Genomic DNA, 42,596 nt, shown 5'->3' with positions numbered 1-42,596 from the left:
GCTCGAACAGCGGCGACATGCGCGCCACCATGAAGATGCCGGCCGTCACCATCGTTGCCGCGTGGATCAGCGCGGAGATGGGGGTCGGGCCCTCCATCGAGTCGGGCAGCCACACGTGCAGGGGGAACTGCGCGCTCTTGCCCATCGCGCCGATGAACAGGCAGATGCAGATCACCGTGATAAGCATCCAGGCCAGCTCGCTGGAGCAGACGGCCGCTTCGATGGAAGAGCTGACCTCCACGGTCAAGCAGAACGCGGACAACGCCCGGCAGGCCAATCAGCTGGCCGTGTCAGCCTCCGAGGTGGCGGTCAAGGGCGGCAGCGTCGTGTCCCAGGTGGTCGACACCATGGGCTCGATCAATGCCTCGTCCAAGAAGATCGTGGACATCATCGGCGTGATCGACGGCATCGCGTTCCAGACCAACATCCTGGCGCTGAATGCAGCCGTTGAAGCGGCTCGTGCCGGCGAGCAGGGTCGCGGCTTCGCAGTAGTTGCTTCGGAAGTCCGCAGCCTCGCTCAGCGTTCCGCTGCAGCCGCCAAGGAAATCAAGACCCTGATCGGCGACTCGGTGGAGAAGGTCGAAGAAGGCAGCAAGCAGGTGGAAGAAGCGGGCCGCACGATGGAAGAGATCGTGGGCAGCGTCAAGCGCGTGACGGACATCATGGGCGAGATCACCGCAGCCAGCCAGGAGCAGACCTCGGGCATCGAGCAGATCAACCAGGCGATCACGCAGATGGACCAGGTCACGCAGCAGAACGCGGCGCTGGTCGAGGAGGCATCCGCGGCAGCGCAATCGCTGCAGGAGCAGGCCGGCAGTCTCGTGCAGGCCGTGAGCATCTTCAAGCTCGACGCCAACGCCGTCGCCAACGTGCGCCCCGGATTCACGCCCATCACACCCATCCCGAGGCCGGCGAAACCGGCGCCGAAGCGGCCCGCCAAGGCCCTGCCCACGCGCAAGGAACCCTCGTCCGCCCCGCAGCTCGCCATGGCCGGCGACGCCAAGGGCGACTGGACCGAGTTCTGAGTGGTGCGCCCCCTCAACTTTAGGCGGCCGCTGCCGATATAGACGCTGAGGCATCGACGCGATCGGTGCCACTCCAACTCACACACCTCATCGACAGGTAAAGCCATATGTCCGGAAGTTTGTTCTACACGGGGTTGAGCGGTCTGGGCGTTGCACGCACCGCGCTGATGACCACGGCCCACAACACAGCCAACGTGTACACCGCGGGCTACAGCCGCCAGGTGGCGGAGATCGCCACCGGCAGCGCCATCTCCAGCGGCTCGGGCTTCATCGGATCGGGCGCCAACGTTTCGACGATCTCGCGCAGCTACGACCGCTACCTGACGGCGCAGCTCTCCTCGGCGCAGTCGGCCTCGGCCGCGCTGGCCACCAACAGCACGCAGATCAACCGCATCGACACGCTGCTGGCCGACAAGACCTCGGGCATCGCACCGCTCATGCAGAGCTTCTTCACCAGCATCCAGGGCGTGGCCAACACACCGGCCGATCCGGCCGCGCGCCAGCAGATGATCAGCTCGGCGCAGGCGCTGGCCAGCAAGTTCCGCGCGACCGACCAGTACCTGTCGGACCTGAACTCCTCCGTCAACGAGCAGATCGTCGGCAGCGTCGACCAGATCAACACCTACGCGAGCAAGATCGCCAGCCTCAACCAGCAGATCAGCCAGATCAGCGCCATGGCCGGCGGCCAGCCGCCCAACGACCTGCTCGACCAGCGCGACCAGCTCGTGAGCCAGTTGAGCCAGGTGGTCGACGTGAAGGTGCTGCAGCAGGACAACGGCAAGTACAACGTGTTCATCGCCACCGGCCAGTCGCTGGTTGTGGGCGACTACGCTTCGACGATGGCGGCGGTGAACTCCGCCGCCGACCCCACGCGCAAGGCCATCGCCCTGCAGGGCTTTGCCGGCAACACCTCCGAGCTGCCCGACGGCGTTATCACTGGCGGTGTGCTCGGCGGGCTGCTGTCCTTCCGCAACGACACCCTCGTTCCCACGCAGAACGCGCTCGGCCGTCTCGCCATGTCGGTTTCCGATTCGGTGAACGCACAGCACAAGCTGGGCGTGGACCTCAACGGCGCATTGGGCAACGACTTCTTCACCCAGTCCGTGCCGGGCGCGATCTCCAACGCAAGAAACGCGGGCAACCTCGAGCTCGACGCGACACTGAGCGACGCATCGAAGCTCACGACCAGCGACTACAGCGTGGCCGTCACGGACGTGGCCGGAACACTCACCTACACGGTCACCCGGCTCTCGGACAAGAGCGCGATGGGCAGTTTCACGACCTTTCCCATCACCTTCGACGGCGTGAGCCTTTCGGCAGGCAGCGGCACCGCGCAGGCCGGCGACTCGTTCCTGATCCAGCCCACGCGAACCGGCGCGCGTGACCTCGACGTGCTGACGCGCGACCCGGCCAAGGTGGCCGCGGCTTCGCCCATCGTCACCGGCAACACCGCCGGAAACAAGGGCAGCGCCGCGCTGGGCGCAGCCACCGTGGACGCGAGCTATCCCGCCACGCCGCTGGCCGGCACCGTCACGCTGAGCTTCGACGCCGCCACGGGCAACCTCACCGGCTTTCCGGCCGCCTCGGCCGTGACGGTCACGCTGGCCGACGGCACCTCCACCACCTACGCGGCAGGTGCGCCGGTACCCTACACCGCCGGCGCGAAGATGAGCTTCGACGGCGTCACCGTCAGCATGACCGGCGCGCCCGCGCAGGGCGACACCTTCACCATCGGCAAGAACACTGCCGGCGTCTCCGACGGCAGCAACGCGCTGCTGCTGGGCGCGCTGCAGCGCAAGACCACCATGGCCAACGGCACCGCGACCTTCAACGGCGCGTACTCGCAGATCGTGAGCGAAGTGGGCAACCGCGCCATGGCGGTCAAGGTGGCGGCCACCACGCAGGACAGCGTCACGAGCCAGATCAAGGCCAGCCAGCAGGCGATCTCTGGCGTGAACCAGGACGAGGAAACCGCCAACCTGCTGATGTTCCAGCAGATGTACCAGGCCAACGCGAAGGTGATCCAGACCGCTTCGACCATCTTCGACGCCATCCTCGGCATCCGGGGCTGAGCCCGGCAGCGGATTTCCCGGGCTTCCCCCCAACGGCAAAGAACAAAGGCAAGGCAGGCAAAGCGATGCGCATCAGCACCCAATCCTTCTACGAGCAGAACGTCCTGGCCATGGGCCAGCAGCAGCAGAAGCTGTTCAGGGTCCAGCAGCAGCTGGCGACCAACTCCAAGTTTCTCAGCGCAGGCGACGATCCGGTAGGCGCGGCGCGCGCCCTGGGCACCAGCCAGTCGCTGTCGGAGATCTCGCAGTACGCCACCAGCCGCCAGCGCGCGGCGCTGTCGCTGTCGACCGAGGAGAACGCGCTCGACTCGGTGACCTCGATCCTGCAGAACATCAAGACGCTCACCGTTGCCGCCGGCAACGGAACAATCTCCGACGCCGACCGCGCATCGCTCGCCACCACGATTCAGAGCGCCTACGACCAGCTCGTGGGCGTGGCCAACACCGACGACGGCAACGGCCAGTACCTGTTCGCGGGCTTCAAGAGCGGCTCTCCGCCCTTCGTGAGAACGGCCGGCGGCGGCGTGCAGTACGTGGGCGACCAGGGCCAGCGGCTGATGCAGGTCGACGTGGCGCGCCAGATGCCCACTGCGGACGACGGCCGCACCATCTTCCAGTCGGTGCAGGGCAGCGCGGGCTACGTGGCATCGGCAGCCGCGAGCAACACCGGCACCGGTGTGTTCAGCCCCGTGAGCGTGACCGACGCCACCGCGCCGAACTACGGCAAGGACTTCACCATCACCTTCAGCGCCACCGACTACACGGTGACGACCAAGGACACGCCGCCCGTGGTCGCGGCCACCGGCCCGATCGCGCAGGACACGCCCATCGCCTTCGGCGGCGTGCAGATCAAGTTCACCGGAACGCCCGCCGCAGGCGACAGCTTCGACGTGTCCACCGCGCAGAACGCCGGCACCGACGTGTTCGCGGCCATCGGCGAACTTGTCACCGCGCTGCGCACCCCGCTGGCCGGCGGCGGCGCGGCCGCGCAGGCGAAGCTGCAGAACGCACTGAGCACCGCCAACGCGAAGGTGACGAACGCGCACGACAACGTGCTCACGGTGCTGTCGTCGGTGGGCTCGCGCCGCAGCGAGATCGACGCGCTCGATTCGGGCGGCGCGGCGCGCAAGCTGCAGGAGGAGTCGTACCTGTCTTCCATCGAGGATCTCGACCCCTACAGCGCCATCGCGGAGTTCTATCAGCGCCAGAGTTCGCTGCAGGCCACGCAGATGACATTCGCCAAGCTGAACAGCATTTCGTTGTTCAACTACCTGTAGCCGGGTCCGGCGGCATCTGCCCCCGGGGGCGGGGCAACGGCGGCTTCCGGCTCGTCAGGCCGGCAAGGAGAAAGGATCGTCGCCCCGCAGGGCTGCATGCGGGGGCGCCGGGAGTCCGTGGATGCCCGCGTGGGCACGGGCAGCGACATACGAAAACCTGGGAGCACGAGCGTGTGGGAATTCGTTCTTTCCGCCTGGAAGGCCGAGCTGGTCAACTACCCCATCCTGCTGATGCAATCGGCGGCATTGCTGGGCGTATTCAGCCTGGTGTTGATGCTGTCGAAGCCATCCGGAAAGGCGCTGCACTCGCGGGCAATTTTCTACGGCTGGACGATGGGCCTGACCGGATTCGTCCTCATCGCGATGGCGTTCCAGCTGATGAACCTGCCGTCCAAACCGTACATCGGCTCCGACCTGCTTTTCATGGCAGGCCTGCTGGGCGGGTGGCGGGGAGGCGCGATCGGCTGGGCATTGATCTTGGGCGCCAGGCTGCTCTTCGGAGGAACGCACCAGGCAGCGGCGTTCCTGCTCGACATGTCCATGCTGGTGCTCGGCGGCATCCTCATGCACCACCGCCTCGGCCACAAGCCGATCGCGTCCTTCGGCTGGCGCGACATCCGCAACGCATGGTTCGTGAGGGTGCTGTTCTCCGTGCTCTCGAGCGGATCGATCCAGCTTCTCGAACTGGTCCCGACCATGATCAACGCACGGGTCTTCGCGCTTCGCATCCTGGGTTGTGCTCTGTCGCTGGTGATCATCGGCTGCATGCTCGTCCTGCTGCGCAGGGACGCGAGGGAACGGGAGTCCCACGCGCGCGCGCTGGCCATGTCGCGAACCAACCTGCTGACGGGTCTTCCCAACCGCCGCGCACTCGGCGAGTTCCTCGACAAGCTGCTGGCGGCCGATTCCAGGCAGCACGCGCTGATGACCTTCCAGGTGGCGAATCTCAAGGACATGGTTCGCGCGCTCGGCCATGACTGGACGGATCATTTCTGGGGGCAGCTCTCCTCCAGCCTGACCCGGGGGCAGGCTGGCCAGAACCTCGAAGCCTTCAACCCGCGGAGCTTCCAGCTGAGCGACCTTTCCCTGACCGTGGTGCTGCAGGGCGCATCGCTCGAATGGATGGAGCAGGAGCAGATGGCCTCGCGAGTCCATTCCGAAGTGGTGGCGACGCTTCGCGCCACCCATATCGCCTACATGCAGCTACAGCTGCGGATCGGCATATCGAACGTCCGGATGAGCGCGCAGGTGAACGTCGCCTCGATCCTGCGCGACCTGAGCCTCGCGCTGCACAGCAATGAGCAGATGGTGCGCTACTTCCATTCGTCGTTCGCGGAGCAGTCCGACAGGGACGAGGATGTCCGGCGCCTGCTGATCGACTGGATCCGCACGGCGAATCCGCCGATGGAGTACCAGCCGAAGTTCCACCTGATGACGCGCCACGTCTGCGGAGCGGAGGCGCTGCTGCGGGCACGTTCCATGAAAGACCAGCCCCTGCCGCCGCCCTACGTGATCGAGATCGCGACGCGCCACCAGCTCCTGTCGCAGTTCGAGTGGTGCACCCTGGAAGTCGTGGCGCGGGACATCAAGCGCTGCATTGCCGCCGGCTACCCGATACCCCTGGCCGTCAACATCTCCGCGACCACGCTGACCCTCCCGCGCTTCGGCGACCGGGTGCTGGCGTTTCTCGATCTGCTGAGCGTTCCGCCACGTCTGCTCTTCATAGAGATCACGGAGAGCGGCCACGTGCCCGACGTGGAGACCGTTCGCACCAACATCGTCGTGCTGCAGCGCGCGGGGGTAGGGCTTTCCCTGGACGACTTCGGAACGGGCTACTCCGCGCTGACGACACTGGCCACCATTCCGTTCTCGGAGGTGAAGATCGACCACAGCATGATTTCGCGCATCGACCAGCCGCGCATGCGCGAGGCCGTCTCTCTCGCCCTCGAAAGCGCGACGCGCTACAACGCCACGCTGGTCGCGGAAGGCGTGGAGACCGAAGCCCAGTCGGCGCTGCTGCTGGAGATGGGCGTGCTCTTCGGCCAGGGTTACCTGTTCTCCAGGGCGATTCCGATGGATGCCCTGATCCGGATGGCCCGCCGCAAGGGCGCGTTCTGCGCCGATGGAACACTGAAGAGCCCGATGCCCGTGCGAGCCTGAGAAGAAAGGACTGCCATCCCCTCGCGTGCCATTGAACGGCTCGAGCGGCGTGAACCACCAGGTTGCAGATACCCGATCATGATCGTCAGCTTCCAATCCATCGACGAGCGGGCCCGGCTGGAAGACTTTCTCCGGCTCATCAAGCCGATCTCCGTGGCTACCCAGGTGATCGGGCTCATGTTCTGGGGTGCGGCATGGTGGCTGGCAGACCCGGGCTACCGGTACGTGACCTGGCAAATGGCGCTGCTCGCATGCGGCGTGGCCCTGTGCATCGCCGGGAGCTGCGCGACCCGATTCCTCTCGTTCTTTTCGATCATCTCCGTCTGGCTGCTGAGCCTGGGTTTCTCCATGCTCATGTCGGAGAGTCCCGATCGCCAGGTCTGGGCGGTTTCCATGGGCGTGATCGTATCGGTCGTGGGCGCGCCGCTCTTCTCCCGATTGAGCCTGTCGGCGTTGGCGAGCGGGGGGGCATGGCTGATCATGGGAGGGGGCGACTGGGTCGGAACTCCCCACGGCCTGGATTCGGGCTGGACCCTGCTGATGCCTTGCGGGACCATCACGATGGGCCTGCTCATGCACGTCATCTTCGCGAAGCTGCACCGCGAGAGCCTGCGGCTGCGCCAGGAGCTCGAGCAGCTCGCATACAAAGACGCGCTCACGGACATGAGCAACCGCCGCAAGCTTCTGGGCGACATCCAGAGCATTCATGAGCAAGGCCGGCTCGGCAACGGATGCTTCCTGATGATCGACGTGGACGACTTCAAGAAGATCAATGACGACTTTGGCCATGCGATGGGAGACCTGGCCCTGCAGCGGATCGCGGCCGTGCTCAGGGAGGTCGCCATCGGGAATGCATTCGGCAGGCTGGGCGGAGAGGAGTTCGGCATCATGCTGGATGGCGGAGGCGTGAGGCATGCGCAGGCGGTGGCGAGCCGGATCCTTGAGCAGGTGCGCGTCATACGCATCGAGGGCCGGCCCGTCACGGTCAGCGTGGGCATATCGGGCGAGGGGCGGGAGCGCGCTCCGTCGGATCTGATCCGCGAAGCCGACGTCGCCCTCTACGAGGCGAAGCGCAGGGGCAAGGACCGGTTCGTCCAGCACGGCGCGGCCAACTGAATTCGCGCCGCATCAGGGCCGAAGGCCCTGCGTGAAACGCAGCATGCCGGCGATGCCTTGCGCGAAGCGCGGCTCCAGGAAGGCGCCCAGGTTCGGCATCAGCAGCTGCAGCATGAAGATGCCGGCAAGCAGCGTCAGCGGAAAGCCCACGGCAAAGATGCTGAACTGCGGCGAGGCGCGGTTCAGGATGCCCATGGCCAGGTTCAGCGTGAGCAGCGCGGTGATGAGCGGCAGCGACAGCATCAGGCCGCTCGAGAAGATTTCGCCGCCGCCCAGCACCAGGAACATCCAGCCGCCCGAAGCCAGCGGCGCATCGGCCACGGGCAGGGTGTGGAAGCTCTCGGCCAGCGCGTTCAGCATCAGCAGATGGCCGTCGAGCGCCAGGAAGATCAGCATCGCCAGCATGTTCAGCAGCCGCGCCACCACCATGGTGCTGCCATGGCTCATCGGGTCGAAGAATGAAGCGAAGGACAGGCCCATCTGCAGGCCGATGTATTCGCCGGCCGCCAGCACCGCCGCGAACACCAGCCGCATGCTGAAGCCCATGGCCGCGCCGATCAGCACCTGCTGCGCGATGATCCAGATGCCGCCCGCGGACACCACCGGCACGGCGGGCAGGGGGCCGATGGTGGGAGAGACGACCAGGGCGAGCATGGCTGCCACGGCCACCTTCACCTGGCGCGGCACCCAGGGCTCGCCGAAGACGGGCGCGGTGCTCACCAGCGCCAGCATGCGCACGAAAGGCCAGAGGAAGGCGACGATCCAGCCCTCGAGCTGGGCCGAGGTGACGGAGATGATCGACGGCGTCACGTCCCGGAGCGCGTCAGGACAGCAGCTGCGGAATGCCCGCGAACAGCGCGCGCATGTAGTCCAGCATGCGGTCGAGCATCCACGGGCCCGCGACCACGAGCGTCGCGAACACCGCGAGCAGCTTCGGAATGAAGGAGAGCGTGGCCTCGTTGATCTGCGTGGCGGCCTGGAAGATGCTCACGACCAGGCCGATGACCAGCGCCACCAGAAGCAGCGGCGCGCCGAGCAGCAGCGAGATTTCCATGGCCCGGTGGCCCATGGTCATGACGGATTCGGGGGTCATCTCTGCGCGGGCCCTAGAGGTAGAAGCTCTGCGCCAGCGCGCCGATGAGCAGCTGCCAGCCGTCGGCCAGCACGAAGAGCATCAGCTTGAAGGGCAGCGCGATGGAAGCCGGCGGCACCATCATCATGCCCATGGACATCAGCACGCTCGCCACCACGAGGTCGATGATGAGAAAGGGAATGAAGATGGTGAAGCCGATCTGGAAGGCCGTCTTCAGCTCGCTGATGACGAAGGAAGGCAGCAGGATGCGCAGCGGCACGTCTTCGGGCCCCTGCATTTCGGGCACCTTGGCGAGCCGCGCGAAGAGCGCGAGGTCGCTCTCGCGGGTCTGCTTGAGCATGAAGGTCTTGAACGGAGCGATGCCGCGTTCCATCGCCGCCTCGGCGCTGATCTTGTTCTCCGAGAAGGGCTTGTAGGCGTCGCTGTAGGCCCTGTCGAGCACCGGCGCCATCACGAAGAAGGTGAGGAACAGCGACAGCCCCACCAGGATCTGGTTGGGCGGCGAGGTCTGCGTGCCGATGGCGGTGCGCAGCAGGCCCAGCACGATGAGGATGCGCGTGAAGCTGGTCATCGACAGCAGCAGCGCGGGCAGGAAGGTGAGCGAGGTCAGCAGCACCATGGTCTGCACGCTCAGCGACCAGGTCTGGCTGCCGCCGGGGCCGGGCGTGCTGGTGATGCCGGGCAGGCCTTGTGTCCAGGCGGCCGCGGGCACCAGGGCGGCGGCGAGCAGCAGCAGCGCGGCGCGCAGGCCGCGGCGCAATGCGGGGCGGGTCATGGGGCGGGGTGTTGCTGCCGTGGCTGCTGCGTCTTGCCGGTGAGCGATTCGCGCAGCTTGCGGGCAAAGAGTTCGACGGGGGTCGCAGGTGCCGATGCCATTGCCGCGCCGGCCTGTGTGTGGGGCGGGGCCTGCGCCGGCAGCGTGTGCAGCGTATTGACCTGGCTCGGCGTGACGCCCAGCACCAGCCAGGTGTCGGCCACTTCGACCACCACCACGCGCTCGCGCTGGCCGACGGCGGCGCTCGAAACCACCTTCACCAGGTGGCCGCCGCCCAGCCGCTGCAGGCCGAAGCGGCGCGCCAGCCAGGCGCACAGGAAGATCAGCCCCACCACCATCGCCATGCCGAAGCCCGCCTGCAGCAGGCCCGAGGCGCCGACGGCGGCCGGCGCCACTTCGTGGACGGGCGTGGGCACGGTGGGAAGGCTCATGCCCGTGCGAGCTTCTGCATGCGCTCGGAGGGCGTGACGATGTCGGTCAGGCGGATGCCGTACTTCTCGTTCACCACCACCACCTCGCCCTGCGCGATCAGGTAGCCGTTGATCAGCACGTCCAGCGGCTGGCCGGCCAGGCCGTCGAGTTCCACCACCGAGCCCTGCGACAGCTGCAGCAGGTTCTTGATGGTGATGCGCGTTCGGCCGATCTCTGCGGTGAGCTGCACAGGCACGTCGAGCACGCGCGCGATGTCCACCGGCGTGGTGCCGCCGGCCGGCACGGGCGCGGCGGCGGGAGCGTCCTGGATCTGCTGGAAGACCTGCGCGGTGGCGGGTGCCACGGCGGGAGCCGGTGCCGCGGTTGCGGCGGTGGCGGCCGTCTGCTCGGCCAGCGCGCTGGCCCAGTCGTCCGCTTCGCTGCCGGCGGAAGAGGTGTTGTCAGTCATGTTCGTTCTTCAGGTCGCTGTCTTGATGGGTGATCATGTTCTGCACGCGCAGTGCATAGCGTTCGTTGGAGGTGCCATAGCCGCACTCCATCACCGGCACGCCGCCCACCTTGGCGACGACCGTTTCCGGCAGCTCGATGGGAATCACGTCGCCGACGCGCAGCTTCATCACTTCGCCGATGGTCGAGGGCATGGTCACGAAGTCGGCCACCAGTTCCACGTCGGCGGACTGCATCTGGCGCGACATCTGCGTGACCCAGCGCTTGTCGACCTCGACCTCGTCCTGGATCGGGTTGGACAAGAGGTCGCGGATCGGCTCGATCATCGAGTAGGGCAGGCACACGTGCAGGAAGCCGCCGATGGGGCCGAACTCGATCTGCAGCGTGGTGTTGATCACCACCTCGTTGGGCGCGACGATGTTGGCGAGCTTGCCGTGCATCTCCGCGCGCACGTAGTCGAAGTCCAGCGGGAACACCGGCTGCCACGCGTCGCCATAGCACTGCAGCGACAGGTCGAGCAGGCGCTTGATGATGCGCTGCTCGGTGCGCGTGAAGTCGCGGCCTTCCACGCGCACGTGGTAGCGCCCGTCGCTGCCGAAGAGGTTGTCCACCACGAGGAACACCAGCTTCGGGTCGAACACGAAGAGGGCGGTGCCGCGCAGCGGCTTCATGTGGATCATGTTGATGTTCGCCGGCACCGGCAGGTGCCGCACGAACTCGCCGAACTGCTGGATCTGCACCGGCCCCACCGAGATGTCGGGGCTGCGCCGCATGAAGTTCAGCAGCGCGCCGCGCAGGCCGCGCGCGAAGCGGTCGTTGATGACCTCCAGCGTGTGCATGCGGTTGCGCACCACGCGGTCGGGCGCGCCGAGGTCGTAGGCGGGCAGCCCGTCCTTCGGCGGTGGAGGCAGGGGCGCCTGGTCGACATCGCCGGTGACGCCTTGCAGCAGCGCATCGACCTCGTCCTGCGAGAGCACCTGTTCATACGCCATGGATCGCTTGCCGTCCGGAGGATGGTGTCGTGGTGCTCACTGCACGACGAAGATGTTGAACGAGACGCTGGAGATGCCGAGCTCGGGCGTCTCGGGCGTCAGCGGTGCGTTCAGCGCGTTGCGGATCTCCCCGGCCAGCCTGGCCTTGTCTTCCGGGGTCACCAGCGATTCGGGCGCGCGGTTCGACAGCTGCACCAGCAGCCGGCTGCGCAGCTCGGGCATGAACTCGACGATCTGCGCCTTGGCATGCTCGTCGCGCACGCGCAGCGCCATGCCGATCTGCAGGAAGCGGCTGCGTCCTTCGGACTGCAGGTTCACCGTCAGCGGGTCCAGCATGACGAAGATGGGCTTTTCGGGAACCGGCGGCTTGGCCGCTGCCGTGGAGGCGGCGCCCGTGAGGCGCGGCAGGAAGACATACGCGGCGGCGCCGGCCGCGGCGAGAACGCCGACGGCAAGCACGAGCCCGATCAGCAGCTTCGGGGAGCGGCGCGAGGACGGCAACGTGGCGTTGGTCAGTGCGGCGGTTGCGACAGATGTTGGGGGAGCCATGGTGAAGCGGTTTTTCTTGTCCGGTCTATTCTTTTCGAAGTCCCTCGCTGACGAACGGCCGAACAAGCGCACAAAGGCGTTTCATATCCGTTCATTGCGAGGCGCCGGGCTGGGCGGCGCCGTCGCGGGCGAAGGCGTGCTCTTGCGTGCGTTCCTGCTGCCTCAGGCGAAGGTGTCCACGCCGGAGCCCGCGTTGGCGGCAATGGCGCGTGCCGCAGCAACTGGCGCGGCCGGTGCGATGGCCGTCGCGCGGCCGGCACCGGGGTAGGAGGCCGTCGCCTGCTGCCGCGCGGCGTTCTGCTGGCTTTGCTGCTGTTGCTGCTGCGCGAAGGCGGCGTCGTTGCCATTGGGCTGGCGCGTTTCCGCTCCGACCGAGGTCTGGCCCAGCGTGATGCCCTGCTCCGACAGCGAATTGCGCAGCTGCGGCAGCGCAGCCTCGACGGCCTTGCGCACGCTTTCATGCGCCGAGACGAACATCGCTTGCGCCTGGTTGTCGCCCATCGACAGCGTGACCTTCAGCGGACCGAGGCCGGCCGGGTTCAGGTTGAGCTCGGCCGTGTGGTGCCCGCTGGCGCTCATGCGCAACAGCTGCTGGCCCAGGGCAGGCGCCCATTTGTCGCTGCCGACTTCAGGTGCGATGGTGTGCGTCGGCGTGCGCGCGGCGGCCGTGGTGTCGGTTGCGCGTTCCGGGTGCGATGCCGTCACCGAAGCGGGCTGCTGCAGCACGACGGGGTCGATGGCAGGCTGTCCGTCCGCGCTGTCTGCGCCGTTGGCAGGGGCGGCCGCGGGGCTTGCCGCGACGGCGGCCTTGGCGGCCTGCGTGTCGTCGGCCGCCGCCGGTTGTGCCGCGCTCGCAAGCTGTTCCGCGGTGGTGGCGCTGACGGGCGCGCGCGATGCGAGGCTGCGACCGGCCGCGGCGTTGCCCACGGGCGGGCCCGCAGGCGTGGCCGTCGGCTTCGCGAACCCGACGGCCATGGTCTGTGCGGCGATGGCAGCGCGGGCGGCGTCGTGCAGCGATCCGGCGGGCGCCGCATCCGCCTGCAGCGGCGCAGCCTGCGCGGCGGCTGCGGCGGGCTTCTGCGCGGCGACCTCTTTTGCTTGCGTGGCTGTGGCTGCGGACCCGGTCGGGTCCTGTGCGCTGGCGGCGACAGCGGCGGTGCCGGCAGCGGCTTTCGCTGAAAGCGCCTGCAATGCCGGGTTCAGCGCCATGTCGGCCGAGGCATCGGAGGGGGGCGTCTTCGCAAGTGCGGCGGCCTCGCCTTCGCCGGCCTGTGCCGCCGAGCGGCCCGCGAGCGTCATCGCGTGCAAGGCTGTGTTCGCCTGCGCGAGAAAGGCGAGGTTCGGATCGGCGAGCGCGGTGTCTTCCTTTGTGGCGTCTTCATCCGCGCCGGCACGGCGTTCACCGTTCGAGCGCGAGCGTTCCAGCGTGGCGCCGAAGCTGAGGCCCTGCGCTTCGTCCGCGTTGCGCCCGCGCGAGGCGGCCTGCCCGGGCGCGGACTGCGCCGCGGCATTCGTCGTGACGGGGGGCATGATCATGGAAGGCATGTCGGTTCCTGCGTGCGGATGGTTTTCTCAAAGGGTCGGGTGCGAGGCGCGGTCGAAGAACTTGCGCGCCGCGCGCTCGTCGCTGTCGCGCTGCTCGCGCTTGGCCTCGGCCATCAGCTCCTGCATGCGCACGCGCTCGGCCAGCGTGTCGAAGGAGCTCAGGCGGCGGCGCTGCTGCTGCCAGTCGTCACGGCCGTGGTCCAGCCGGGTGCCGGCCTGCGCGGCGATGGCGCGCTGCTGCTCGATGGCGTTGTCCAGCGTGCCCAGGAAGCTGCGGTAGTTGCGCCACTGCGAGGAGGGCAGGCCGTCGCGCATCAGGGCGTCGAGCTGGTCGTGGTAGTCCTGCCGGTACTGCAGCAGCAGGTCGAGCTTCTGGCTGGCGTCCAGGTGCGCGTTCTGCAGCGCGCCCAGGCGCCGCGCGGCGTCGTCGGTCTGCGTGTGCGCCAGGTCGATCAGCATGCCGAGGGGGAGTTTGCGTGTCATCTTGTGGCTCTTTGCGGAGTGGGTGTGCGCGGCTCGCCTTCGAACAGGTTCTCCAGGCGGGCGATGGATTCGGCGTAGTCCGTGCGCTCGTCCATCGACTGCTGCAGGAAGCCTTCGATGCGCGGGTACATCGCGATCGCCTGGTCGAGCTGCAGGTCGTGGCCCGGCGCATAGGCGCCCACGCTGATGAGGTCGCGGTTGCGCTGGTAGCGCGAGAGCATCTGCTTGAAGCGGCGCACGGTGTCGAACTGCGAGGACGGGATCAGCGCGGTCATCGCGCGGCTGATGGAGGCCTCGATGTCGATGGCGGGGTAGTGCCCGGCCTCGGCCAGCGTGCGCGAGAGCACCACGTGGCCGTCGAGGATCGCGCGCGCCGAGTCGGCGATCGGGTCCTGCTGGTCGTCGCCTTCCGACAGCACCGTGTAGAAGGCGGTGATGGAGCCGCCGCGCCCGTTCGCGTCGCGCTCGCCGTTGCCGGCGCGTTCGACCAGCGCGGGCAGCTTGGCGAACACGGAGGGCGGATAGCCCTTGGTGGCGGGCGGCTCGCCCACGGCCAGGGCGATCTCGCGCTGCGCCATCGCGTAGCGGGTGAGCGAGTCCATGATGAGCAGCACGTCCTTGCCGCGGTCGCGGAAGTATTCGGCCAGGCAGGTCGCGTAGGCCGCGCCCTGCAGGCGCAGCAGCGGCGAGTTGTCGGCCGGCGCCGCCACCACCACCGCGCGGGCCAGGCCTTCTTCGCCCAGCGTGTTCTCGATGAAGTCCTTCACCTCGCGGCCGCGCTCGCCGATCAGGCCGACCACGATGACTTCGGCGCTGGTGTAGCGCGCCATCATGCCCAGCAGCACGCTCTTGCCCACGCCCGAACCGGCGAACAGGCCCATGCGCTGGCCGCGGCCCACGGTGAGCATGCCGTTGATGGCACGCACGCCCACGTCGAGCACCGAATCGATGGGTGCGCGCGTCAGCGGGTTCATGGGCGGCGAGCTCAGCGGCACCTTGCGGGCGATGTCCAACGGCCCCAGTCCGTCGAGCGGCCGGCCGGCTGCGTCGACCACGCGGCCGAGCATGCCTTCGCCGACCGGCAGGCGCTTGGTGTGGGCGTTGCCGCCGCCGATGATTCCGGCCGCATCGGGCTCCGGCGCACCGGGGCGCGCATACACGCGAGCGCCGGGCAGCAGGCCCGCCACTTCGGTCTGCGACATCAGGAAGAGCCTGTCGCCAGCGAAGCCGACCACTTCGGCCTCGGCGTGCCGTTGCGCATGGCCCGGCGGCAGCTCGATCAGGCAGTCGCTGCCCACGGGCAGCTGCAGCCCCACGGCCTCGAGAACCAGTCCCACGGCGCGTGTGAGGCGGCCCGAGGCGATGGTGGTCTCGCAGCCGGCGACCTTGGCGCGCGCTTTCTCGAGCGCGGCGCGCACCGACTGCAGATGGGGGTTGGGGGCGGTGGCCTGCATCTTGGCTGTCACCGGGCTTCGGATCTGCCGTCGGCATCGCCGTTGAGGGCGCCCGTCACGCGCTTCCAGCGCGTTTCCAGCGTGCCGTCGAGCTCGCCCGTGGCCGATTGCACGCGGCAGCCGCCGCGGGTGATGGCGTCGTCGGCGCGCATCTGCCAGCCGGCGGCTTCGATTTCTTCGCCCAGGCTGCTTCGCACCAGCGCCACGTCGTCGGGGTGCAGCAGCAGGCGCGGTTCGCCGCGCAGTGCGGGTTCGGTGTTCAGCAGGTCGCGCACCACGGGCAGCACCCATTCAGGCTCGGCCTTCAGCGTGCGGTGCACCACCTGGCGGGCCACGTCGAGCGCCAGCGCGAGCACGGCCTGCGAGAGCTCTTCCTCGGCGCGGCGCAATGCATCGGGCAGCGACTGGGCCAGCGCGCGCAGGCGTTCCGCATGCGCGCTCGCGGCCGCGAGGCCGGTGGCAAGGCCTTCGGTGTGGCCCACCTTGCGGCCTTCGGCAAGTCCGGCGGCGCGGCCCTCGGCTTCGCCGTCGATGCGGGCTTCCTTGCGGATGCGCGCGAGATCGGCGAGGTCGATCCTGGGTGCGGGCGGCGGCGGTGGTGGCGGAGCGGTGTTCCGGCGTTCGGCCGCCGTCTTGCGGGCGGCGGGTGTGGGCGAGCGAGGGCTGCCGTCGATGGTGCCCATCTCCCAGCGCTCCCATGCCGACAGCGCGGGCGGGCTGGGCGGCATGCGCTCGGTCCTCGGCCCGCCGGCGGCGTGGCGCGCGGCGGCATGGATGGCGGCGAGGCGCTCGCGCGATCCGGCGAAGTTGCCGAAGTTGTCGTTGGCGTCAGACGAACTCATCGGTGCCAGGCGTCGAGATCACGATTTCGCCGGCCTCCGCCAGTCGGCGGGCGACCTGCAGGATGGCCTTCTGTTCGGTTTCGACCTGCGACACGCGCACAGGTCCGCGCAGCTCCATGTCTTCGCGCAGCGTTTCGGCGGCGCGCTGCGACATGTTGTTGAGGAACTTGTCGCGCAGCTCCATCGGCGCGCCCTTGAGGGCGATGATGAGCGAGTCGCTCTCGATGTCCTTGAGCAGGCGCTGGATGCTGCGGTCTTCCAGGCCCAGCAGGTTCTCGAAGACGAACATCTCGTCGACGATGCGCTGCGCCAGCGCCTCGTCCTGCTCGCGCACGTGGGCGATGGCTTCTTCCTCCACGCTGGTGCTCATGAGGTTGACGATCTCGGCCGCGGTGCGCACGCCGCCCAGGCGGCTGCGGCGCAGGCCCTGGCCCGCGAGCATCTCGGTGAGCACGTCGGTCAGCTCGTTGAGCGCCGAGGGCTGCACGCCGCCGAAGGTGGCCACGCGCATGATCACGTCGTGGCGCAGCCGTGCCGGCAGCTTCTCGAGCACTTCGGAAGCCTTCATGCGGTCCAGGTGCACCAGCAGCGTCGCCAGGATCTGCGGATGCTCGTCGCGGATGAGCTCGGCCACCTCGCCGGCCTCGAGCTCGTTGAGCCGCTCGATGCCGCCGTGCGGCTCGTCGGGCTGCAGGATGTCTTCCAGCAGGTTGCTGGCGCGGTCCTCGCCCAGCGCCTTGCGCAGCACGGCGCGGATGTAGCTGGTCGAGCCCAGGTGCAGGGCCGAGAGCTGCTCGGTCTCGTTCCGGAACTCGGCCAGCACCTCGGCCAGCTCTTCCTTCGAGACGGAGGTGAGCTTCGACATTGCGAGGCCCAGTGCCTGCACCTCGGAGGTAGGCAGCTGGTGCAGCGCGGCCGCCGCGCGGTCTTCGCCCAGTGCCATCAGCAGGATGGCGCTCTTGCGGGTTCCCTGTTCGCTACTCATCGTTGTTCATCCAGTGCTGGATCAGCGCCGCCACCACCTTCGGGTCCTTGTCGGCGGTCTGGTGGGCGTATTCCATGTCGGCCTTGCGGCGGCTGGCCTCGCGTTCGCGCAGGCTCTCCTGGGCGGAGGCGGCGTTCTCGTCCGGCGCCTCGGCGGCCACGAAGGCGGGGGCTTCCGGCGCGGCAGGCGCGGGCGGAGGCGCCAGGTGCTTGCGCATCAGCGGGCGCAGCACGGCGAACCAGGCGAAGAGCGCGAGCAGGGCGTACAGCAGGTACTGGCCGGCGATCTTGGCGAGTTCGATGTTCTCGCGGTCGCGCCAGAACGGGACCTCGGGCGCGGGGGCGCTGTCGGCATCGCGGGCGAAGGCGCTGTTCACCACGTTGAGCGAGTCGCCGCGCTCCTGGCTGAAGCCCATGGCTTCCTTCGCGAGGTTGCGGATCTGCTCCAGCTCTGCCGGCGTCAGCGCGCGGCTGGCGGTCTTGCCCGCGGCATCCACCGCGTCGCGGTTGTTCACCACCACGGCGACCGACAGGCGCTTCACGCCGCCCGCAGCCTGCTGCACGTGGCGGATGGTGCGGTCGAGCTCGTAGTTGGTGGTGGTGTCCTTGCGCGAGCTGCTCGGGCCGGTGGGCGCGCTGCTCGTCGATGCGGTGGCCGCGCCGGGTGTTCCCGGTGCGCCAGGCGTTCCCGGAGCGGGAGGGGTGCCCGGTGCGTTGGGCGCCCGAGGCCCGGTGATCGGCGCGGTGGGGTTCACCGGTGGCTGGTTCGACAGCGCGCCCGGCACGCCGCCGGGCTGCCCGCCGCCATGCTGTGCCGACTCGCTGCTCTGCTGGCTGCGGATGGCGGCCTGCGTCGGGTCCTGGTTGGGCTTGTATTTCTCGTCGGTGTGTTCGACGACGGAGAAGTCGATGTCCGCCGCCACTTGCGCGCGCACGTTGTTCGCGCCCACGATGGGCTGCAGGATCGCCTCGATGCGGCGGATGTAGCCCTGCTCGATCTCCTGCGCGTACTTGAGCTGGCTCACGTCCAGCCCGCGGTCGGCGCCGCGCGCGGAAGAAAGAAGGTTGCCGCGCTGGTCGACCACGGTGACGCTCTTGGCGTCGAGGTCGGGCACGCTGCTGGACACCATGTGCACGATGGCGCTGACCTGGCCTTCGTCGATGCTGCGTCCGCGCGCCAGTGCGAGCACCACCGAGGCCGAGGGCTTCTTCTGTTCGCGCACGAACAGCGATGGCTTGGGCAGCGCCAGGTGCACCCGGGCCGACTCGATCGCGCCGATGGATTCGATGGAGCGCGCCAGCTCGCCCTCGAGCCCGCGCTGGTAGTTGACCTGCTCGGCGAACTGGCTGGTGCCGAACTTCTGGTTGTCCATCAGTTCGAAGCCCACGCCGCCGGCCTTGGGCAGGCCTTGCGCCGCCAGCTTGAGGCGGGTCTCGGCCACCTTGTCGCCAGCGATGAGGATCGCGCCGCCGCCCTCGGCGAACTTGTAGGGCACGTTCATCTGCTGCAGCGACGCGATGATCGCGCCGCCATCGCGGTCCGACACGTTGGTGTAGAGCACCTTGTATTCGGGGCCGCGGCTCCAGAGCATGAACGCGGCCACGGCGGCCACCACGGCGGCGCCGCCGATGATCAGCGGCAGCCGCGGCTGCGCGCGCAGGCGTTCCAGGAGCGGGAGCGGGCCGTCGCCGGCCGGGGGCAGCGCGCCCGCGGGCGCAGCCGTGCTCATGGATGCACCCTCGTCGCGGCCATTGCCATGGTGGGAGAGGAATTTCGGTTTAGAGATTTCATTCCGGATGGCCGGTGATGTCGTCCGCGGCCTGTTCGTTTCGCGGACGATTGTCAGCAGTCACCCGGAATTCGAATGGCCGAACAGCCGGGGTTTTCGCCCTCAGTTGCGCGCTTGAATCGGGGTCTTCCCTTGATACGCTGCAAGCCAGCCGGAGAGCCTTTGCTCCTCCGTGTCAAGTCACGCGGAAGTGTTCAGACAAACAAGAGGAAGAGGATCACCATGTCCATCAGCGCCATCGAATCGGTCCTGCAGCAGATGCGGGCCACAGCGGTCCAGACGGGCATCGCGCCGCAGGCGGCCGCCCCGGCCGAAGCCGGCGGCTTCGCGGCCGAGCTCAAGCGCTCGCTCGCGAACATCAGCGGCGCCCAGCGGCAGGCCTACGCCCGGGCCGAGTCCTTCGAGCTCGGCAAGCCGGGCGTGGCGCTGAACGACGTGATGGTCGACATGCAGAAGGCGAACGTCGCTTTCCAGACCGGACTGCAGGTGCGCAACCGGCTCGTGACCGCCTACCAGGAAGTGATGAACCTGCAGGCTTGAGCGATGCAAAGGTGATGTGGCGGGGGCCATGCAACTTTTTCGTGCATGCCCCTAAAGGTTCCCGGGGGTCCGCCGATAACCAAGTCAACGATGGCTTGAGTCTCTAAGTGGAAGCGGGTCCAGCGTTACGGCCGAAAGCCGGAGTCCACAACCTTTTTTCATCAATCAGGAGTCGAACATGGCGCAAGTCATCAATACGAACAGCCTCTCCCTGCTCACGCAGAACAACCTGAACAAGTCGCAGTCGGCACTGAACAGCGCCATCGAGCGTCTGTCTTCGGGCATGCGCATCAACAGCGCCAAGGACGATGCCGCCGGCCAGGCCATCGCCAACCGCTTCACGGCCAACATCAAGGGCCTGACGCAAGCCACCCGCAATGCCAACGACGGCATCTCGATCGCCCAGACGACGGAAGGCGCCCTGACCGAAGTCAACAACAACCTGCAGCGCATCCGCGAACTGGCCGTTCAGGCCGGCACGGGCACGAACTCGGCCAGCGACCTGGATTCGATCCAGGCTGAAATCGGCCAGCGCATGGACGAAATCAACCGCGTTTCGCAGCAGACCCAGTTCAACGGCGTGAAGGTCCTGTCGGCAGATGCCGGCAAGCTGACCGTGCAAGTCGGCGCGAACGACGGCGAGACCATCGACATCGACCTGCAGGAAATCAGCGCCAAGACCCTGGGCCTGGACGGCTTCAACGTCAACGGCAAGGGCGTGTCCGCCAACGCCAAGGCCAACGTCAACGACCTGACCAAGGCCGGCGCCACCGGCACGGGCCCGTACGTCGTGACCACCAGCTTCGCCAAGGTGACCGCCGAGCAGGCCGTCGACGCGATGCAGGACGGCAACACGGCTGTCGTGGGCGCGACCACCTACAAGTACGACGCCACCGCCGGCAACTTCACGACCACCGTCGCGGTCGCCACCGGCGCTCCCACCACGGCTTTCGCCGGCACGCTGCTGCCGACGGCCGGCAACAAGTTCACGGGCACCTTCACGGGCGCCAGCGGCTCCACCAACTTCGAAGTCGACAGCGCCGGCGCGATCACCATCGACGGCCAGGCAGCCTACCTCTCGGGCGGCAACCTGACGACCAACAACGTGGGTGCGCCCCCGGCCGCCACGGCTTCCTCGCTGTTCGCCAGTGCCGACGCCACCGCAGGCGCCTCGAGCATCAAGCTCAACGGCACGACCTACGACTTCGCTGGCGGCGCCGCGGGCTTCACCTACACGAAGACGGTGTCGAAGGACGACGTGAAGACCGCCGTGGCGGGTGCCGCCTCGACGGTGAACCTGGGCTCGGGCATCTTCTCCTCGACCGTGACGTTCGCGGCGTCCGGCGGCCTGTCCAGCGACACGTACATGGACAACGACAAGGAAATGACCAAGACCGCGTCGTACACCACGAGCTACAACGTCAACGCCGTCAATGGCGAAGTGACGGTTGCCTCGACGACCGGCACCGGCAAGTACGCCGCCGACGTGGGCGCAGTGGCCTACGTCAACTCCGCCGGCAAGCTGACCACGGATACGACCAGCAAGGGTTCCAAGACGGCCAACCCCCTGGCCGCTCTCGACTCGGCCCTGGCCAAGGTCGACAGCCTGCGCAGCAGCCTGGGTGCGGTGCAGAACCGTTTCGACTCGGTGATCGCCAACCTCGGCACCACGGTCGTCAACCTGTCCTCGTCGCGCTCGCGCATCCAGGATGCCGACTACGCGGTCGAAGTGTCGAACATGACGCGCGCCCAGATCCTGCAGCAAGCCGGTACCTCGGTGCTGTCGCAAGCCAACCAGACCACGCAAGGCGTGCTGTCGCTCCTGCGTTGATCGAAGGGACCTGAGAAGACGAAGAAAAGCCGGACCCCTCCCCTGGGGAGTGGAGTCCGGCCAACGCAGGCCCCTGGCGCGAGCCGGGAGTGCCTGCGCTGTTCCCTGCGGCCATGCCCGCGCAGGCGCGGCCGCAGAGAACAGCGAAACCAGCACAGCAAGGTGGAAATGATGTTGAACCCCGTGTCGGCGAACTCCGTGAAGGACAACCAGTGGACGCAGCTGCTCGTCGGCGGTGCCGCGGGCGCGGCCTCTGCCGTCGCCGCCACGGCCGAGAAGGACGATGCGAAGGATGCCGCGACGCCGGTCCAGGTGGAGCAGGCGGTGCGCCAGGTGAACGAGTCGCTCGCGCTGCGCGAGGTCGGCCTGCAGTTCGAGGTCGACAAGGAGACCGACATGGTCGTCGTCAAGGTGGTGGACCGCGCCAGCGGCGAGGTCATCCGCCAGATTCCCAACGAGGAAGTCGTGCGCATCGCGAAGCTGATGAACGACGGCAACGGACTGCTGGTGGACCACGCGGCCTGAGGCCGGCACGCGGGCACCGGCAATCTCAATCAAGGAAAGACAGGAAAACATCCACATGGCAACCATCAGCAGTCTCGGCGTCGGCGCCAACCTCGACCTCGCCTCCCTGCTCACGCAGCTCGAGACCGCCGAGAAGCAGCCCATGGTGGCGCTGCAGGACAAGGCCAAGAGCTACACGAGCAAGCTGTCGGCCTACGGCACGATCCAGAGCGCGCTCTCCACGCTGCAGGCGGCGGCCAAGAAGCTCGGCGACCCGACCTTCTTCCAGAGCGTGACGGGCACGCCCACGGTCAGCGGCATCCTGTCGGCGACCGCCACCGACACGAGCGCGGCGGGCAACTACACCATCGACGTGTCGCAGATCGCGCAGTCGCAGACGCTGGTGAGCGCGGGGCAGGCCGACGCCAAGGCCGCCATCGGCACCGGCAAGATCACCATCGACTTCGGCGCCATCACCGGCGGCACGCTCGACCCGGCGACCGGCCAGTACAGCGGCGCCACCTTCAGCGCGGACGCCGGCCGGCCCGCCAAGTCGATCACCATCGACTCGACCAACAATACGCTGGAAGGCATTCGCAACGCCATCAACGGTGCGAACGCGGGCGTGACCGCCAGCATCGTGAACGACGGCAGCGGCACGCCCAACCGCCTGGTGCTGACTTCCACGCAGACCGGCGAGAAGTCGAGCATGCGCATCGCGGTCGACGGCGACGCGGCACTGCAGGGCCTGCTGAACAACGACCCCGCCGGTGCGCAGAACCTGAAACAGACCTCGGTGGCGCAGAACGCGAAGCTCAACGTCAACGGCATCGACATCACCAGCTCGACCAACACCGTGAAGGACGCCATCCAGGGCGCCACGCTGACCCTGGTGAGCACCGGCAAGACCGGCCTGGCCATGAAGGAGAACACGGCCGGCGTGAAGACCGCCATCAACGACTTCGTGAAGGCCTACAACAGCCTGCAGAGCACGGCCAAGACGCTGACCGCTTACGACGCCGACACCAAGACCGCCGCGGCGCTGGTGGGCGACAGCACGCTGCGCAACCTGCAGACGCGCATCCGCCAGGCACTCGTCGCGCCGCAGCCGGGCGGCACGAACGACATGAAGGTGCTGACCGAGATCGGCGTGTCCTTCCAGAAGGACGGCACCCTGGCCGTGGATTCCGACAAGCTGGACAAGGCGCTTGCCAACAACCTCAAGGGCGTGGCGAACCTGTTCTCCAGCGCCACCAGCAGCAAGGCCGGCTACGGCAAGCAGATCGACGCGCTGGTGGACGACGTGACCAAGGGCGCCCTGAAGGTGGCCAGCGACGGCGTGACGGCGACCATCAAGGAACTCGACACCCAGTACGACGCGATGCAGTTGCGCGTGGACGCCACCGTCGACCGCTATCGCAAGCAGTTCAACCAGCTCGACGTGCTGATCAACAGCCTGAACAACACCAAGAACTACCTCACGCAGCAGTTCGACGCGATGTCGAAGCAGTCCAAGTAGGACGCCAGGCATACAGAACCCGGAGCATCAGCCGATGTACACCTCCCACAACATGCGCACCGGAGCCGGCGCCTATGCACGCCTCGGCGTGGAAACCAGCGTGATGAGCGCGTCGCCGCACCAGCTCATCGCGATGCTGTTCGACGGCGCGAAGACGGCCATCGGCATGGCGCGCCACCACATGGCCGCCGGCGACACGGAAGCCAAGGGCAACGCGATCTCCAAGGCCATCGGCATCGTCGACAACGGCCTCAAGGCCGGACTCGACGCCCAGGCCGCCGGTGATGCCGGGGCCGAACTGGTGGGCAACCTGTCGGCGCTGTACGACTACATCGTGCAGCGGCTTTTCCGCGCCAACCTGCACAACGACGTGCAGGCCCTGGACGAGGCCGACCGGCTGCTCGAGAACATCGCTTCCGCGTGGCGGGAGATCGACGACCGGGCTCGTGGCTGAAATGCAACCGCAAGAGAAACAGGAAAACATGGCATTCCGGAGTGAGGTCGTTCATTGCTACGAAGAGCTGGCCAACGGCATCGCATCCATGCTGGTGCTGGCCCGTGCCAAGGAGTGGGGCCAGCTTCCCGCGCTCGAAGTCCGCTGCTCGGCGATGGTGGAGCGCCTGCGGGCCATCGAGCCCCATGAGCTGCTCGACGCGACGCAGGTGGAGCACGTGCTGCATCTGCTGGAGCGCATCCGTTCCGATCAGGCCGAGGTGTCGGGCCTGATCAAGCCGCAGCTCGAGAGCCTGATCAGCCGGATGGGGTATCTCACGCAGCAGAAGAACCTCGGCAGGGCTTACGGGCCGCCGCACTGAGCGGGCCCGCCGATCGAACGCGACTCGCTGAAGAAACCGCACCATGACCGTCATCGCCGGACTGCTCGACGCGCTGCTGGCCGCAAGGCTCACGCCGCGGCTGGACGTGCTCGGCATCAAGCCCGAGGCCACCATCGGCGCGCCCGGGCCGGCGGTGGCGATCGGCAAGGTCGAGAACGATGTGCGGCTGCCTTCCAATGCCGCGCTCGACAGGCAGATTCCGGGTGCCGCGGCTGGTGGAACGGCGCATGCGGGTGCGGGTGCCCCGCCTTCGATGGAGGCGCGGCTGTCGGTGGCGGCGCGCGTCATCGGCGCCGTGCTGGCCGACCTGCAGGCGCAACCCGGTCCGGTGCGCGGCGCCGTGCCCCTGATGTCTTCGCGCGCGCAGCCGGTGAACGCTGCGGCGCTGGCTGGCACGCTCGCGCAGACGGTGTCGGACAGCGGACTCTTCTATGAGTCGCACCTGGCGTTGTTCACGACGGGTGGCCGTTCGCTCGCGCAGATGAAGCAGGAGCCGCAGGCGCAATGGGCCGCGCCGGTGAGTACGAAGGCGCAGGCGAGCGCGCTGGTTGCATCGGCGGCCGTGGCTGCTGGTCCGGCGGCGGTGATTGCGGATTCGCCGGACGCGCTGCCTTCGCTCGTGGCGCAAGTCCAGGTGCCGATGCTGCAGGGCGGCGAAGCCCGCACGGCGAGCCCTGCCGCGCCACAGGCGTCGGCTGCGGATGCGCAACCTCGGGACGCCGGTCACTCCTCTTCTCAAGGCAAACCGCAGACTCTGGAACAGCCGGCCGCGACGAACGATGCTGCCCGGTTGCAGGCCGCATATCGCCAGCCCGGGAGTGCGTCGCCCGGTGGCACGCTCGATTCGATGCCCGCGCATCGCGCGAGCGAATCCGCGCGCCAGGCCGACGATGCCGCAGCCCTGCCGCCATCGCGCGCCGCCGAAGTGATTCATCCGCAGGCCATCACGCTGGTGCACCAGCAGCTCGACCTGCTGGCCAGCTCCGTATTCCGCTGGAACGGCCACGCCTGGCCCGACGTGCCGATGAGCTGGACCGTCGAGGAAGAACAGCAGGCGCAGCCCGATGCGCGCGGCGTGGCGACAGAAGAAGAGGGCGCGCGCCGATGGTCGACCACGGTGTCGCTGGAGCTGCCGAAGCTTGGCGAGGTCGATCTGCGGCTGAGCCTGGACGGCCAGTCCGTTCAGGCGCATCTGTTCGCGCGCGAGGCGTCGACCATGGCGCGCCTGCGCGGCGACACCGGCCGGCTCGCGAAGCGCTTCGACGCCGCGGGCCTGCAGTTGCAGCAGGTGCTGGTCGCCGCGAAGGAGGCTGCATGAGCGCCGCGCCGGGCCGCCCCAAGCAAGCTCGCACCGCAGTGCGAAGCACGAAGGTTTTCCGAATGAGCGCCGCGCCGGGCCGCCCCAAGCAAGCTCGCACCGCAGTGCGAAGCACGAAGGTATTCCAATGAGCGAGCTGCTCGACAACCGCAACAGCGCCGTCGCGCTGTCGTACGCGGACAAGACGCGGGCGCCCGTCGTCGTGGCCAAGGGTTATGGCGTGGTCGCCGAATCCATCATGCGCGAGGCGCGCGAGCACGGGCTGTACGTGCACTCGTCGGCCGACCTCGTGAAGCTCCTGATGCAGGTCGACCTGGACCGGCAGATCCCGCCGCAGCTGTATCTGGCGGTGGCCGAGGTGATGGCGTGGATCTACCGCCTCGAGGGTCGCGCAGGCGACTAATTGAGCAGGTGGATCAACGTGAAATCGGAAATCTGGAAATTCAGGAAAACGGCCTTCGGTCGAATCTAAATAAACCCATAGTATTTATTAATTCGATGTTGCCAACGAATAAATTCGGGCATTTTCCAGTTGTCAATGAAACATTTGTTACCCGAACTTCTGACAAGTGTAAACCCATGCTCCTCATTGGGGGATGATGGGAGCAGTGTCAGACACCTCCTACTTTTTTTGTCCTGCTGTCATACAAACCACTTCAACATGTAAAACTTTGTGTATATAATGTATACACGATTGTTAGGAGCACGAAGTGAGCTTTGAATCGGAAATGGGATCAGACATGGAAAACGTCAACATCAGCGCCAACGGCGTGATTTCGAGGGAAATCGGCGAGATAAATCTGGCCTATATGCTGCTGGCTCAGAAGCTGGTGAAGCAGGACCGGGCCGAGGCCATGTTCCGCCTCGGCGTGGGCCGCGAACTGGCCGATCTGCTGGCGAACATGTCGCTCAGCCAGATCGTGAAGCTGGCCGCGTCCAATTTCCTGCTGTGCAGCTTCCGGCTGGACGACCGGCCCATGTTCGCGGTGGTCGGTGAGGGCAAGGAGCCCGCGCTGCAGCAGGCGCACATGTCGATCCTGATGGCCGCGCGCCAGGCCCAGGCCCAACCCCAGGCGCAGATGCGCGGAGCGAGCGCGGCGTGACCGGCAAGAGCGTCCTGGGCGAAGTGCGGCAGGTTCAGCTCGCGATCGAGCTGATCGGCCTGGGCGCGCGCCTGCAGTTCCTGGAGGCAGCGGTCACGCTGAGCCGCGAGCGGCTGATCCGCCTCTACAAGGAACTCAAGGGCGTTTCCCCGCCCAAGGGCCTGCTGCCGTTCTCCACCGACTGGTACATGACGTGGCTGGCCAACATCCACTCGTCGATGTTCTACAACATCTACCGCTTCATGCTCGACGAGGCGGACGAGAACGAGCTGCCCGCGCTCATCAAGGCCTACCGCCTCTACGCGCAGCAGGTGGAGGCCAACGGCGGCGAGGTGGTGCTGGACTTCACCCGCGCCGAGACCATGGTCCGCTTCTTCGACAGCGACATGCTGCAGCTGAGCACTTGCTGCCGATGCGGCGGCCATTTCGTGGCGCATGCGCACGACAACAAGAACGGCTACGTGTGCGTGCTGTGCCGTCCGCCCTCGCGCGCGGGCAAGGCACGCAAGCCCAAGGCGAACGGACGCCAACACGGCGGACTCGTCGCCGTGGCACCGGTGATGGACATCGGCGGCGCCGTCTAGGAAAAGTGCCCTGCGCGCGCCCATGGCCGCGAGGGGTTTGTTGATTCGACGCCCACGGGCGAGAGGGGAAGCGCGTGCTGGTTCTGGTTGGATATCTCGTGGTGATCGGTGCCGTCTTCGGTGGCTACGGCCTCATGGGCGGGCACTTCGGCGTCCTGTTCCAGCCGGTCGAGCTGCTCATGATCGGCGGCTCCGCGCTGGGCGCCTTCATTGCCGGCAACAACGGCAAGACGATCAGGGCCACCATCAAGGAGCTGCCGCTGCTGCTGCGCACTTCCAAGCACAACCGCCAGCTCTACATGGACCTGCTCGCGCTGCTGTACGAGCTGCTCGCCAAGGCCCGCAAGGAAGGGATGATGAAGCTGGAGACCGACGTGGAAGATCCCTCCCAGAGCGAGATCTTCACGCGCTACCCGAGCATCATGGCGCACGAGGGCATCACCGTCTTCCTGTGCGACTACCTGCGCCTTGTCATCAGCGGCAACACCGACGCGCACGAGATCGAGGCGCTGATGGACCACGAGATCGAAACCATCCGCCACGAGGCCGAAGTGCCCGGCCACAGCCTGTCGCGCGTGGGGGATGCACTGCCGGCGCTGGGCATCGTTGCCGCGGTCATGGGCGTGGTGCACGCGCTGGGCTCGGCCAACCTGCCGCCTTCCGAGATGGGCGCGCTGATCGCGCACGCGATGGTGGGTACCTTCCTGGGCGTGCTGCTGGCCTACGGCTTCGTCTCGCCGCTGGCGTCGCTGATCGAGCAGAAGGTGGAGGAAGGCATGAAGATCTACCAGTGCGCCAAGGTCACGCTGCTGGCCAACCTCAACGGCTACGCGCCGCAGTTGGCCGTGGAGTTCGGCCGCAAGGTGCTGTTCTCGACCGAGCGCCCCTCGTTCACCGAGCTGGACAACCACGTCCGCGAAGTCAAGGCGCGCTGACGCGCCCCTCGCACGAAGCAACGAGCGATCATGAGCGACGAGAAGCCCCGGGTCATCTTCAAGCACGTCCACAAGGGCAAGCACGGCGGCGCGCATGGCGGTGGCTGGAAGATCGCCTATGCCGACTTCATGACCGCCATGATGGCCTTCTTCCTCGTGATGTGGCTGCTCTCCATTTCCAGCCCCAAGCAGCGCGAAGGCATCGCCGAGCACTTCCGCATGCCGCTGCGCGTGGCGCTGAACGGCGGCGACAAGTCCAGTCTCAGCAACAGCATGATCCCCGGCGGAGGCGCCGACCCGGCTCACGTCGAGGGCGAGGTCAAGCTCACCGAGACAGCGAGCGAGGACGAGGCCGACGCCAGCCGCCTCGTCGAGATGAAGAAGAAGCTCGACGCGCTGATCGAGAAAAGCCCTGTGTTCCAGCAGTTCCGCTCGCAGATCCTCATCGACATCACCACCGAGGGCCTGCGCCTGCAGATCGTCGATACCGAGAACCGCCCCATGTTCGAGCTGGCCAGCGCGCGCGTGGTGCCGCACATGCGCGCCATCCTGCGCGAGCTCGCGCCCGCGCTCAACGGCCTGCCCAACAAGATCACCCTGTCGGGGCACACCGACGCCATCGTCTATACCAACGACCGGTCCTACGGCAACTGGGAGCTTTCGTCCGACCGCGCCAACGCCTCGCGGCGTGAACTCGTGGCCGGCGGCATGGCCGAGGGCAAGGTGCTTCGCGTGATCGGCCTGGCCGACAGCATGCACCTGGACAAGGCCGACCCGCGCAACCCGATCAACCGGCGCATCAGCATCATCCTGCTCAACCATCGGACCCAGGAGCGCATCGAGCGCGAGAACAGCACCGAGCCCGTCGGCGGGCTGCGCATCGGCAAGGCGGCCGCGAAGGCGGACTGAACGTACGGCGGCGGGCGGCACAACAACAAGAAACCCCAGAACACGAGATGGACCTCAGTCAATTCACCCAAGCCTTCTTCGTCGAAGCCATCGAACTGCTCGCCGAGATGGAGCAACTGCTGCTCGAACTCGACGTCGACGCACCCGACAGCGAACAGCTCAACGCCATATTCCGCGCGGCGCATTCCATCAAGGGCGGCGCAGCGACTTTCGGTTTCACTGCCCTGACCAACACCACGCACGTTCTCGAGTCGCTGCTGGACCGCGCCCGCCATGGGCAGCTTCGTCTGACCGGCCGGATGATCGATGCATTCCTGGAAACGAAGGACGCCTTGCAAGAACAACTCACTGCCTACCAGGCCGGCAATGAGCCGGACCCGGACATGGTCGCGCACATCTGCGGCGTGCTTCAGCAACTCGCGCTCGAAAGCGGCGATGCGAGCGCGGCGGTTTCGCCCGCAGCGGCCCCTGCGCCGGCTCCCACCCCAGCCCCAGCGCCGGTAGCGGTGTCCGAGCCCGCGGCGGCTCCGGCTGGTGGCGCTGTCGGCGGCGGCGGCGGCGCACTGCGCATCCGCTTTGCGCGCCTGTCGGAAAGCGAAGGCGAGCTGCTGGCCGGCGAGCTGGCCAACCTCGGCAAGGTGCTGTCGCGCACTCGCACCAACGACCGGCTCGACGTGCTGCTCGAAACCACCTGCTCCCCCGACGACATCGTCGCCGTCTGCTGCTTCGTCATCGACGAATCGCAGATCGACATCACGCACGAGTCCCTCCCGCAGGCTTCCGAGGCCTCCGCCGAGGCATCGGCGCAGGCGGCCGCGCATGAAGAGCCGGCCGTGGTCGTGGCCGCGGAAATCCCGAAGCCGCAATCCGCGCCCGCTGCGGCACCCGCCGCGGCTGCCGCAGCGTCGTCGGCGGCTGCCAAGGAATCCAGCTCCATCCGCGTCGACGTCGAGAAGGTCGACCAGCTCATCAACCTCGTGGGCGAACTCGTCATCACGCAGTCGATGCTCACGCAGGCGGCGACCATGCTCGACCCGGTGGCCTACGAACGCTTCCTCAGCGGCCTGGGCCACCTGGAGCGCAACGCGCGCGACCTGCAGGAATCGGTCATGTCCATCCGCATGATGCCGATGGACTACGTGTTCAGCCGCTTCCCGCGCGTCATCCGCGACGTGAGCGCCAAGCTGGGCAAGCAGGTGCGCCTGGACACATACGGCAAGGAAACCGAGCTCGACAAGGGCCTGATCGAGCGCATCGTCGACCCGCTCACGCACCTGGTGCGCAACAGCCTCGACCACGGCATCGAGACGCCCGAAGTGCGCCTGGCCAAGGGCAAGGACGCCACCGGCCAGCTGCTGCTGTCGGCGCAGCACCACGGCGGCAACATCGTGATCGAGGTGAGCGACGACGGCGCGGGCCTCAACCGCGAGCGCATCCTTGCCAAGGCCATGCAGCAGGGCCTGCCGGTCAGCGAAACCATGCCCGACGAGGAGGTGTGGCAGCTCATCTTCGCGCCCGGCTTCTCCACCGCCGAGCAAGTCACCGACATCTCGGGCCGCGGCGTGGGCATGGACGTGGTCAAGCGCAACATCCAGGAAATGGGCGGCCATGTCGAGATCCACTCGCGCGGCGGGCAGGGCACCACCACCCGCATCGTGCTGCCGCTCACGCTGGCCATCCTCAACGGCATGTCGGTGAAGGTGGGCAGCGAGGCCTACATCCTGCCGCTGAGCTACGTCATCGAATCGCTGCAGCCGCTGCCGGAGCACCTGCATTCCATCACCGCCGACGGCCACGTGATCCGCGTGCGCGGCGAATACCTGCCGCTCATCGAGCTGCATCGCGTGTTCGACGTGGCCGGTGCGCAGACGCACCCCACGCAGGGCATCCTGGTGATCGTGCAGGCCGACGACAGCCGCTTCGCGCTGCTGGTGGACGAGCTGCTCGGCCAGCACCAGGTGGTGGTGAAGAACCTCGAGACCAACTACCGCAAAGTGCCCGGCATCTCCGCCGCGACCATCCTCGGCGACGKCAGCGTGGCCTTCATCATCGACGTGGGCGCCATGCCGCGCATCCAGCGCGCGCAGGCGGCGAGCGCGGCCGCGCTCGCGGGCGCTGCCCGGAGGACGGACGCCATTGCGCTCTGACACCCGACGGAGACAGCTGAATGCGGTTTGATTTCTTCCGTCGCGCCTCCGAAGGCGCCGGCGCGGACACGGACACCTCCGCGCAGCCCGAAGCGGGCGGCGACGGCCATCTGGCCTATGCGATGCTGCTCGACGCGCAGCGGCGCGTCATCGGCTATCGCATGGCATGGCGTGCCGCCGGTACGCCCGCCGGGGCGCCCGCAGCAGCGGGCATCAAGGCGCTCATGGACACGCTCGCCATGCACCTCAACCCGGAGGGCGAGGGCTGGCAGCTGGGACCACAGCTGCTTTTCGTCGACGTGACGGTCGATGCGCTCTTCCAGAGCGAACTGCAGTCGCTGCCGCCGCGGCAGGTCGTGCTGTGCATGCGCGCCGACGAACTGCTCGACGCCGACCTGCGCTCGATCCTGCTTTTCCTGCGCGAGCAGGGCTTCGGCTTCATGCAGTGCGGCGGCGCCGAGTTGCCCGAAGACCCTGAGCTGCGCGCCATCGTCACGCACCTCGAGGTCGGCGCCAGCGCTGCCGACACCGTCGCGCGCCAGCGTCGCGACGAGCAACTGGGCCATCCGCAGGTCGAGCTCGTCGCCGCGCGCGTCGAGGACTGGAAGGAATTCGACGCCTGTGCCGCGCTGCGCGTGAACGTGTTCGTCGACGGCGCCTTCCGCAACCCTCCGGTGATCGAGACCGAAGACGCGCTGCAGCCCGAGTCGCTGCTGATCGTGCAGCTGATGCAGATGCTCCAGCGCAATGAAGACCTGCGCGTCATCGAGGCCGCACTCAAGCACGACGCCGCGCTCACCTACCGCCTGCTGCGCTACATCAACTCGCCCGCGGTGGGCATGGCGGTGGAAATCCATTCGCTGCGGCACGCGGTGGCCATGCTCGGCTACTCGCCGCTGTACCGCTGGCTCTCGCTGCTGCTGGCCACCAGCAACAAGGCCGGCTCGCCCTACATGATGAAGAAGGCCATCCTGCGCGGGCGCTTCGTCGAGCTGGTGGGGCAGGGCATGCTGCCGGCAAGCGAGGCCGACAACCTCTTCGTGGCCGGCATGTTCTCGCTGCTCGACCAGCTGCTTGGCGTCTCGATGGAAGGCGTGCTGCGCAAGGTGCAGCTCACCGAGGCGGTGCAGCAGGCCATTCTTTCGCGCGGCGGCCTGTACGGCCCCTTCGTGGCGCTGGCCGAAAGCTGCGAGCTCGACGACGGACAGGCGGCGCGCCTGTCGGAAGCGCTGTTCCTGAGTCCGGCGCAGGTCAACGCAGCGCAGCTCTCGGCGCTGGTGTGGGCACAGGGCGCCGGTCCGGCCGCGAGCGAGCAATGAAGCGAGCCGAAGCCGAAGTGCGGAAATTGCAGGGCATTTGCGCGTCTGATCGGTCCATTGGAAACGGTGGGCGCTATGTACATTGAAAGCCAACCCTCCAGGCTGGCCGTGACCACCGAGTTCCTCTTCACCGACAGCGACTTCTCGCGCGTGCGAACCCTCATCCACCGCCGCGCCGGCATCGCCCTGGGCGAGCAGAAGCGGCAGATGGTGTACAGCCGGCTCTCGCGTCGGCTGAGGGAGCTGCAGCTGCCCGACTTCGCCTCCTACCTCGACTGGCTCGAGCAGCGCCAGGACGGCGAGGAATGGCAGCTCTTCATCAATTCGCTGACCACCAACCTCACCTCGTTCTTCCGGGAGGCGCATCATTTCCCGACGCTGGCCGAGCACGTGCGAAAGGCGAAGCAGCCCGTCACCGTGTGGTGCGCGGCGGCGTCGACCGGCGAGGAACCCTATTCGATCGCCATCACGCTGATGGAGGCGCTGGGCGAGAAGGCGGCGGCCTCGCGGGTGATCGCCACCGACATCGACACCGCCGTGCTGGCCAAGGCCGCCGCGGGCGTCTTTACCTCCGAGCAGGTGCGCAGGCTCGCGCCCGAGCGGCTGCGGCGCTTCTTCAACAAGGGAACCGGCTCGAACGCGGGCAAGGTGCGCGTGCGCCCCGAGGTGGCGGCGATGGTGAAGTTCTCGCGGCTCAACCTGCTCGACAGCGCCTGGTCGGTGAAGGAGCCGGTGGATGCGATTTTCTGCCGCAACGTGATGATCTATTTCGACAAGCCGACGCAGAAGAAGGTGCTCGACCGCTTCGCGCCGCTGCTCAAGCCCGATGGCCTTCTGTTCGCGGGCCACTCGGAGAACGCGTCGCTGGTCAACCAGGCCTTCCGCCCGCTGGGGCAGACCGTGTATGAGCTGGCGCGCGCGCGCGTCGCGGGTGGTGCCTCATGACCATGGCCCCCAACGCGGCCGCGCCAGGCTCGGTGGCCAGCCACCACTATTTCGACCGTGACGTCGGCATGATGGCCGTGAAGCTGCTGCCTTCGGAGTACTACGTGACTTCGAGCAACACCGCGCTCAGCACGGTGCTGGGCTCCTGCGTGGCCGCATGCCTGCATGACCGCGAAGCCGGCGTGGCCGGCATGAACCATTTCATGCTGCCCGACGAGCGGGAGCAGGGGACTGGCGCCGGCTCGCGCGACGCTGCCGAGTCCATGCGCTACGGCGCCTACGCCATGGACGTGCTGATCCGCGAACTGGTGCGCGCAGGTGCGCGCCGCGACCGGCTCAAGGCCAAGGTGTTCGGCGGCGCAGCGGTTCTGGCCAACATGACCACGCTCAACATCGGCGACCGCAACGCCGACTTCGTGCTGCGCTACCTGAACAACGAACGCATCGAGGTCGCCGCGCAGGATCTGCGCGGGCCGCACGCGCGCCGTGTCTGCTTCGTGCCGGCGACGGGCAAGGCCATCGTGCGCAAGCTGCGCGCGCAGACCGAAGTGCGCCAGGTGCAGCGCGAAGAGGGTGAGCTGCTGCGCAGGCTGACGGGCCAGCGCGCGGCGCCCGTCGCTGAAAACAACAACAACAGGGGAAACCAGTGAGCGTCAAGAAAATCAAGGTGCTGTGCGTCGACGACTCGGCGCTCATCCGCAGCGTGATGACGGAGATCATCAACAGCCAGAGCGACATGACCGTGGTGGGCACGGCCGCCGATCCGCTGGTGGCGCGCGACCTCATCAAGGTCACCAACCCCGACGTGCTCACGCTCGACGTGGAAATGCCGCGCATGGACGGGCTGGAGTTCCTCGAGAAGCTCATGCGGCTTCGGCCCATGCCGGTGGTGATGGTGTCTTCGCTGACGGAGCGGGGCTCCGAGATCGCACTGCGCGCGCTGGAGCTGGGCGCCATCGACTTCGTGACCAAGCCGCGCCTGGGCGTGCGCGACGGCCTGCTCAACTACACCGAACTCATCGCCGGCAAGATCCGCACCGCGGCCGGCGCGCGCCTGCTGCCCGCCCGGCATGCCGCTCCCGCGCGCCCCGGCGGTGACGCACCGCAGGAATCGCTGCTGCGCAGCCCGCTGCTGAGCACCGAGAAGCTCATCATCATCGGTGCCTCCACCGGCGGCACCGAAGCCATCCGCGAAGTGCTGCAGCCGCTGCCGCCCGATTCGCCCGCGGTGATGATCGCGCAGCACATGCCGGCCGGCTTCACGCGCTCGTTCGCGCAGCGCCTCGATGGGCTTTGCCGCATCAATGTGAAGGAGGCCGAGCACGGCGAGCGCGTGCTGCCGGGCTATGCCTACATCGCGCCGGGCGGATTCCACCTGTCGCTCGCGCGCAGCGGCGCCAACTACGTGGCGCACCTCGACCAGGAGCCGCCGGTGAACCGCCACCGGCCGTCCATCGACGTGCTGTTCGATTCGGCCGCCAGGCACGCGGGCAAGAACGCCATCGGAATCATCCTGACGGGCATGGGAAAGGACGGCGCCGAGGGCCTGCTGCGCATGCGGCGCGCGGGCGCCCATACGCTGGCGCAGGACGAGGCCAGCTGCGTGGTCTTCGGCATGCCGCGCGAGGCCATCGCGCTGGGCGCGGTGGACGACGTGTCGCCCCTGGCCGAAGTCAGCCGCCGCGTGCTGGCGCACCTTCGCACGTTCGGTGAACGTACGAACCGAGTTTGAGAGAAAAGAAAACGACCTTGGAGTTGGAAATATCGTGATCGACAAGAGCATCAAAATCCTGGTTGTGGACGACTTCCCGACCATGCGCCGCATCGTGCGCAACCTGCTGAAAGAGCTGGAGTTCCACAACGTCGACGAGGCAGAGGACGGTGCCGCCGGCATCGAGAAGCTGCGCGGCGGCAGCTTCGGCTTCGTGGTGTCGGACTGGAACATGCCCAACATGGACGGCCTGACCATGCTGCAGACCATCCGCGCCGACCCCGAGCTCAAGAAGCTGCCGGTGCTGATGGTCACGGCCGAGGCGAAGAAGGAGAACATCGTGGCGGCGGCGCAGGCCGGCGCCAACGGCTATGTGGTGAAGCCCTTCACCGCCGCCACGCTCGAAGAAAAACTCACCAAGATCTTCGAGAAGCTAGCCAAGGAAGCAGCTTGAAATGAGCCAGAACACTGCCGCCGCCGTCGCGGACCCAGCCAATACCACCGAGGAAATCCTGGGCCGCATTGGCCAGCTCACGCGCCAGCTGCGCGAAGGCCTGCGCGAGCTCGGTCTCGACAAGCAGGTCGCCAGGGCCGCGCAAGCCATTCCGGATGCGCGCGACCGCCTGAGCTACGTGGCCGCCACCACCGAGCGCGCGGCGCATCGCGCGCTCAACGCCATCGACGTGGCGCAGCCGCTGCAGGAAGCGCTGGCCTCCGACGCCAAGGGCCTCAGCAAGCGCTGGGACGAGTGGTTCAAGAACCCCATCGAGCTCGACCATGCGCGCGAGCTCGTGCTCGACACGCGCGGCTATCTCGACGGTGTGCCCGAGCGCGCCAGCGCGATCAACTCGCAGCTCATGGAGATCCTGATGGCACAGGACTTCCAGGACCTCACCGGCCAGGTCATCAAGAAGATGATGGAAGTGGTCAACGACGTCGAGACGCAGCTGCTGCAGGTGCTGATCGACAACTCGGCACCCGAGAAGCGCCAGGAGGCCGCGCAGAGCCTGCAGAACGGCCCGCAGGTCAAGCCGGGCAACCCCGAGGCCGTCACCGACCAGGCGCAGGTCGACGACCTGCTGGAAAGCCTCGGCTTCTGATTCCGGGGGCCTGCCGGGCCCTTTCTATTGTCCGAACTGCAGGGCTATCAGGGCCCTGATCGACAGATTGTTCCGAGGGGCCGAATCCAATAATTTGGCCATGAGCAAGGCGTACTTCGCCAGTGCTGGTTCGGAGCATGAATGGCTGAGGAAAGCGATCTCGAGAAAACGGAACCCGCCTCCGAGCGGCGCCTTGAAAAGGCACGCGAGGAAGGCAACGTCGCCCGTTCGCGCGAGCTCACCACCTTCGTCATGCTGGGTACGGCCTGTGCAGGCCTGTGGCTCGCGTCGGAGTCGCTGGGCAACAGCATGAACGGCGCGCTGCGCCTGGGGCTGCAGTTCGACCGCGCCAGCGCCTTCGACCCCTCCTACATGCTGGCCCGCACCGGGCTGATGTCGGTGCAGGCGCTGGGCGCCATCGGCCCGGTGTTCGCGATGATGATCGTCGCCGCCGTGGTTGCGCCGATGATGCTCGGCGGCTGGCTCTTCTCCACCAAGTCGGTGGCGCCGAATTTCGGCAAGCTCAATCCCCTGGCCGGCATCGGGCGCATGTTCTCCTCGCAGGCGCTCGCCGAGCTGCTCAAGGCGCTGGCCAAGTCGGCGCTCATCGGCGGCGTGGCGTGGTGGGTGGTGTCGCGGGACATCGGCACCCTGATGGCCCTGATGGCGCAGCCCGCGCAGTACGCGCTGCCGCACGCGCTCGTGCTGGTGGCCAAACACTGCGTGCTGATCGCGGCCACGCTGTTCCTCGTGGCGCTGATCGACGTGCCTTTCCAGCTCTGGAGCTACTACCGCAAGCTGCGCATGTCGCGCGAGGACGTGCGCCAGGAGCACAAGGAGAGCGAAGGCGATCCGCACATCAAGGCCGCCATTCGCCGCCAGCAGCAGCAGATGGCGCGCCGCCGGATGATGTCCGAGGTGCCCAAGGCCGACATCGTGCTGACCAACCCCACGCACTTCGCCGTGGCGCTCAAGTACCAGGAAGGCGGCATGCGCGCGCCGCGCGTCGTGGCCAAGGGCTCCGAGCTCGTCGCCGCGCGCATCCGCGAACTGGCGAAGGAACACAAGGTGGCGATCCTGGAGGCGCCGCCGCTCGCGCGTTCCCTCTACCGGCACACGAAGCTGGGCGACGAGATTCCCGCCGGCCTCTACACCGCCGTGGCCGAGGTGCTGGCCTGGGTCTACCAGCTGCGCCGCTGGAAAGCCGAAGGCGGCGAAGCGCCGCGCGCACCTACCGATCTGCCGGTTCCCGCAGACCTTCAATACACCGCCGAAGCGGCGGCGCTCGCATGAACGCGATGACAAACCTGATGCGCCTGCCCGCGCGCTTGTTCCCCGGCTCGCAGCTCAAGGGGCTGGCCGGTCCGATCCTCATCATCATGATCCTGAGCATGATGGTGCTGCCGCTGCCGCCATTCCTGCTCGACCTGCTGTTCACCTTCAACATCGCCATGTCGGTGATGGTGCTGCTCGTGAGCATGTACACGATGAAGGCGCTGGACTTCGCGGCCTTCCCGGCCGTGCTGCTGTTCTCCACGCTGCTGCGCCTGTCGCTGAACGTGGCGTCCACGCGCGTGGTGCTGATGAACGGCCACACCGGCCCCGACGCGGCGGGCAAGGTGATCGAGGCCTTCGGGCACTTCCTCGTGGGCGGCAACTTCGCCGTGGGCGTGATGGTCTTCATCATCCTCGTGCTCATCAACTTCATGGTGATCACCAAGGGCGCGGGCCGCATCGCCGAGGTGGGCGCGCGCTTCATGCTCGACGCGATGCCCGGCAAGCAGATGGCCATCGACGCCGACCTCAATGCCGGCCTGATCGGCGAGGAAGTGGCCCGCAAGCGCCGCCAGGAAGTGGCGCAGGAAGCCGACTTCTACGGCTCGATGGACGGTGCCAGCAAGTTCGTGCGCGGCGACGCGATCGCGGGCCTGCTCATCATGGTGATCAACATCATCGGCGGGCTGGTGGTGGGCATGGTGCAGCACGGGCTGGACTTCTCCACCGCCGGCAAGACGTACACGCTGCTGGCCATCGGCGACGGCCTGGTGGCGCAGATCCCGGCGCTGGTGATTTCCACCGCAGCCGGCGTGATCGTCTCGCGCGTGACCACCGACGAGGACGTGGGCAGCCAGCTCACGGGCCAGCTCTTCTCGAACCCCCAGGTGCTGTTTCTCACGGCCGGCATCGTCGGCCTGCTGGGCATGATCCCGGGCATGCCGAACCTGGCCTTCCTGCTGATCGCGGGCGGCCTGGCGTGGCTGGGCCGCGGGCTGCTGCGGCGCGAACCGAAGCAGCAGGCCGCGCAGGAGGCCGCCGCCGCGCAGGCCGCGAACCTTTCCGCGTCTTCCGCCGAGACGGCCGAGGCCACCTGGGACGACGTGGCCATGGTCGATCCGCTGGGCATGCAGGTCGGCTACCGCCTCATCCCGCTGGTCGACCAGTCGCAGCAGGGCGAGCTGCTGGGTCGCATCAAGAGCATCCGCAAGAAGATCGCGCAGGAAGTGGGCTTCCTGGTGCCGGTGGTGCACATCCGCGACAACCTGGAGATCAAGCCCAACACCTACGTCATCACGCTGAAGGACGTGGAGATCGGCCGCGGCGAGGCTTTCCCCAACCAGTGGATGGCCATCAACCCCGGGCAGGTGAGCGGCACGCTGCCCGGCACGCCCACGCGCGACCCTGCCTTCGGCCTCGCCGCGACATGGATCGACGCGAGCCTGCGGCAGCAGGCGCAGGTGTACGGCTACACGGTGGTCGATGCCTGCACGGTGATGGCCACCCACCTGAACCACCTCATACAGACGCACGCCGCCGAGCTGCTGGGCCGCCAGGAGGTGCAGCAGCTGCTCGACCAGATCGCCAAGACCGCGCCCAAGCTCACGGAAGACCTGGTGCCCAAGGTGCTGTCGCTCAGCACGCTGCACAAGGTGCTGCAGAACCTGCTCGACGAGGAAGTACCGATCCGCGACATGCGCACCATCCTCGACGTGATGGCCGAGCACGCGCCGACCGTCAAGGACCCGACCGAGCTCACCACGCTCACGCGGCTGGCGTTGGGGCGCGCGATCACGCAGCAGCTCTTCCCGGGCGACAGCGAGATGCAGGTCATCGGCCTGGACGGCTCGCTCGACAGCGTGCTGCAGCAGGCGCTGACCAACAGCAGCGGCATCGAGCCCGGCATCGCCGACAACCTGCTGCGGCAGGCGCAGGCCGCCATCACCCGCCAGGAGCAGATGGGCCTCGCGCCGGTGCTGGTCGTGCAGCACGCGCTGCGCGTGCTGCTGTCGCGCTTCCTGCGGCGCAGCCTGCCGCAGCTCAAGGTGCTTTCGCACGCAGAGATTCCTGATTCCCGAACCATCAAGGTCACCACCGCCATCGGAGGACGAGGTTGAATTCCCCCCAACAGACAGACGTGCGCGCCACTGCGCGCAGATTCGTCGCGGCCACCAGCCGCGAAGCCCTGCGACTGGTCAGGGAGGCGCTGGGCGCCGACGCCATCGTGCTCTCGCACCGCGTCACCGCGCAAGGCGTGGAGATCGTCGCCATGGTCGAGGGCGAAATGCAGGGCGTGGTGCAGCAGGGCAGTGCGCCTGCGAAGCCCGTGGCTGCACCGGTCGTGGCGACACCGGTTGCCGCGCCGGCTCCGGTCGCACGTGCGGTGCCGGTGCCGGCGGCGCCTGCTCCCGCTGCGCCCATCGCATCTGCTGCCCCGGTTGCAACACCCGCCCCGGCCCCGGCTCCCGCCGACACGGTGCTCGAAGAGCTGCACTCCATGCGCGGCATGATCGAGGAACAGCTCGCCAGCGTGGTGTGGAACGACAGGCAGCGCCGCGACCCGGTGCGCGGCCGCCTGCTGCGCACGCTGCTGGGCGCGGGTTTCAGCGCGCGGCTTTCCAAGGCCATGCTCGAGAAGCTGCCCACCGGCCGCACCTATGCCGAAGGCATGGCCTACGTGCGCTCGGAGCTCATCCGCGCCGTGCCCGTGCATGAGGACGAGGACGCACTGTTCGCGCAGGGCGGCGTCTACGCGCTGATGGGCCCCACCGGCGTGGGCAAGACCACCACCACCGCCAAGCTGGCCGCGCGCTGCGTGATGCGCTTCGGCGCCGACAAGCTCGCGCTGGTGACCACCGACAGCTACCGCATCGGCGCCTACGAGCAGCTGCGCATCTACGGCCAGATCCTCAACGTGCCCGTGTATGCGGTCAAGGATGCCGCCGACCTGAATCTCGTGCTGCGCGACCTGCGAGACAAGCACATGGTGCTGATCGACACCGTCGGCATGAGCCAGCGCGACCGCGCCGTGCCCGAGCAGATCGCCATGCTGGGCCAGAGCCCCAGGCCGGTGAAGCGGCTGCTGCTGCTCAACGCCACCAGCCACGGCGACACGCTCAACGAGGTGGTGCACGCCTACCGCCACGGCAACGAGCTGGCCGGCTGCATCTTCACCAAGGTGGACGAGGCCACGCATCCGGGCGCGCTGATCGACACCGTGATCCGCCACCGCCTGCCGGTGCACTACATCTCCAGCGGCCAGAAGGTGCCCGAGAACCTGATGCAGGCCGATCGGGCCCAGCTGGTGGACAGCGTGTTCCAGCCGCGCCAGCACAGCCCGCTGTTCGTGCCCGCCGAGAGCGACCTGCAGGAAGACGCCGCTTCCGGCGCGGCCTCGCAGCAGGCGGTGCGGAAGGCGCAGGGCGAGACCGACCTGCTGCGCCTGAAATACCAGAACCTGATCCGCGCGATGGCGCACGACGCGCAGGAACTCGCCACCACCGCGAGCGCGCTGGCCGGCGCGCAGATCGGCTTCGAGCGCGCACGCGCCCTGTGGCGGCAGGCCACGGACGAAGGAGCGGGACAGAAAGCTGTTCTGCAGGACCTGCTCGTGCATGCGCGCGGCGAGGTGGCGGCGGGTTGCGAGGGCTACGTCCTCGCGCTTTGCGGGCAGGTGGGCCTGCGCTCGAACGAAGGCGGCGACGCCTACGAATGCCACGGCAGTCTGCTGCTGTCGGACCGCACGGGCCTGCCGATGGCGGCGCCCAACCAGTGGCTTTCGACGGCGGCCACGCGCGGCACGAAGGACGCCGCGCGCAAGCCCGGCGCACGCCAGGTGCCATGGCTGCGCCAGCAGGACTTCGGCCATCGCCCGCTGGTCCATCTGCTGACGCGGCTGCCCGGCATCGAGGCCATGGTGCAGTGGCAGGCCACTGGCCAGCGCTGGCTGGCGCGCGCCCCGGGCTCCACGGCCGTGATCGACTCGCGCACCGGCTCGCCCGACACGCTCGCGCGCATGGATTTCGAATTCGGCGAGGAGCGCCCCATGCGCTTTCGCGGCAAGGCGGCGCTGCTCGCGGTGGCGCATGCCGACGTGGTGCTGCGCTTCAACGCCGCCGCAATGGCTGCGGGCATGGCGCGCGACGAGATGCCCGCGCTGCGCTGCGTCGCCACACGGGTGGTCGATGCGCGCAGCGGCAACGTGCTCGCGCTGGGACATGCGCTGTCGAACGTGGGCACCGAGGTTTCCGCACGCCAGCTCGCGCAATGGCTGGGCTGGGCCGTGGATGCCGAGCCCTGCTTCCGACTGCTGCGCGACGGCGTGCAGCTGGTGGGAGGCATCGGCGAGCTCGGCGACCCGGACATCATGAAACGGCTGCTGATCGCCGGCCAGATGACCACCACGGTGTGGCGCCTGCTGCAGTCCGAAGGCGAATGGGCTGACCGCGCACGCGCGCTGATGGGCCAGCTCAACGGCCGACCGGCACGCAGCGGCCGCGCCATGAGCGGCAGTGCGCTCTATGCGGGCGTCGGCAAGCTCTTCCTGCTGCTGGACGCGCTGGGCACCGAATCGACCGCCCCGGTCCAGCCGCCCCGCGCGCTGGAGGAGCCGCAGAAGCTGGAGCGGCAGGATTGAGGACACGGCGATGAACAAGCTCGTTGCGGATCAGGCGGACGGCCTCCGGCGCCTGCTCGCGCCCGCGCAGGCGCGCGTGGTCGCGGTGGCCGGCATGGGGCGCGGCGCGGGCGGCACCACTGCCGCGATGAACCTGGCCGTGGCACTGGCGGGGCAGGGCCGCAACGTGCTGCTGCTGGACGAACATCGCCGCGCCGACGGTTCTGTCTGCGAGGTGTGGGACATCGATCCGCCGGGCAGCCTGGCCGACGTGGTGGGAGGGCGCGCCGCGCGGGCCGCGCGGTGCAGTGGGGCCTGATCTGGGCCTGCGTGGACGACGAGCAGTTGCACGAAGAAGCAAAGAGCATC

General features: G+C 67.8%; 40 protein-coding genes and 2 pseudogenes. 28 read left to right on the top strand and 14 right to left on the bottom strand.

Annotated features, from left to right (window positions below):
• Nucleotides 1-175: pseudogene (locus QMO14_RS22750) on the bottom strand (proton-conducting transporter membrane subunit); the annotation flags it as partial.
• 13 nt (nucleotides 176-188) lie between these two features.
• Here QMO14_RS22750 and QMO14_RS22745 point away from each other — a divergent pair.
• From QMO14_RS22745 to QMO14_RS22725, 5 genes and pseudogenes are all read left to right on the top strand, one after another.
• A pseudogene (locus tag QMO14_RS22745) lies at nucleotides 189-1,025 on the top strand (methyl-accepting chemotaxis protein); the annotation flags it as partial.
• Between the two features lie 107 nt (nucleotides 1,026-1,132).
• Nucleotides 1,133-3,097, top strand: a complete 1,965-nt coding sequence (gene flgK, locus QMO14_RS22740; protein WP_301509904.1) for a flagellar hook-associated protein FlgK — start codon at nucleotides 1,133-1,135, stop codon at nucleotides 3,095-3,097.
• A gap of 65 nt (nucleotides 3,098-3,162) precedes the next feature.
• On the top strand, nucleotides 3,163-4,374 hold the full coding sequence (gene flgL / locus QMO14_RS22735) for a flagellar hook-associated protein FlgL (protein WP_301509903.1): 1,212 nt from the start codon (nucleotides 3,163-3,165) through the stop codon (nucleotides 4,372-4,374).
• Nucleotides 4,375-4,545: 171 nt separating this feature from the next.
• The gene (locus QMO14_RS22730) at nucleotides 4,546-6,534 is read left to right on the top strand and encodes an EAL domain-containing protein (protein WP_301509902.1); all 1,989 of its coding nucleotides are present in this window, start codon (nucleotides 4,546-4,548) and stop codon (nucleotides 6,532-6,534) included.
• A 78-nt stretch (nucleotides 6,535-6,612) separates the two neighbouring features.
• Entirely contained in the window at nucleotides 6,613-7,650 is a 1,038-nt protein-coding gene (locus QMO14_RS22725) for a GGDEF domain-containing protein (protein ID WP_301509901.1), read from the top strand.
• 12 nt (nucleotides 7,651-7,662) lie between these two features.
• On the opposite strand, the gene fliR is transcribed toward QMO14_RS22725, so the two are convergent.
• From fliR to fliF, 13 genes are all read right to left on the bottom strand, one after another.
• A complete protein-coding gene (gene fliR / locus QMO14_RS22720) occupies nucleotides 7,663-8,448 on the bottom strand; it encodes a flagellar biosynthetic protein FliR (RefSeq protein WP_301509908.1) in 786 nt (261 codons plus the stop codon).
• A gap of 25 nt (nucleotides 8,449-8,473) precedes the next feature.
• Nucleotides 8,474-8,743, bottom strand: coding sequence for a flagellar biosynthesis protein FliQ (gene fliQ, locus QMO14_RS22715; RefSeq protein ID WP_301509899.1), 270 nt, complete (start codon nucleotides 8,741-8,743; stop codon nucleotides 8,474-8,476).
• Between the two features lie 13 nt (nucleotides 8,744-8,756).
• Entirely contained in the window at nucleotides 8,757-9,518 is a 762-nt protein-coding gene (fliP, locus tag QMO14_RS22710) for a flagellar type III secretion system pore protein FliP (protein ID WP_301509897.1), read from the bottom strand.
• Nucleotides 9,515-9,949 (bottom strand): flagellar biosynthetic protein FliO, encoded by a 435-nt coding sequence (fliO, locus tag QMO14_RS22705; protein ID WP_301509895.1) that lies wholly within the window; start codon nucleotides 9,947-9,949, stop codon nucleotides 9,515-9,517. Before fliO ends, fliP begins: the two co-directional genes overlap by 4 nt.
• Nucleotides 9,946-10,398 (bottom strand): flagellar motor switch protein FliN, encoded by a 453-nt coding sequence (gene fliN, locus QMO14_RS22700; RefSeq protein ID WP_301509893.1) that lies wholly within the window; start codon nucleotides 10,396-10,398, stop codon nucleotides 9,946-9,948. The genes fliO and fliN overlap by 4 nt, the downstream gene beginning before the upstream one ends.
• Entirely contained in the window at nucleotides 10,391-11,389 is a 999-nt protein-coding gene (gene fliM, locus QMO14_RS22695; protein WP_301509892.1) for a flagellar motor switch protein FliM, read from the bottom strand. The genes fliN and fliM overlap by 8 nt, the downstream gene beginning before the upstream one ends.
• Nucleotides 11,390-11,425: 36 nt before the next feature.
• The gene (gene fliL / locus QMO14_RS22690) at nucleotides 11,426-11,938 is read right to left on the bottom strand and encodes a flagellar basal body-associated protein FliL (protein ID WP_301509889.1); all 513 of its coding nucleotides are present in this window, start codon (nucleotides 11,936-11,938) and stop codon (nucleotides 11,426-11,428) included.
• 162 nt (nucleotides 11,939-12,100) lie between these two features.
• Complete coding sequence (locus QMO14_RS22685; protein WP_301509888.1) at nucleotides 12,101-13,483, bottom strand: flagellar hook-length control protein FliK; 1,383 nt, start codon at nucleotides 13,481-13,483, stop codon at nucleotides 12,101-12,103.
• Between the two features lie 27 nt (nucleotides 13,484-13,510).
• Nucleotides 13,511-13,966, bottom strand: a complete 456-nt coding sequence (gene fliJ / locus QMO14_RS22680; RefSeq protein ID WP_301509887.1) for a flagellar export protein FliJ — start codon at nucleotides 13,964-13,966, stop codon at nucleotides 13,511-13,513.
• Nucleotides 13,963-15,420 (bottom strand): flagellar protein export ATPase FliI, encoded by a 1,458-nt coding sequence (fliI, locus tag QMO14_RS22675; protein ID WP_301509905.1) that lies wholly within the window; start codon nucleotides 15,418-15,420, stop codon nucleotides 13,963-13,965. The genes fliJ and fliI overlap by 4 nt, the downstream gene beginning before the upstream one ends.
• Before the next feature lie 8 nt (nucleotides 15,421-15,428).
• A complete protein-coding gene (gene fliH, locus QMO14_RS22670) occupies nucleotides 15,429-16,262 on the bottom strand; it encodes a flagellar assembly protein FliH (protein ID WP_301509886.1) in 834 nt (277 codons plus the stop codon).
• The gene (gene fliG, locus QMO14_RS22665) at nucleotides 16,249-17,247 is read right to left on the bottom strand and encodes a flagellar motor switch protein FliG (protein ID WP_301509885.1); all 999 of its coding nucleotides are present in this window, start codon (nucleotides 17,245-17,247) and stop codon (nucleotides 16,249-16,251) included. The genes fliH and fliG overlap by 14 nt, the downstream gene beginning before the upstream one ends.
• A complete protein-coding gene (gene fliF, locus QMO14_RS22660) occupies nucleotides 17,240-18,976 on the bottom strand; it encodes a flagellar basal-body MS-ring/collar protein FliF (RefSeq protein WP_301509884.1) in 1,737 nt (578 codons plus the stop codon). The genes fliG and fliF overlap by 8 nt, the downstream gene beginning before the upstream one ends.
• 282 nt (nucleotides 18,977-19,258) lie before the next feature.
• Here fliF and fliE point away from each other — a divergent pair, with 282 nt between their 5' ends.
• From fliE to QMO14_RS22545, 23 genes are all read left to right on the top strand, one after another.
• Nucleotides 19,259-19,576, top strand: coding sequence for a flagellar hook-basal body complex protein FliE (gene fliE / locus QMO14_RS22655; RefSeq protein ID WP_301509883.1), 318 nt, complete (start codon nucleotides 19,259-19,261; stop codon nucleotides 19,574-19,576).
• A 178-nt stretch (nucleotides 19,577-19,754) separates the two neighbouring features.
• Nucleotides 19,755-21,407, top strand: a complete 1,653-nt coding sequence (locus QMO14_RS22650) for a FliC/FljB family flagellin (protein WP_301509882.1) — start codon at nucleotides 19,755-19,757, stop codon at nucleotides 21,405-21,407.
• Between the two features lie 168 nt (nucleotides 21,408-21,575).
• Nucleotides 21,576-21,932: a flagellar protein FlaG gene (locus QMO14_RS22645; protein WP_301509881.1), complete on the top strand. Its 357-nt coding sequence runs from the start codon at nucleotides 21,576-21,578 to the stop codon at nucleotides 21,930-21,932.
• A 55-nt stretch (nucleotides 21,933-21,987) separates the two neighbouring features.
• On the top strand, nucleotides 21,988-23,430 hold the full coding sequence (fliD, locus tag QMO14_RS22640) for a flagellar filament capping protein FliD (protein ID WP_301509880.1): 1,443 nt from the start codon (nucleotides 21,988-21,990) through the stop codon (nucleotides 23,428-23,430).
• A gap of 34 nt (nucleotides 23,431-23,464) precedes the next feature.
• Nucleotides 23,465-23,884, top strand: coding sequence for a flagellar export chaperone FliS (gene fliS, locus QMO14_RS22635; protein WP_301509879.1), 420 nt, complete (start codon nucleotides 23,465-23,467; stop codon nucleotides 23,882-23,884).
• A 28-nt stretch (nucleotides 23,885-23,912) separates the two neighbouring features.
• Entirely contained in the window at nucleotides 23,913-24,245 is a 333-nt protein-coding gene (locus tag QMO14_RS22630; protein WP_301509878.1) for a flagellar protein FliT, read from the top strand.
• A 43-nt stretch (nucleotides 24,246-24,288) separates the two neighbouring features.
• A complete protein-coding gene (locus QMO14_RS22625) occupies nucleotides 24,289-25,584 on the top strand; it encodes a flagellar hook-length control protein FliK (RefSeq protein ID WP_301509877.1) in 1,296 nt (431 codons plus the stop codon).
• Between the two features lie 127 nt (nucleotides 25,585-25,711).
• Nucleotides 25,712-25,987 (top strand): EscU/YscU/HrcU family type III secretion system export apparatus switch protein, encoded by a 276-nt coding sequence (locus QMO14_RS22620; RefSeq protein ID WP_301509876.1) that lies wholly within the window; start codon nucleotides 25,712-25,714, stop codon nucleotides 25,985-25,987.
• A gap of 337 nt (nucleotides 25,988-26,324) precedes the next feature.
• A complete protein-coding gene (gene flhD, locus QMO14_RS22615; protein WP_301509875.1) occupies nucleotides 26,325-26,687 on the top strand; it encodes a flagellar transcriptional regulator FlhD in 363 nt (120 codons plus the stop codon).
• Nucleotides 26,684-27,271: a flagellar transcriptional regulator FlhC gene (gene flhC / locus QMO14_RS22610; RefSeq protein WP_301509874.1), complete on the top strand. Its 588-nt coding sequence runs from the start codon at nucleotides 26,684-26,686 to the stop codon at nucleotides 27,269-27,271. Before flhD ends, flhC begins: the two co-directional genes overlap by 4 nt.
• Before the next feature lie 74 nt (nucleotides 27,272-27,345).
• Nucleotides 27,346-28,206: a flagellar motor stator protein MotA gene (gene motA / locus QMO14_RS22605; protein ID WP_301509873.1), complete on the top strand. Its 861-nt coding sequence runs from the start codon at nucleotides 27,346-27,348 to the stop codon at nucleotides 28,204-28,206.
• Nucleotides 28,207-28,236: 30 nt separating this feature from the next.
• On the top strand, nucleotides 28,237-29,115 hold the full coding sequence (motB, locus tag QMO14_RS22600; RefSeq protein ID WP_301509872.1) for a flagellar motor protein MotB: 879 nt from the start codon (nucleotides 28,237-28,239) through the stop codon (nucleotides 29,113-29,115).
• Nucleotides 29,116-29,162: 47 nt separating this feature from the next.
• Nucleotides 29,163-31,262 (top strand): chemotaxis protein CheA, encoded by a 2,100-nt coding sequence (gene cheA / locus QMO14_RS22595; protein ID WP_301509871.1) that lies wholly within the window; start codon nucleotides 29,163-29,165, stop codon nucleotides 31,260-31,262.
• A 20-nt stretch (nucleotides 31,263-31,282) separates the two neighbouring features.
• The gene (locus QMO14_RS22590) at nucleotides 31,283-32,581 is read left to right on the top strand and encodes an EAL and HDOD domain-containing protein (protein ID WP_301509870.1); all 1,299 of its coding nucleotides are present in this window, start codon (nucleotides 31,283-31,285) and stop codon (nucleotides 32,579-32,581) included.
• A gap of 75 nt (nucleotides 32,582-32,656) precedes the next feature.
• Nucleotides 32,657-33,526, top strand: a complete 870-nt coding sequence (locus QMO14_RS22585) for a CheR family methyltransferase (protein ID WP_301509869.1) — start codon at nucleotides 32,657-32,659, stop codon at nucleotides 33,524-33,526.
• A complete protein-coding gene (cheD, locus tag QMO14_RS22580) occupies nucleotides 33,523-34,176 on the top strand; it encodes a chemoreceptor glutamine deamidase CheD (protein ID WP_301509868.1) in 654 nt (217 codons plus the stop codon). The genes QMO14_RS22585 and cheD overlap by 4 nt, the downstream gene beginning before the upstream one ends.
• The gene (locus tag QMO14_RS22575; protein ID WP_301509867.1) at nucleotides 34,173-35,258 is read left to right on the top strand and encodes a chemotaxis response regulator protein-glutamate methylesterase; all 1,086 of its coding nucleotides are present in this window, start codon (nucleotides 34,173-34,175) and stop codon (nucleotides 35,256-35,258) included. The genes cheD and QMO14_RS22575 overlap by 4 nt, the downstream gene beginning before the upstream one ends.
• A 34-nt stretch (nucleotides 35,259-35,292) precedes the next feature.
• A complete protein-coding gene (cheY, locus tag QMO14_RS22570; protein WP_301509866.1) occupies nucleotides 35,293-35,691 on the top strand; it encodes a chemotaxis response regulator CheY in 399 nt (132 codons plus the stop codon).
• 1 nt (nucleotide 35,692) lies between these two features.
• Nucleotides 35,693-36,337, top strand: a complete 645-nt coding sequence (gene cheZ, locus QMO14_RS22565; protein WP_301509865.1) for a protein phosphatase CheZ — start codon at nucleotides 35,693-35,695, stop codon at nucleotides 36,335-36,337.
• A gap of 141 nt (nucleotides 36,338-36,478) precedes the next feature.
• Nucleotides 36,479-37,630: a flagellar biosynthesis protein FlhB gene (gene flhB / locus QMO14_RS22560; protein ID WP_301509864.1), complete on the top strand. Its 1,152-nt coding sequence runs from the start codon at nucleotides 36,479-36,481 to the stop codon at nucleotides 37,628-37,630.
• Nucleotides 37,627-39,729, top strand: a complete 2,103-nt coding sequence (gene flhA / locus QMO14_RS22555; RefSeq protein ID WP_301509863.1) for a flagellar biosynthesis protein FlhA — start codon at nucleotides 37,627-37,629, stop codon at nucleotides 39,727-39,729. Before flhB ends, flhA begins: the two co-directional genes overlap by 4 nt.
• Complete coding sequence (gene flhF, locus QMO14_RS22550; protein ID WP_301509862.1) at nucleotides 39,726-42,248, top strand: flagellar biosynthesis protein FlhF; 2,523 nt, start codon at nucleotides 39,726-39,728, stop codon at nucleotides 42,246-42,248. The genes flhA and flhF overlap by 4 nt, the downstream gene beginning before the upstream one ends.
• 10 nt (nucleotides 42,249-42,258) lie before the next feature.
• On the top strand, nucleotides 42,259-42,546 hold the full coding sequence (locus tag QMO14_RS22545) for a hypothetical protein (protein WP_301509861.1): 288 nt from the start codon (nucleotides 42,259-42,261) through the stop codon (nucleotides 42,544-42,546).
• The last annotated feature ends 50 nt before the right edge of the window (nucleotides 42,547-42,596 follow it).

Origin of the sequence: Variovorax sp. CAN15, from assembly GCF_030462475.1 — a bacterium.
GTDB lineage: Bacteria > Pseudomonadota > Gammaproteobacteria > Burkholderiales > Burkholderiaceae_C > Variovorax.
Note: the sequence above shows the minus strand (reverse complement) of the source record. Positions and strands in the feature narration are given on the sequence as shown.

Coding starts and splice junctions, on each gene's coding strand:
- flgK (WP_301509904.1), top strand. CDS start 1,133: ATGTCCGGAAGTTTGTTCTACACGGGGTTGAGCGGTCTGGGCGTTGCA.
- flgL (WP_301509903.1), top strand. CDS start 3,163: ATGCGCATCAGCACCCAATCCTTCTACGAGCAGAACGTCCTGGCCATG.
- QMO14_RS22725 (WP_301509901.1), top strand. CDS start 6,613: ATGATCGTCAGCTTCCAATCCATCGACGAGCGGGCCCGGCTGGAAGAC.
- fliQ (WP_301509899.1), bottom strand. CDS start 8,743: ATGACCCCCGAATCCGTCATGACCATGGGCCACCGGGCCATGGAAATC.
- fliP (WP_301509897.1), bottom strand. CDS start 9,518: ATGACCCGCCCCGCATTGCGCCGCGGCCTGCGCGCCGCGCTGCTGCTG.
- fliO (WP_301509895.1), bottom strand. CDS start 9,949: ATGAGCCTTCCCACCGTGCCCACGCCCGTCCACGAAGTGGCGCCGGCC.
- fliN (WP_301509893.1), bottom strand. CDS start 10,398: ATGACTGACAACACCTCTTCCGCCGGCAGCGAAGCGGACGACTGGGCC.
- fliM (WP_301509892.1), bottom strand. CDS start 11,389: ATGGCGTATGAACAGGTGCTCTCGCAGGACGAGGTCGATGCGCTGCTG.
- fliL (WP_301509889.1), bottom strand. CDS start 11,938: ATGGCTCCCCCAACATCTGTCGCAACCGCCGCACTGACCAACGCCACG.
- QMO14_RS22685 (WP_301509888.1), bottom strand. CDS start 13,483: ATGCCTTCCATGATCATGCCCCCCGTCACGACGAATGCCGCGGCGCAG.
- fliJ (WP_301509887.1), bottom strand. CDS start 13,966: ATGACACGCAAACTCCCCCTCGGCATGCTGATCGACCTGGCGCACACG.
- fliI (WP_301509905.1), bottom strand. CDS start 15,420: ATGCAGGCCACCGCCCCCAACCCCCATCTGCAGTCGGTGCGCGCCGCG.
- fliH (WP_301509886.1), bottom strand. CDS start 16,262: ATGAGTTCGTCTGACGCCAACGACAACTTCGGCAACTTCGCCGGATCG.
- fliG (WP_301509885.1), bottom strand. CDS start 17,247: ATGAGTAGCGAACAGGGAACCCGCAAGAGCGCCATCCTGCTGATGGCA.
- fliF (WP_301509884.1), bottom strand. CDS start 18,976: ATGAGCACGGCTGCGCCCGCGGGCGCGCTGCCCCCGGCCGGCGACGGC.
- fliE (WP_301509883.1), top strand. CDS start 19,259: ATGTCCATCAGCGCCATCGAATCGGTCCTGCAGCAGATGCGGGCCACA.
- QMO14_RS22650 (WP_301509882.1), top strand. CDS start 19,755: ATGGCGCAAGTCATCAATACGAACAGCCTCTCCCTGCTCACGCAGAAC.
- QMO14_RS22645 (WP_301509881.1), top strand. CDS start 21,576: ATGATGTTGAACCCCGTGTCGGCGAACTCCGTGAAGGACAACCAGTGG.
- fliD (WP_301509880.1), top strand. CDS start 21,988: ATGGCAACCATCAGCAGTCTCGGCGTCGGCGCCAACCTCGACCTCGCC.
- fliS (WP_301509879.1), top strand. CDS start 23,465: ATGTACACCTCCCACAACATGCGCACCGGAGCCGGCGCCTATGCACGC.
- QMO14_RS22630 (WP_301509878.1), top strand. CDS start 23,913: ATGGCATTCCGGAGTGAGGTCGTTCATTGCTACGAAGAGCTGGCCAAC.
- QMO14_RS22625 (WP_301509877.1), top strand. CDS start 24,289: ATGACCGTCATCGCCGGACTGCTCGACGCGCTGCTGGCCGCAAGGCTC.
- QMO14_RS22620 (WP_301509876.1), top strand. CDS start 25,712: ATGAGCGAGCTGCTCGACAACCGCAACAGCGCCGTCGCGCTGTCGTAC.
- flhD (WP_301509875.1), top strand. CDS start 26,325: ATGGAAAACGTCAACATCAGCGCCAACGGCGTGATTTCGAGGGAAATC.
- motB (WP_301509872.1), top strand. CDS start 28,237: ATGAGCGACGAGAAGCCCCGGGTCATCTTCAAGCACGTCCACAAGGGC.
- QMO14_RS22590 (WP_301509870.1), top strand. CDS start 31,283: ATGCGGTTTGATTTCTTCCGTCGCGCCTCCGAAGGCGCCGGCGCGGAC.
- QMO14_RS22585 (WP_301509869.1), top strand. CDS start 32,657: ATGTACATTGAAAGCCAACCCTCCAGGCTGGCCGTGACCACCGAGTTC.
- cheD (WP_301509868.1), top strand. CDS start 33,523: ATGACCATGGCCCCCAACGCGGCCGCGCCAGGCTCGGTGGCCAGCCAC.
- cheZ (WP_301509865.1), top strand. CDS start 35,693: ATGAGCCAGAACACTGCCGCCGCCGTCGCGGACCCAGCCAATACCACC.
- flhB (WP_301509864.1), top strand. CDS start 36,479: ATGGCTGAGGAAAGCGATCTCGAGAAAACGGAACCCGCCTCCGAGCGG.
- flhA (WP_301509863.1), top strand. CDS start 37,627: ATGAACGCGATGACAAACCTGATGCGCCTGCCCGCGCGCTTGTTCCCC.
- QMO14_RS22545 (WP_301509861.1), top strand. CDS start 42,259: ATGAACAAGCTCGTTGCGGATCAGGCGGACGGCCTCCGGCGCCTGCTC.